At 46.6% G+C, this 57671-nt stretch carries 54 protein-coding genes and 1 pseudogene (2 of these 55 only partly in view); 11 read left to right on the forward strand and 44 right to left on the reverse strand.

Annotated elements, in window-relative coordinates; translation table 11 throughout:
* From AC5ELV_RS06615 to AC5ELV_RS06635, 5 genes and pseudogenes are all read right to left on the reverse strand, one after another.
* Positions 1–414, reverse strand: the 5' portion of a protein-coding gene (locus AC5ELV_RS06615) for a ThuA domain-containing protein (RefSeq protein ID WP_493429574.1). 318 nt of this gene lie to the left of the window's left edge; the window shows 414 of its 732 coding nt (coding positions 1–414); the start codon lies at positions 412–414; its stop codon lies beyond the left edge, outside the window.
* A 20-nt stretch (positions 415–434) separates the two neighbouring features.
* On the reverse strand, positions 435–1403 hold the full coding sequence (locus AC5ELV_RS06620) for a sugar phosphate isomerase/epimerase family protein (protein WP_322153433.1): 969 nt from the start codon (positions 1401–1403) through the stop codon (positions 435–437).
* A 39-nt stretch (positions 1404–1442) separates the two neighbouring features.
* On the reverse strand, positions 1443–2525 hold the full coding sequence (locus tag AC5ELV_RS06625) for a Gfo/Idh/MocA family protein (RefSeq protein ID WP_493429575.1): 1083 nt from the start codon (positions 2523–2525) through the stop codon (positions 1443–1445).
* Positions 2518–3285, reverse strand: coding sequence for a sugar phosphate isomerase/epimerase family protein (locus AC5ELV_RS06630; RefSeq protein ID WP_493429576.1), 768 nt, complete (start codon positions 3283–3285; stop codon positions 2518–2520). Before AC5ELV_RS06630 ends, AC5ELV_RS06625 begins: the two co-directional genes overlap by 8 nt.
* A 190-nt stretch (positions 3286–3475) precedes the next feature.
* Positions 3476–3768, reverse strand: a pseudogene (locus AC5ELV_RS06635) (Gfo/Idh/MocA family protein); the annotation flags it as partial.
* A 165-nt stretch (positions 3769–3933) separates the two neighbouring features.
* Between AC5ELV_RS06635 and AC5ELV_RS06640 the strand changes: the two are divergent.
* Positions 3934–4752, forward strand: coding sequence for an AraC family transcriptional regulator (locus AC5ELV_RS06640; RefSeq protein WP_493429577.1), 819 nt, complete (start codon positions 3934–3936; stop codon positions 4750–4752).
* An 85-nt stretch (positions 4753–4837) separates the two neighbouring features.
* On the opposite strand, the gene AC5ELV_RS06645 is transcribed toward AC5ELV_RS06640, so the two are convergent.
* From AC5ELV_RS06645 to AC5ELV_RS06665, 5 genes are all read right to left on the reverse strand, one after another.
* Entirely contained in the window at positions 4838–6322 is a 1485-nt protein-coding gene (locus AC5ELV_RS06645; protein WP_493429578.1) for an alpha-N-arabinofuranosidase, read from the reverse strand.
* A 321-nt stretch (positions 6323–6643) separates the two neighbouring features.
* The gene (locus AC5ELV_RS06650) at positions 6644–6922 is read right to left on the reverse strand and encodes a DUF6171 family protein (protein ID WP_029517224.1); all 279 of its coding nucleotides are present in this window, start codon (positions 6920–6922) and stop codon (positions 6644–6646) included.
* Between the two features lie 95 nt (positions 6923–7017).
* Entirely contained in the window at positions 7018–7338 is a 321-nt protein-coding gene (gene yxiS / locus AC5ELV_RS06655) for a protein YxiS (RefSeq protein WP_493429579.1), read from the reverse strand.
* A gap of 77 nt (positions 7339–7415) precedes the next feature.
* Positions 7416–8360, reverse strand: coding sequence for a Gfo/Idh/MocA family protein (locus tag AC5ELV_RS06660; RefSeq protein ID WP_493429580.1), 945 nt, complete (start codon positions 8358–8360; stop codon positions 7416–7418).
* A gap of 164 nt (positions 8361–8524) precedes the next feature.
* Positions 8525–9214, reverse strand: coding sequence for a TerC family protein (locus AC5ELV_RS06665; protein ID WP_025722249.1), 690 nt, complete (start codon positions 9212–9214; stop codon positions 8525–8527).
* A gap of 349 nt (positions 9215–9563) precedes the next feature.
* Here AC5ELV_RS06665 and AC5ELV_RS06670 point away from each other — a divergent pair, with 349 nt between their 5' ends.
* Complete coding sequence (locus tag AC5ELV_RS06670; RefSeq protein WP_493429581.1) at positions 9564–10181, forward strand: TVP38/TMEM64 family protein; 618 nt, start codon at positions 9564–9566, stop codon at positions 10179–10181.
* 178 nt (positions 10182–10359) lie between these two features.
* A complete protein-coding gene (msrA, locus tag AC5ELV_RS06675) occupies positions 10360–11331 on the forward strand; it encodes a peptide-methionine (S)-S-oxide reductase MsrA (protein ID WP_493429582.1) in 972 nt (323 codons plus the stop codon).
* 110 nt (positions 11332–11441) lie between these two features.
* On the opposite strand, the gene AC5ELV_RS06680 is transcribed toward msrA, so the two are convergent.
* Positions 11442–12245, reverse strand: a complete 804-nt coding sequence (locus AC5ELV_RS06680) for a lipid II flippase Amj family protein (RefSeq protein WP_493429867.1) — start codon at positions 12243–12245, stop codon at positions 11442–11444.
* A gap of 151 nt (positions 12246–12396) precedes the next feature.
* On the opposite strand from AC5ELV_RS06680, the gene AC5ELV_RS06685 reads away from it, so the two are divergent.
* Positions 12397–12687 (forward strand): DUF2188 domain-containing protein, encoded by a 291-nt coding sequence (locus AC5ELV_RS06685; protein WP_493429583.1) that lies wholly within the window; start codon positions 12397–12399, stop codon positions 12685–12687.
* Between the two features lie 66 nt (positions 12688–12753).
* On the opposite strand, the gene AC5ELV_RS06690 is transcribed toward AC5ELV_RS06685, so the two are convergent.
* Positions 12754–13458 carry a YitT family protein gene (locus AC5ELV_RS06690; protein ID WP_493429584.1) on the reverse strand — a complete coding sequence of 235 codons (705 nt, stop codon included), beginning with the start codon at positions 13456–13458 and terminating at the stop codon, positions 12754–12756.
* Between the two features lie 460 nt (positions 13459–13918).
* Complete coding sequence (locus AC5ELV_RS06695; protein WP_493429585.1) at positions 13919–14809, reverse strand: DMT family transporter; 891 nt, start codon at positions 14807–14809, stop codon at positions 13919–13921.
* 303 nt (positions 14810–15112) lie between these two features.
* On the opposite strand from AC5ELV_RS06695, the gene AC5ELV_RS06700 reads away from it, so the two are divergent.
* The 4 genes from AC5ELV_RS06700 to AC5ELV_RS06715 all read left to right on the forward strand — a co-directional run bounded on the left by AC5ELV_RS06700 (position 15113) and on the right by AC5ELV_RS06715 (position 16645).
* Positions 15113–15514 (forward strand): YhjD family protein, encoded by a 402-nt coding sequence (locus tag AC5ELV_RS06700; protein WP_493429586.1) that lies wholly within the window; start codon positions 15113–15115, stop codon positions 15512–15514.
* A gap of 150 nt (positions 15515–15664) precedes the next feature.
* Positions 15665–15991: a spore germination protein gene (locus AC5ELV_RS06705; RefSeq protein ID WP_493429587.1), complete on the forward strand. Its 327-nt coding sequence runs from the start codon at positions 15665–15667 to the stop codon at positions 15989–15991.
* Positions 15948–16181, forward strand: coding sequence for a spore germination protein (locus tag AC5ELV_RS06710; protein ID WP_493429588.1), 234 nt, complete (start codon positions 15948–15950; stop codon positions 16179–16181). Before AC5ELV_RS06705 ends, AC5ELV_RS06710 begins: the two co-directional genes overlap by 44 nt.
* Before the next feature lie 161 nt (positions 16182–16342).
* Positions 16343–16645, forward strand: a complete 303-nt coding sequence (locus tag AC5ELV_RS06715; RefSeq protein ID WP_493429589.1) for a Ger(x)C family spore germination C-terminal domain-containing protein — start codon at positions 16343–16345, stop codon at positions 16643–16645.
* Positions 16646–16659: 14 nt separating this feature from the next.
* Here the strand turns inward: AC5ELV_RS06715 and AC5ELV_RS06720 are convergent, their stop codons facing one another.
* The gene (locus AC5ELV_RS06720; protein ID WP_493429590.1) at positions 16660–19185 is read right to left on the reverse strand and encodes a transglycosylase domain-containing protein; all 2526 of its coding nucleotides are present in this window, start codon (positions 19183–19185) and stop codon (positions 16660–16662) included.
* 216 nt (positions 19186–19401) lie between these two features.
* Here AC5ELV_RS06720 and AC5ELV_RS06725 point away from each other — a divergent pair, with 216 nt between their 5' ends.
* On the forward strand, positions 19402–20670 hold the full coding sequence (locus tag AC5ELV_RS06725) for a DNA polymerase IV (protein ID WP_493429591.1): 1269 nt from the start codon (positions 19402–19404) through the stop codon (positions 20668–20670).
* 149 nt (positions 20671–20819) lie between these two features.
* Here AC5ELV_RS06725 and AC5ELV_RS06730 read toward each other — a convergent pair whose 3' ends face one another.
* The 4 genes from AC5ELV_RS06730 to AC5ELV_RS06745 form a co-directional block, all read right to left on the reverse strand.
* Positions 20820–21107, reverse strand: a complete 288-nt coding sequence (locus AC5ELV_RS06730; protein WP_493429592.1) for a stage VI sporulation protein F — start codon at positions 21105–21107, stop codon at positions 20820–20822.
* 111 nt (positions 21108–21218) lie between these two features.
* Positions 21219–23267 (reverse strand): ATP-dependent DNA helicase RecG, encoded by a 2049-nt coding sequence (gene recG, locus AC5ELV_RS06735; RefSeq protein ID WP_274485661.1) that lies wholly within the window; start codon positions 23265–23267, stop codon positions 21219–21221.
* 1 nt (position 23268) lies between these two features.
* The gene (locus AC5ELV_RS06740; protein WP_039270887.1) at positions 23269–24138 is read right to left on the reverse strand and encodes a DegV family protein; all 870 of its coding nucleotides are present in this window, start codon (positions 24136–24138) and stop codon (positions 23269–23271) included.
* A gap of 49 nt (positions 24139–24187) precedes the next feature.
* A complete protein-coding gene (locus AC5ELV_RS06745) occupies positions 24188–25972 on the reverse strand; it encodes a DAK2 domain-containing protein (RefSeq protein WP_493429593.1) in 1785 nt (594 codons plus the stop codon).
* Between the two features lie 509 nt (positions 25973–26481).
* Here AC5ELV_RS06745 and rpmB point away from each other — a divergent pair.
* The gene (gene rpmB / locus AC5ELV_RS06750; protein ID WP_013310881.1) at positions 26482–26670 is read left to right on the forward strand and encodes a 50S ribosomal protein L28; all 189 of its coding nucleotides are present in this window, start codon (positions 26482–26484) and stop codon (positions 26668–26670) included.
* A 224-nt stretch (positions 26671–26894) separates the two neighbouring features.
* Here rpmB and spoVM read toward each other — a convergent pair whose 3' ends face one another.
* From spoVM to AC5ELV_RS06845, 19 genes are all read right to left on the reverse strand, one after another.
* Positions 26895–26975, reverse strand: coding sequence for a stage V sporulation protein SpoVM (spoVM, locus tag AC5ELV_RS06755; RefSeq protein ID WP_010345573.1), 81 nt, complete (start codon positions 26973–26975; stop codon positions 26895–26897).
* Between the two features lie 388 nt (positions 26976–27363).
* Entirely contained in the window at positions 27364–28032 is a 669-nt protein-coding gene (gene rpe, locus AC5ELV_RS06760) for a ribulose-phosphate 3-epimerase (RefSeq protein ID WP_061829029.1), read from the reverse strand.
* A 4-nt stretch (positions 28033–28036) separates the two neighbouring features.
* Positions 28037–28954, reverse strand: coding sequence for a ribosome small subunit-dependent GTPase A (gene rsgA, locus AC5ELV_RS06765; protein WP_493429594.1), 918 nt, complete (start codon positions 28952–28954; stop codon positions 28037–28039).
* A gap of 73 nt (positions 28955–29027) precedes the next feature.
* The gene (gene pknB, locus AC5ELV_RS06770; protein WP_493429595.1) at positions 29028–31307 is read right to left on the reverse strand and encodes a Stk1 family PASTA domain-containing Ser/Thr kinase; all 2280 of its coding nucleotides are present in this window, start codon (positions 31305–31307) and stop codon (positions 29028–29030) included.
* Positions 31304–32080 (reverse strand): Stp1/IreP family PP2C-type Ser/Thr phosphatase, encoded by a 777-nt coding sequence (locus AC5ELV_RS06775; RefSeq protein ID WP_493429596.1) that lies wholly within the window; start codon positions 32078–32080, stop codon positions 31304–31306. The genes pknB and AC5ELV_RS06775 overlap by 4 nt, the downstream gene beginning before the upstream one ends.
* A 6-nt stretch (positions 32081–32086) precedes the next feature.
* On the reverse strand, positions 32087–33127 hold the full coding sequence (rlmN, locus tag AC5ELV_RS06780; protein ID WP_493429597.1) for a dual-specificity RNA methyltransferase RlmN: 1041 nt from the start codon (positions 33125–33127) through the stop codon (positions 32087–32089).
* A gap of 186 nt (positions 33128–33313) precedes the next feature.
* A complete protein-coding gene (gene rsmB / locus AC5ELV_RS06785) occupies positions 33314–34729 on the reverse strand; it encodes a 16S rRNA (cytosine(967)-C(5))-methyltransferase RsmB (protein WP_493429598.1) in 1416 nt (471 codons plus the stop codon).
* A complete protein-coding gene (gene fmt / locus AC5ELV_RS06790; RefSeq protein ID WP_493429599.1) occupies positions 34726–35685 on the reverse strand; it encodes a methionyl-tRNA formyltransferase in 960 nt (319 codons plus the stop codon). Before fmt ends, rsmB begins: the two co-directional genes overlap by 4 nt.
* Before the next feature lie 6 nt (positions 35686–35691).
* Positions 35692–36189, reverse strand: coding sequence for a peptide deformylase (def, locus tag AC5ELV_RS06795; protein WP_013310890.1), 498 nt, complete (start codon positions 36187–36189; stop codon positions 35692–35694).
* Positions 36190–36321: 132 nt separating this feature from the next.
* Positions 36322–38898: a primosomal protein N' gene (gene priA / locus AC5ELV_RS06800; RefSeq protein ID WP_493429600.1), complete on the reverse strand. Its 2577-nt coding sequence runs from the start codon at positions 38896–38898 to the stop codon at positions 36322–36324.
* Entirely contained in the window at positions 38898–40202 is a 1305-nt protein-coding gene (gene coaBC, locus AC5ELV_RS06805; protein ID WP_493429601.1) for a bifunctional phosphopantothenoylcysteine decarboxylase/phosphopantothenate--cysteine ligase CoaBC, read from the reverse strand. Before coaBC ends, priA begins: the two co-directional genes overlap by 1 nt.
* A 90-nt stretch (positions 40203–40292) precedes the next feature.
* Complete coding sequence (gene rpoZ, locus AC5ELV_RS06810) at positions 40293–40496, reverse strand: DNA-directed RNA polymerase subunit omega (RefSeq protein ID WP_013310893.1); 204 nt, start codon at positions 40494–40496, stop codon at positions 40293–40295.
* 122 nt (positions 40497–40618) lie between these two features.
* Complete coding sequence (gene gmk, locus AC5ELV_RS06815) at positions 40619–41191, reverse strand: guanylate kinase (protein WP_013310894.1); 573 nt, start codon at positions 41189–41191, stop codon at positions 40619–40621.
* A gap of 14 nt (positions 41192–41205) precedes the next feature.
* Entirely contained in the window at positions 41206–41466 is a 261-nt protein-coding gene (remA, locus tag AC5ELV_RS06820) for an extracellular matrix/biofilm regulator RemA (RefSeq protein WP_005548256.1), read from the reverse strand.
* A 56-nt stretch (positions 41467–41522) separates the two neighbouring features.
* Positions 41523–42410 (reverse strand): YicC/YloC family endoribonuclease, encoded by an 888-nt coding sequence (locus AC5ELV_RS06825; RefSeq protein WP_493429602.1) that lies wholly within the window; start codon positions 42408–42410, stop codon positions 41523–41525.
* 35 nt (positions 42411–42445) lie between these two features.
* Positions 42446–44332, reverse strand: coding sequence for a bifunctional homocysteine S-methyltransferase/methylenetetrahydrofolate reductase (locus AC5ELV_RS06830; RefSeq protein ID WP_493429603.1), 1887 nt, complete (start codon positions 44330–44332; stop codon positions 42446–42448).
* Between the two features lie 147 nt (positions 44333–44479).
* Complete coding sequence (locus AC5ELV_RS06835; RefSeq protein WP_493429604.1) at positions 44480–45502, reverse strand: hypothetical protein; 1023 nt, start codon at positions 45500–45502, stop codon at positions 44480–44482.
* A 206-nt stretch (positions 45503–45708) separates the two neighbouring features.
* The gene (gene dapF, locus AC5ELV_RS06840) at positions 45709–46542 is read right to left on the reverse strand and encodes a diaminopimelate epimerase (protein WP_493429605.1); all 834 of its coding nucleotides are present in this window, start codon (positions 46540–46542) and stop codon (positions 45709–45711) included.
* A 109-nt stretch (positions 46543–46651) separates the two neighbouring features.
* A complete protein-coding gene (locus AC5ELV_RS06845) occupies positions 46652–49450 on the reverse strand; it encodes a calcium-translocating P-type ATPase, SERCA-type (RefSeq protein WP_493429606.1) in 2799 nt (932 codons plus the stop codon).
* Between the two features lie 229 nt (positions 49451–49679).
* Between AC5ELV_RS06845 and AC5ELV_RS06850 the strand changes: the two genes are divergently transcribed.
* Positions 49680–51425: an Rqc2 family fibronectin-binding protein gene (locus AC5ELV_RS06850; RefSeq protein WP_493429607.1), complete on the forward strand. Its 1746-nt coding sequence runs from the start codon at positions 49680–49682 to the stop codon at positions 51423–51425.
* 93 nt (positions 51426–51518) lie between these two features.
* Here AC5ELV_RS06850 and AC5ELV_RS06855 read toward each other — a convergent pair whose 3' ends face one another.
* From AC5ELV_RS06855 to AC5ELV_RS06885, 7 genes are all read right to left on the reverse strand, one after another.
* On the reverse strand, positions 51519–52388 hold the full coding sequence (locus AC5ELV_RS06855; protein WP_493429608.1) for a PHP domain-containing protein: 870 nt from the start codon (positions 52386–52388) through the stop codon (positions 51519–51521).
* Entirely contained in the window at positions 52388–53344 is a 957-nt protein-coding gene (locus tag AC5ELV_RS06860; RefSeq protein ID WP_493429609.1) for a selenium metabolism-associated LysR family transcriptional regulator, read from the reverse strand. Before AC5ELV_RS06860 ends, AC5ELV_RS06855 begins: the two co-directional genes overlap by 1 nt.
* Before the next feature lie 208 nt (positions 53345–53552).
* The gene (locus AC5ELV_RS06865; protein WP_023989315.1) at positions 53553–53990 is read right to left on the reverse strand and encodes a hypothetical protein; all 438 of its coding nucleotides are present in this window, start codon (positions 53988–53990) and stop codon (positions 53553–53555) included.
* 230 nt (positions 53991–54220) lie between these two features.
* Positions 54221–54481: a YlbG family protein gene (locus AC5ELV_RS06870; protein WP_029517637.1), complete on the reverse strand. Its 261-nt coding sequence runs from the start codon at positions 54479–54481 to the stop codon at positions 54221–54223.
* Between the two features lie 39 nt (positions 54482–54520).
* Entirely contained in the window at positions 54521–54961 is a 441-nt protein-coding gene (locus AC5ELV_RS06875; RefSeq protein WP_013310906.1) for a YlbF/YmcA family competence regulator, read from the reverse strand.
* 108 nt (positions 54962–55069) lie between these two features.
* On the reverse strand, positions 55070–57094 hold the full coding sequence (locus tag AC5ELV_RS06880) for a helicase-associated domain-containing protein (RefSeq protein ID WP_493429610.1): 2025 nt from the start codon (positions 57092–57094) through the stop codon (positions 55070–55072).
* Between the two features lie 6 nt (positions 57095–57100).
* On the reverse strand, positions 57101–57671 hold the end of the coding sequence (locus AC5ELV_RS06885) for a DNA repair helicase XPB (protein ID WP_493429611.1). Its footprint extends 1253 nt past the window's final position; 571 of the gene's 1824 nt are visible here — the last part of the coding sequence; its start codon lies beyond the right edge, outside the window — the gene reads right to left on this strand; its stop codon occupies positions 57101–57103.

The following is a 57671-nucleotide window of genomic DNA, read 5'->3' on the forward strand; positions in this document are numbered from 1 at the left end:
TGCAATGGGATGTGACGGATTCACCGACCAAATAATCTCCTGTTCACCTGCCACCCTCCATTTCAGATCACAGCTAGTGCCCATTAGGGCTTTGAATGGCTTGGAAAAATGGCCTGAGTGCAGCACGATTAAGCCCATTCCTTCCTGCACTCGCTTGACAACACGCGCCGTAACTTCATCGCTCACCTGATCGTGGGCTTTATGCCCCCACCACAGCAGCACATCTGTGGAATTCAGGATATCTTCTCCCAAACCATGCTCGGCATCATCACGTAGAGTAGCTGTTCGAATGGCAAATCCTTCTCCTGCCAGGCCGTCAGCCAACGCTTTGTGTATCCCATCAGGATATATCTGTTTGGCTTCATCATTCAACTTTTCATTCAAAAATTCATTCCAAATGGTGACGTTAATCATCAACATTTCCCCCTATTAGGTTAGACCCACCACATCTCGCTCAGCGGTTCTTCAATCAGTACCTGGCGAAGATTGTGGACGGCCTTAGTAAAGCCTTCCTCCACGGACATCAGACCATCTTCATGCTCAATACTCACTACATAATCGTATCCCACCAGACGCAGAGCACTGATAATATCTGCCCAGGTTTTTACATCATGTCCATAACCCACAGTACGGAACTGCCAAGCGCGATCTAGCATTTTCGTATATTCCTGCATATCGGTAAGTCCATATTTATTTACATTGACCGGATCAATCGTCGTATCCTTGGCATGAAAATGGTGAATGGCTCCCTCTCGGCCCAAAATTTGAACCGCCTGCACTGGGTCAATTCCCTGCCACCACATATGGCTCGGATCCAGATTAGCACCAATGACCTCTCCCGCAGCTTCACGCAAACGAAGCAAGGTCGCTGGTGTATGAACGGAGAAGCCCCCGTGTAGCTCCAGTCCAATTTTAACATGGTGATCTGCTGCAAATTTCCCCGTCTCAGTCCAGTAAGGAATAATTTTATTCTCCCATTGCCACTTCAACACTTCCTGAAAATCATTAGGCCACGGAGCCACAGGCCAGTTAGGATATTTCGCATCCTCATGATCACCCGGACAGCCAGAGAAAGTGTTCACAACTGGAACTTCCAGCTTTTCTGCCAATCGAACGGTTTTAAGAAACGTATCATGATCAGCCTGGGCCAAATGCTTTTGCGGATGGAGAGGATTGCCGTGACAGCTAAGCGCACTAATCGTTAGTCCGCGGGACTCTACTGCCTTTTTGAAATTTTTGAGCGCTGTATCATTCTCAAGCAACTCATCCGGCTTACAATGCTTATCCCCAGGGTTGCCGCCTGTACCGATTTCTACAGCATCCAATCCTTGAGAAGCCACATAATCCAGCGCCTCCTCCAGCGAACGTCCGCCAAACAACACCATAAATACTCCAAGTTTCAAAAGAAATCCCTCCCTGTATCATATGTGAGTAAAGCGGCTTTAATCAAAATAAACTGCTTTCCCCGTACGAGCCGATTCATAGATAGCTTCCAAAATTTCAGTAACAACCAGTGCCTGTTCCGGCTTCACAAGAGGTTCTTTGTCGTCCAGAATAGATTCGATCCATAGACGGGCTTCGCGGTCTGCCTCATTTTCCGTTTCTCCAGAGTAAAAAGCAACACCGCCTGCATCCAGATCAATTTTCGTATCAAACAAGCGGCTGTTCTTTTCCCCGTTAATGCGCAATCCATCCTGCATATCGGCTCCGCCTTCGGTACCGCATAACAACGTCTTCGCTTCGCCAAACTCTACAACATTCAATGCCCAGCTGGATTCCAGTACAATCGTAGCTCCATTTTGCATCGTAATAAAACCAAAAGCTGAGTCCTCTACCTTAAATTCCTCAGGATTCCAAGGTCCAAAGGCATTTGCCGCATCTTTACGATCCCCTAGCTTATGGAAGGTTGAACCTAGTACACTTTTAGGCTTGTAGTTATCCATCAGCCAGAGTGTCAGGTCGAGTGCATGCGTGCCAATATCAATGAGGGGACCACCGCCCTGCTTCTCTTCATCTAAGAATACTCCCCAAGTCGGAACCGCGCGACGGCGGAGAGCAATGGCTTTGCCCAGATAAATGTCTCCAAGCTCTCCTTGCTCGACCAGTTGCTTCAGATACAGACTGTCATCACGATAACGGTTTTGATACGCAATGGACAGCTTTTTACCTGTACGGTTAGCCGCATCGAGCATTTCTCGTGCCTGCTCTGCAGTTTTGGCCATCGGTTTTTCACATAGCACATGCTTACCTGCCTCAAGCGCGGCAACCGTAATTTCCGAGTGCGAATCGTTGGGTGTACATACATGTACGACTTCAATGTCTTTATTTTCTAACAGCTCACGGTAATCGCTATAAACCTGCGAGCCTTCAACTCCAAACTTTTCTGCTGCCTCTTCAGCGCGCTCCTGAATGATGTCACAGAATGCAACGATTTCTGCACGCTTCTGCTTGGCAAGACTCGGCAAGTGTTTGCCGTTGGCAATCCCTCCACAACCAATAATCCCGATTTTGAGTGTTTTAGACATGAATATTTCCTCCCTGAGCTGCGTATTGTTGGAGCCATTTAATGCTGGTTTCAATGCTTTCGATTGGAGGACTTGAGCAGAAATCCTGTTCCACGACGACCCAATCCACACCTGCCTGAATAGCGGCGTCTGTAATGGCCTGAAGCTGCACTTCCCCTTTGCCAAGCTCTACAGTCACTGCTTTTTGTTGCTCGTCACGTGCCATATCCTTTAAGTGAATGATAGGCAGGCGTCCATTATAACGTCCGATGTATTCCACTGGATCATAGCCCCCATAGTATACCCAACAAGTATCCATTTCGACCTGTAACAAATCATCGGAAATCGCATCATATAAAGCATCGAATACCGGGCGATCATTGATTTTCTCCGTCAATTCAAAATCATGATTATGATAAGCAAGTATCAAGCCCTGTTCTTTCACTTTTTCACCAATACGATTCAAATTAGCAAAGACTTCATCCCACTGTCGCTGTTCTTCGGTTAAATAAGGAACGATTAAGTATTTATTGCCCAATTCTTTGTGGTATGCAATCTCCTCATCCAAATGATCCAACAAACGAGAATATTGTATATGAGTTCCGACAACTTCCAGATTCAGCTCATCCAAAAGCGCTCTGACATCCTTGGCATTGCGTCCGAAAAAGGTATGAAATTCTACCCCTTTATAGCCAAGCTCAGCTACCTTGCGTAATGTGCCTTCAAAATCCTGTTCAAGCTCTTCCCTTACTGTGTACAATTGCAATCCTACTTTAGCCATTACCCTTCACCTCTTCAATCAGGATGGATTTACCATTAGATCTGTTCCATAATACAAATCCTCGTCTGGCTTGAATGTGCTTTTCATCGTAATGTGCTTACCTTCCAAGATGAGCGCCGAAAAGCATGCATGGCTTCTAACACATGGTAGGCCAGCTCAGTATTGACACGATGGTCCGTAAATTTCAATGCGCCAAAGGCAATTCATTGTACACATGCTTTACTGCCTCAAGTATCGCCACATCTGGCCGTGCATGGCTGCCAGGCACAGTCAGATTAAAGACAAGCTCGATCTCAGGCTGGCGCAGCAATTCATTCATTTTGTATACGTTTTCAATGTTGAATTCATCGGCTCTCTCCTTGGTCCTCTCATCTAGTAAATCAGCGACGGCCACCACTTTAGTAAGTGGGCTGTTTTGGAGATTTCAAGATATACCGAGCTAATGTTACCGCAGCCGATAATCCCGGCCTTCATTCGTTCCAATTCGTCACACTCCTTGGCCTCAACATGTACTTTCTCATCTAACATGTAAGCTTTACAGTTCACATAGTATTCTATTTCGGTTTCGTTTAAAATGAATAATATGATTAAAACATGAACAATCTGGTCAATATTTGAAACAGCCATATGTCCAAAGGAGTCATCATCATGTCTATCGTCGAGCCTTGTCAGGTTCTTACCGCAGGCTATTCCTTTCATCGAAAGCCCTTTTATTCGAACCAGCCTGATGGGATTAAAAATTATTTATTCCGTTTGCAAACAGATGGACGCTGCCAAGCCCGTATTAACGGGGAAATGACAAGGATTGAGGCGGGTGACCTACTGCTATTCAACCCTACCGAGCCTTATGAACTGGATATTCATAGTGAGTTAAATCCTATGGGAGAGCAGGTCGTGGAAAGTGGAGATTATCACATTTTTTTCGGTGGCTCCTGGGTAGATGAGTGGTGGAACCATCATAAACGACCCAACAGAATTAAGGTTCAGCTCACAGAAGCCCTGCTTGGCCTATTTCGTCAGCTTGTGATGGAGCAGCGACGTATTTCTAATCCTTACCCTGAAATATCAAGTTATTACATGCGCATTTTATGTTTGGAGTTTGACCGTATGCTATCCGATCATCCTATCGCTACCCATCATAACTACCTTGCGTATCAGATTAAAAATTATATTGAAGAAAATGCATCCTCTAACTTCAAGCTGGATGACGTGTCTTCACACATCGGTATCAGCGTATCCCGAGCAGTACATCTGTTTAAGGAAACATTCGATACGAGCATTATGCAGTATACACTGGACATCAGACTTAACATGGCGAGAGAACGAATCATTTTCAGTCCCATGTCATTGGAACAAGCCGCTGAATCGTCAGGATTTGCAAATTACACATATTTTCACCGTGTATTTCGTTCCCGCTTCGGTATGTCGCCCAAGGAATTCAGGGTGATTCACCGCGAGCAATTGTAGGTAAAAGAGAGCGTTCCTCTGAACGCTCTCTTTGTCATAATTAATGATATAGTTGGTACTGCTTACATACCACGGCCTAGCTTTTTTACGGAGCAATCGTCAGCATCACTACCGACATTGGTGGCAGTGTAACATCCAAATGCTGACCTTGCAGCTGATAGGATGTAAAAGCTTCCTTTTTCACACGCTCTGGCTGATCAAACGTATTATGTGCCTGCATATCGTCGCTGACAAGGACAACACCGCTGATCTTTTTAACCTCTTCCAGTCCTCTTAGCTCCAAATTCAAGTTTGCCGACTCGCCCGGATGGACGTTGCAAAAGCTGATATGAATATTGCCATCCTGCGCTTTGGAGGCGGACACGCTTACTTGTGGAATGGAATCCCCGTCATATTCATAATTGCCTACCTTTACATGAACAGACAGTGCTTGCGCATTCTGATGCACCTTAAACATTTCAAATATATGGTATGTCGGCGTCAACAGCATAGCAGGACCTTCGGTCAGAACCATTGCTTGTAAAACATTGACCATTTGAGCAATATTCGTCATCTGTACTCGGTCATGGTGATTATGGAAAATGTGTAGGTGCAGCCCAGCTACCAGCGCATCGCGCATCGTATTTTGCTGATACAGGAAGCCCGGATTGGTCCCCGGCTCAGTCAGGAACCAGGTTCCCCATTCATCGACGATCAGTCCGACCCTTTTGTCAGGATCATATTGGTCCATAATGGCTGAATGACGAGTAATCAATTCATCCATATGCAATGATTTTTTCATCGTCTCAAACCATTCCGCTTCATCAAAGCCGAGTGCTTGCCGTTTCCCTTCCCAGTTTCCCGGGATCGTATAGTTATGCAGGCTCAAACCGTCCATAAGTTGCCCAGCTTCACGCATCAACACTTCGGTCCAACGATAATCATCCACATTCGCTCCACCTGCAATCCGATAAATGCGGTTCTCGCCATAGTTACGGACATATGTCTGATAGCGGCGATACAGGTCGGCATAATATTCTGGGCGCATGTTACCGCCACAACCCCAGTTTTCGTTACCCACTCCAAAATATTTGAGCTTCCACGGTTTCTCACGACCGTTTTCCTGACGCCATGCAGCCATAGGGGACTCTCCATCGAAGGTCATGTACTCTACCCATTCCGACATTTCCTGAACTGTACCACTGCCGACATTTCCACAAATATAAGGCTCTGCATCTAACAGTTCGCACAATTGAAAAAACTCATGTGTGCCAAAATGATTATTTTCAACCACACCGCCCCAATGCGTATTTACCATTCTCTTACGGTTTTCTTTTGGTCCGATACCATCTTTCCAATGATATTCATCGGCAAAACAGCCTCCCGGCCAGCGCAACACAGGAATGTTCAGCTTTTTCAGGGCTTCCACCACATCATTTCGAATTCCGTTTGTGTTTGGAATCGGTGAGTCCTCTCCAACCCATATACCTTCATAAATGCAACGTCCAAGATGCTCAGCAAATTGTCCATAAATATTTTTATTAATAATGCCTTGTTTCCAATCGGTATTTACAATAATAGTACCCTTCACAACAAACCCTCCCCAAAAATATTAAGATTGTTGGAACATCCTCATAAATGTTTGCGCTTTCATTTCGATGTAAATATCACTTATACCACCAAGCTTCTTTCGATCTTAATTTTTTACGCATTTTCACATCTAGTAAATATTAATATTAATATTAATAATTAAATAAAAACATTTCACGTGTTTAATATATTTTATTGTCCACTCTTTGTCAATCCTTGAGAAAAAGTCCAATCAAACCAAAAAGCCTGCCATTAAGGCAGACCAAGGTATGACTACTTTAACCCGTAATCCAAGTTCAGCCGAGCCTGAGCATTGTATCTTTTAGGCTGTTCCAATCCAGCGTGAACCATGGTAACTGGGACAATTTTGAGCTGCCGCCAAAGCACGTACACGAACAATACTTCCGCTGATGCCACACGTATGCCCGGACATTAACTCTTCACATTGTGAGCAGGCCAACAGTCTGGCTTCGTACACTTCATCATTTACACATTCCATTTTGGGTCTCATGTTGGTTAGAATTCTGGTAATTTGCTCTTCCGATATCGAGATATCTCTTTCACAGCCTTTACAGGTACTTGGCACAGGTATATCTTCCATCGTCAGCTTACCCTCCCCATCAACAATGTCTTAAGTAAATACAGTGAGTCCATGATGCATAAATGATAGCAGTTTATCTTTTATTCTGACTAGCTTTATTTCCGTTCCGCCGGAAGGTTGGCAGCCGCCTCGGATACGACCATCGCCAAGTCCTCATTTCCGAACATAGACAGTACCCCTAACACCGTATCCAGCGGAATATCACCCGCTTCTTCACGCGATACAGTCAACTTGCGTACTCGTAGCAGACGCTCGTTGCTATCCTGATGCGGATATGCTACACGATATAATTCCTCTGGTTCTAACCCGTGATTGATACACCATTGCGCAAATACAAGGATCATCATATCTTCTTCTTGTTTATAATTTTCGATGATGGCTTCTTCTAGCTGTTTACCACGGTTATCTTCTTCCATTCATTCATTTCTCCTTCAACCTAATTCTTGATGTCTGTCTGGACTGTTAAGATCACATTCGAACGTTCCATATTAAATTAATCACTCAAACGGCTGATCAGTTCGTCAGCCAGCATATGGCTTTCCAATACCTTTCCAGCCCGTACAGCACACTCCTCCGGACGATGAATATGCTCCAGAAAATGATTCACGACTCCGGTGAATCCCCGTCTTTCCAAAATCGTATCCCAGCTTCCAAAAGCTTTCGTTAGTGGTGAATGATTTTTTTGCATAAAAACAGCCTGTTCCATATTTGTTACTTCAACAGACCGTCCTGCCCCGTGAAGCTCCAGCTTCTCTATGTCAGCCCCTGCCTGTCTACTCATACTGTAGCTTCCGGTGGCATTTCCCAAAAGTACGATCCCGAACGCAGCATCCATATATCCTTCACTCGTCGTATTCAGACTACTATGCAGCAGCTCATAATCATCGCCACCCAGCCACAAAAGTAAATCAAGCATGTGAATTAAATCATCATAAACCGTCTGTGCCGCCGGTCTTCGATCATATCCAGTACGGTGTTTAATGGCCGCACATTGACTGAATCCACCAGCTTCCTCTAACCATGTTTTAGCAGCTATGTAATGCGGGGCAAAACGTCGATTAAAGCCTACCGCCAGCAACACGGCCTGCGCTTCCGCAAAAGCGGTCATTTCCAGATTCTGGCGAAGATCATAGGACAACGGTTTATCCACATACACGGCAATTCCTTTTTCGATACACGCCATAACCAGATCAAAATGAGCTTCGGTCGCGGCATGTATAAATACAGCTTCCGGTTCCCATGCTAGCATCTCCTTCACATCAGTCGTTCCTCTTGGCAACCTGTATTGCTCCATAATGGAACTCACCGGCTCCTGTGAACGGTTCATGACACCTACAATGTCTACACCTTGGTGTGCTGCCAGTAACGGCAAGTACACTTTACGCGCAATACCACCCAGTCCTGCAATGGCTACTCTTGTCTTCGTTGGCTTGTCCATATCGTTCCCACCTCTAATCACTCATTCATCTGTTGTCTAGTTTACATGGAAGTCTGCTGACAAGCAAAGAAAAGAGACTGCTCCCGATCCAGTTGGACCTAACGGAACAGCCTCTATGGCATGATCGTTCAGCTTCAGCTAAGTTTACTTCAGTGTAAGTTAGCTTAGGCGTGCTGTGCTTGCTTTCTTGTTTTTTCACTTTTAATTTTTTTAACACGCATCCCAATGGCTACAACCAGAACCACAACCAGAACCTCAAAGCCGTATTTAACGACCCCGTTCATAAACCAGTGCGCAATCAGCGGTTCCGCCACCACCATTTTGGCAGCAGTATAAGCCAGTACAGCAGCACCAATCGTAATAACTACCGGGTAACGTTCAGTCAGCTTCAAGATAATCGTACTTCCCCACACCATGATTGGAACGGAGATTGCCAGACCCAGTATAACAAGCAGCATGTTTCCATGAGCTGCTCCCGCAACAGCAAGTACATTGTCGAGTCCCATCATCGTATCCGCGATAATAATCGTGCGGATCGCTGCCCACATTTGATTCGTAGCTGAAATTTCATGTTTCTTCTCTTCGACCAGCAGCTTATAGGCAATATAGATAAGTGCGAGTCCCCCAATCAAACGCAATCCGTAAATTTGCAATAAATACGTAACCAGCACTGTAGCAATCACACGAATGATGACCGCTCCGACTGTCCCCCAAATAATGACCTTCTTTTGATTGGCCTTATCAACATTGCGAGCCGCCAAACCGATTACGATCGCGTTGTCACCAGCTAGCACCAGATCAATGATAATGATGGATACTAATGCGGTTAAAAACTCAATTGACAAAAAATCCATACGTTTCTCCCACCTTTTTTATTTATTTGTTATACTGTACATAGTTCAGCGCTTTATACTAAAAAGCGCCATTTCACGGAATCCGGAAACGGCGCTTGACCCAAATTTGGCATCAAAAAAAGACCATTTACCCGGATTCCTAAAATCCTGGCAAAGGTCTCGCTTACAACATTACGTTGCCAATAAAGCCGGGGATTAAAAATCCCGTAATGACGACTTTACTCGTTGAGCTACTCCCCTTTGGGAACTATTCTGTTAGTGGCAGTATAGCACACATTATTGGAAATGTGAACCCTATTTTTTCTGTATAAGCGATAAGCCGAACAGGGATATTGAAAGAGGTATGTAAATGAAAAAATGGCTACTCGCTGCGGCTTATGTTTCGCTGCTTTGCATCGCGTTTATCTACAGATATGATTGGCTCGCCTGGGCGGACAAGCAGACCTCCTCTCCAGTTCTGCTACTACTCGCATTTTTATTCGCGTTAATTCCGTTTGTGCCTTACAAGCTGATTATCGCCTCCATTGCTTATGCCGCAGGCCCCTGGCAAGGTGCTCTGATCTGCTGGCTTGGCACTACAATGGCTGCGTTGGTCGTTTTTACTGCAGTACGTACCCTGTTCCGTGACAAAGGACGTGCTTATTTGAAGCGGGTTCCCGCATTGGAGCGCTTCAATCGAGTCATGGAGAGGGAGCCTTTTGCTGCTGTTCTTCTGGCTCGCCTGATTCCAGTCATCCCCCAGGCAGCGGTAAATGTATACGCTGGAGTAGCGGAGTTTCCGTTCTGGAGCTTTATCCTAGGTACAGCTATTGGCAAGCTTCCCGCAATTGCAGTGTATGCTTATGCTGGCGGCACCTTTGCAGAACACCCAATCACTGGTTTGCTCATTTTGGTGCTATATACTGCACTGGTGGGCGGCGGCTTTATGCTCTACCGAAAAAGGCTTCAACGCACCAATAGAATTTAATGCGACAGTTTGCTACCGTTTCTGTAGGATGTTTCATTGCAATTTTGAGGACAGAGCCAGTTACGCTGCCGTTTGGTTTCTGACGTTTCGTTGGATTTTGCAAAAATCTCGTATATAATTTAATTGTAAGCTATTTAAATAACAACTAATTAAACATTCTCAGATTGGAGTGACAAATATGAGCACCAACAATCCACACACGGTAGAAAAAGCAACTTTTGCAGGTGGCTGCTTCTGGTGCATGGTTTCCCCTTTTGAGGAATTACCCGGTATTTTGAAGGTTAGATCTGGATACACAGGGGGACATACCGAAAACCCTACCTATGAAGAGGTATGCTCTGAAACAACGGGGCATGTGGAGGCCGTACAGATTACATTCGATCCACAAGTTTTCCCGTATGAAAAACTATTGGAGCTATTCTGGCAGCAGATTGATCCGACGGATGAAGGTGGACAGTTTCACGATAGAGGTTCATCTTACCAAACGGTTATTTTCTATCATAATGAAGAGCAGCGAATCAAGGCAGCAGCTTCTAAAGAAGCTTTGGCTCAAAGTGGCCGCTTCGACAAGCCCATTGCTACACCGATCCTGCCTGTGACCACTTTTTATGAAGCAGAAGAATATCATCAGGACTACCATAAGAAAAACCCCGCTCATTACAAACGCTACCGCAAAGGTTCCGGTCGTGAAGATTTTATCGAACAAAATTGGTCTGGCAAGATTGATAAATCCGATCTTAAAGATCGGCTGACGCCTATTCAATACGAAGTAACACAAAAAAATGCGACCGAGCGCCCTTTTCAAAATGAGTTTTGGGACCATGAGGGTGAAGGCATTTACGTAGATATCGTATCAGGAGAGCCCTTGTTCAGTTCATTGGACAAATATGATGCAGGTTGCGGTTGGCCCAGCTTTACCCGTCCACTGCGCAGCTATAATGTCAAAGAAAAAACCGATCTCAGCCATTTTATGATCCGTACCGAGGTGCGAAGTCGCGAAGCTGACTCCCATTTAGGGCATGTATTCGATGATGGTCCAGGTCCAGATGGTCTGCGTTATTGCATCAATTCCGCCGCGCTCCGCTTCGTGCCTCAAGAAGACTTGGAACGTGAAGGATACGGAGCATATAAGTCATTATTTGAACAGTAAGTAACCATAAAATCATTGGAGCTGACCCGCGATCTATCTTTAATAGATGATCACGGGTCAGCCCTTTTTTTTGGGATATGGCAGCAGCACATCATTACGAAAGCTAACAATTAACTCATTACCCATCCAAGCCAAATTGCTAGCGGTACTAGCAATAGCTGAGCTAATAAAGTACCTGCCAAACGCGAGATGATCATCCAGCCGTACATACTGTTCATCCGAGTTAAGGGTAGCTCCCCTCGTAGCGTTTTCTCCGACAGAACCGCCAATCTTGGATCAATTAACAAGGTCAATAATACTGTTGCGACACCATTGATTAGACCTGACGACATTGACATTGCTGTACCTTGAGCAGGCCACAGGAATGATGCATATAAAGCAGATACTACTCCTGTTGTATAAATCGCAGTGACAGCTATATTCAGAATAATTAGACGCTTGGGTATCGCTCCGCTAATCAGTGAAGTAAGCATGGACCAGGTGGGGCGCTTTATGTAGTAGCCTGCATGTTTCCAGCGACTTCGCAGCATTAAATGACGCACCAAAGCCGGAATAGATCCGGTATGCTCCAAATGCACAATCCATCTAGCTGACATGCGTACCACTGTTGGATACAGTAATATAGCAAGCATGGTTCCAACGGTTGCTGCCAGCAGTACCCCATGCATATATAGTTCCAGTCTAATATCCGTTCCGCCCACTTGTGCTGCAGCTTTAGCCCGATCGACCATCCCTCCAAGTAAAGGCCCCTGCGCCATGTTAGAGGTGCGTGAAACCAACAGCAGCATTCCCGCAACGGTTAACGCCAATCCAATCCGACGCGCTCGCAAACCACCAAGCCGAAGAGCATAGGACAAGCTATCCGTAGTATGAATGATGATAGTCAGCAAAAAAACAAAACCCCAGGCAAGCAAATACTTCACTCCTTTTCCTCGTATTCTGCACACCATTATACGCTTTTTCTCAAGATACATTTTACAATATATTCATTTCTTTGATTTCCGTTTGTTTAAGCCGACAACGGGTAATACATATTACATCATCTGCAATAAGGAGTGTGCAACTATGCCTTGGAACAAACAGGATTACCCTCCATCCATGAAAAACCTAGAACCTCGTGTGCGAGAAAAAGCCGTTGTTATTGCTAACGCGCTACTCCGTGACGGCTATGAAGAAGGGCGCTCGATTGCAATTGCCACTTCCCAAGCCGAGGAATGGAACGATAATCATCCAGCCGAACAAGATGAGAAACCGACAAGACATGAAAAACAGCATTCAAGCGAAAATGTACACAACCATCATTCCGCTTCTTCCGATCGGAATGGACGCATCCATTCTACTTTAAAGCCTTCCTGATAGAAGCTGAATACAGCGAAAGGGTGTTACGAAAGAAGATTTCTCTCCTGACGTAACACCCTTTCCTTATTGACGAAGGCTGTGGACGACCGGCACTGTTTTGGCAACTACCTTTTTAGCGGGAATAGTCGCTGGCAGTACCTTTTTCACAGGTCGGTGCAGTTGGAACGTGGTCGTCCATGTAATTATTTTTCCGGCAAGCCACACAGCCAGTATTGTAAACATTGTTTCCTTCATAGGCAGATACAACAATGATAATCCCAGTACGATGATGTCACTGACAATAAACACGTTGCCGATTTTCCATCCGCGCCACTCACTGATCAGCAGAGATAAGATATCATCGCCCCCGGTTGCTCCACCGAATCGCAGTACGATTCCGGCGCCCAAACCTGTAAGCACCCCACAAAGTAGAGCAGCTATCAGCAGATTTCCATGTAGATCTATAACCAGAGTCGAATACTTCTCAAATCCTGCATAAAACAGTGAAAAAGCGACGGCTCCGATTAACGCAAGCAGCATAAATCTTTTGCCCTTCAGTACCCATGCCAGCAATATGACGGGAATATCAAGCAGCAACATACTCCATGCTGGAGATATGCCAAACGCGTAATGTCCCAGTAGGGCCAAGCCTGCAAATCCGCCTTCTGACAAATGATTCTGAGCATTAATGTGATAGTACGTAAAAGCTAAAATGCATGTTCCGAGCAACATGACAGCAATCTGTCTCAATGCTCCATTGTTCACGATAGATTCGTAAGTTTTCCTCATACAGGCTCCCTCGGTTTCTCGTAAGTTTGATGTGGATGAACCCACTCTTACGGAAGCTACCGGGTAAGATGTGCCTGGAGGACTTGGTCCTTCGCATGTACAATCCCCTCTTCCGCAGAGTTGGCTTTCGCAACTTGACGTTACTCCGCGGAAAAGCTAAGTATAAGACAGATCAAATCGTTTCCAAATCGTCCTTTGGGGAAGTATCCTTCGGGGACACATGGTATCCTGATCCTTTCTTTTGTGGAATAAAACTCCGACATTTCTGTGGTACATATAATTCTATAATTTATTATACCACACCTTGTCACCTGCTAAACAGCTTGCTTTTTTGCTGCACCATATTTTATTTTATGTGTGAGTATGCTTTATTGTATGTGCCAATTAACGCATTATACCGAAGGTTTGGCGAATGCACATTTAATATAGCCCAAAGTGTGTTTCATTTCTGCTTAGATTTTTATCCACTTAATTTGGCGGTTCTACGCTGGTTGGCCATAAACACGCCTCCAAGTATAAGGACTAGCCCGGTCAGAACGTTCCAGCCGATATGTTCATTCAGGAGCAAAAAGCCCCATACGATGGCACTTACTGGTACAAAATACGTCACCGAAGAAGCAAATTCCGCACTCCCCCGCAAAATCATGTAGTTGAACAAAATATATGCTACTCCTGATCCCAAAACTCCCAGTCCTATAAGGGAACCCAATACACCTGGATCAGAAACGATCGACAAATCAGGTCTTTCCACAATTGCCATCATAATGCCACCCCCTGCCGCCGCACCAAACAGTGTTGCAAAGGTAGCCTGATACATGGAAAGATTGGAGAGAAAACGTTTGGAGAGTTGTGTTCCAAATCCGTAGCAGAGAGTCGCAAGCAGCATACACCCAAAACCCACAGGATCAACAGAAATAATAGATGCAGGATTAATACCCAATAAAATAATAATCCCTACAAAAGCGAGACCCATTCCTAACCACTGCATTCGATGAAAAATTGCCCCGAAAAAAACAAGCCCTACCAACATGGTCCATATTGGCGTGGTAGCATTCAATACAGAAGCCATGCTGCTAGCTATTCTGGTCTCGCTAAAACCGATCAATGTCCATGGCAAAACCATGTTGACCAAAGCTACTAGAGTAACCGATTTCCACGGAATGCTTTTGATTTTAAACGGCCTGCGCATAAGTAGCATTAATAAGACGATAAAAATAAGTCCAAAGCTGGATCTAAGAAATACAATCGTCCACGGTCCTACTTGATGTAGCAACAACACCTTGATAAACATAAACGAACCGCCCCAAATGAGGCTCAACAATAATAAAGCTGCATATAACGAACGTGACAATATGTATACCTTCTTTCTCCACTTTCTTAAGTTAAACAGTAAAGGCTGACCGCAGTCAGAACGATCTCCCCTTTTATGTAAGTTTTTATCCATTAGCTTAACATAAACTCTATTTGACTGTCATTGGTGATAAACACAAGAATTCTTTATACAATGACACATGAGGTGTCACTCCCTAACACTTTTCCAATAATTGATGATTGCTTTAGCCATAGAAAAATTCCTATGATGAGGTATGAATAGAACGTATGTTCTATATACTAATTATATATTGTATTCTTACTCGGAGTAAAGGAGATTTTTATGCCAAGCCAAAAGATACTGAACCACAAGAATAAAGCTCCTTTGCCTTCTGCAGAAGACGCAGGGCTGATCAAGATCTGTGTACTTCTAACTCTTGTGCTGGATGTGCTGGAACGGGACATTCGTATTATACATACCTCTCCTCTAAAAATGCCCGATTTGTATGTTCGTAGCCTGACTGGAGTACAACAGCGCGTAGCTGTTCAATTAGCAGAGACAAAGGCGCGCATGAAAACACTAGGGGTTAAAATATACAGCGAAATCCGAAATCATGAAGGTGTAGAAGTTTTGTATGTATGCCGCGGCTATCAAAGGCGATTTTTCATGCTTTCATCCTTTGCCCGCAGCGAGGTCCGGCGGAATCTGGGACACTATCTAGGAATTGATCCGACGCAAGATTAAGCCCCCTTGTAATCTGGTGATTCAAGAATGGATAAGTCACCAGATCATGGATAAACTCAGTCCATTTAGCACACATTATGCCTATCTCATCCAAAAAGGAGGTGCTCTCTTGGCTGGACAATGACGCAGCTTTCGTTGATTTAAGCAGAAATGTTTGAGCAGTTATCTATCAATCTAAATCTGATTCGCAAACAAATTGTCACCCCGTCACTGGTTGTACGCTACTTTTATGTGGGATCTAAAACCCGAACCAAAATCGCTATTGTCTATGTTCAAGACTTGGCTAATCCTAAGCTGGTGAAAGCAGTGAAAACGAGAATTAAAGCGATCTCCTCCGATATGGTGCTCCCTCCCGGTTTTATTCAAGAATTTAAGGAGGACAATCCTTCCTTATTTCTTCCCTCAATAGCTCAGCACGGAACGACCGGATCGCGTGACCGCCAATCTAACGGAGGGACGGATTGCGATTTGGGCTGAAGGTAGCCCAACTACTCTAATAGCTCCCGTCTATTTTTTTGCATTTTACCAAATCCCAGATGATTATCACGGCCGTTGGATTATTAGTTCATTTCTAAGAACGATTCGAATGATGAGCTTTTTGATCGCTTTTACGCTGCCTGCCATTTACATTGCGACGATTACTTTTCATCCAGCTATTTGCCATTAGAGCTGGCGCATACCATCAAAAAATAACTGGAAATTGGTTCCACATCCAATGATTCTGCTTATTTTTTCCCAATTGTGTTCCCTTTTCTGCTACTGATTCTATCCTATCTCTTCAAAAAAAAGGAGGGACCTGAAACATAAAAAAAGAGCAGAGCGCTTGGAATGCTGACTCTACTCATGTTTATAACAGGCTGCTGGGATCAGGACAATTTGAAGGATGCCCGATTGGCAAATGCATCGGCTTATGATCTCACTCCTGAAGGCGTGTTGTCGCAGACGCTAGAGGCTGTAGATGATCCTCAAAGCAATCAGGAAAATGGATGTGATGCCTTTGGCGTAGGCAGACAGTTGATCGCTCATCATCCAGCAGTATGGAAAAGTGTAGATTGGAATAAAGAATATCCCAATGTCCGTTTTCATCCGCAGGTCACTGTAGACATTGTCGGGAACGGCATTTTAAACTAAACCGTTCCTGTCGTTTAGTTTTTGGGTTGATCAGATATTATTTCTGGATAAATAACTTCATCAGATTGGGTTTTTGGAGCCTCACTCTGGCTTTCCGATTCAAAAGGAGTCCCTTGTTCGTTTTCAACAGAAGGTTGCGAAGTATCTGTTGATGGCACATCGTTATTCTCATCAGGCATTTCTATCTCTGTGTCTGCGTCAGGAACAGCAGAATCCGTTTCCTCTGGTGGAATTTTCTCTTGATCTATTGCAGGTACCTCAACCTCTGGGACTTCTTTTTCCTTGATATCTGGTTTGGACGAGACCGCTGGTCTAGCAGAACGCGGAAGCTGTTCTCTTCCAACTTCGGTAGGCACATACTTTTGATTAAACCAGTCAGTCACGAGTTGACCCGATTGACGGGAATAACGCCCTGGTAGCTTACCTGTAAGGCTAGAAACCGTAACTCTTACAACACCTTCCGGCCGTATAAAGTGCTTATTCTTAAAAAGCTCAGGCTGGTCCTTGACCGCCTCATTCATGATCAGTGCCCACACTGACTGTGCTCTGGAATGGCCTTCTTGAGATAATGTATTAACCTGTTGGCGGTAACCAGCCCAGACGCCTAGTGTAACGTCAGGTGTGTATCCCATAAACCACACATCACCAAAGTTTTGTGTCGTACCGGTTTTACCGGCGATATCAATGGCACCGTAGCTTTTAAAAGCATTTTGCAGGCGTTTGCCAGTTCCCCTCGGATCTGATATAACAGTTTTGAGCATATCCGTCATCAAAAATGCGGTTTGCTGCGAATATACACGCTTCGTCTGCGGTTTAAATTCATATACGACCTTCCCGTTGGCATCCGTAATTTTGCTGATCAGATGAGGTGCATTATATACACCCATATTGGGAATCGTTCCATATGCTGCGGTCAGTTCCTCGACGGATACCCCTTTACTTAGTCCACCCAGAACCCCTGTCTGAGCATGTTCATCCTGCGGCTGAATGGTCGTAATTCCAAGAGAACGCACAAAATTCCAAGCGTTTGGAATTTTAACTTCATATAAAAACAGCCTCAGCGCAGGGATGTTGATTGACCGATTGAGTGCTTCACGGGCTGTCATAAGTCCCTCGTACCGTCTGTTATAATTTTTAGGAATATGATAACCTTTACGCCCGTCTTTCAATATGATTTGTGAATCATCAATAAGACCGGCTGGCTGAGTGTAGCCCTTTTCCAAAGCAGGTAAATAAGCAGCAATAGGCTTTATGGCAGAACCGGGCTGACGTGTCATTTGAGTTGCATAGTTCATTTGCTCGGTATTAAAATCCCTGCCCTCGATCATACCGAGTATGGCCCCTGTTTTATGATCAATCATGATTGCTGCAATCTGCTCTAATCCCTTCTTCTTACTGTATGGAGAAAAGTTTTGTGGATTGGCTGCAATTTGCCGCATATTATTATAAATTTTCTTATTTATCGTTGTATAAATTCGATATCCGGACCTTTGCAACTCTTCTCGCGTATTTTGAAGAAGCTCGGCATGCTCAGGTTTGGAAATCTCGGCTGGCGTGATATCCGGATTTTGCTGGAGCGCTAACAATTGGGCGGCTTCCCGCTCTGTCTCCAGCATCAAATAAGGGAATGTGTTATAACTTTTTTCGCGATGTGGCGCAAGAGTGGCTTTCACATCAAATTGAAGCGCCTCGTTATATTCGGATAGCGTAAGTTTACCTGTTGCCAGCATTCTTCCCAACACGACACGTTGACGCTCCATCGCTTTATTGAAGCCTTCTTCATCGAAGTTCCCTTTACCATCAAAAGCGGAATAAACAGATGGCAGTTGCGGGAGACCTGCCAAATAAGCCGCCTGAGCAATATGAAGCTTATGTAGATCACTTACATTGAAAATCCCCAACGAAGCAGACTTGATTCCATATAAATTGTAACCAGCGGAACCATTACCAAAAGGCATTTTGTTTAAGTAAGCCGTTAATATTTTATCCTTGCCCATAAACCGCTCCATACGCAGTGCTAGCAGCATTTCCTTCACCTTGCGGCTGTCCGTCTTATCCAGACTGAGAAAAACCCTTCGGGCTACCTGCTGCGTCAGTGTGCTGCCGCCTGTTTGGCGGTTTTCATTCAAAAGCTTCTGCTTAACGGCACGAGCTGTTCCCTTTAAATCCACACCACGATGCTCATAAAATTGGCTGTCTTCCGTTGAAATGAGGGCGTCCACAATCGACTGAGGGACATCCTTCAGATCAACGAGCTGTCGATCCTCCTCCATGCGCATTCTTCCAACCGGAGTTACCTGATCATTAAAAAATACAAAGCTGGTCAGAGCGTTCTCATTTACCTTTTCATATATCAACTGACGTGATCGTACAGGTTCATCATGAACCAGTGCCGCTACATAACCGGATATAAGACCTCCAGCAAATAGCACTCCAAGTACACCCGCAAACGAGAACCACTTGATATTAATCAGCAAAACTCTGCCAAAAATACGCCACCTACTGCGTTTTTGAGATGATGGTCGACGTTTTGGGTTCATAAAAATGGTTTTCTCCCCTCAATATTCATTCATTTCCAACTTGTTTTTGCTCAAGATATTATGATACGCCATGTTAGGTTTTACGTAAACTGTAACGTTCCAAAAAATACATTTGTATTAGGAACACTTGTTCTGTATATAATACTACTATAAGAGTATACATTCAAGAATATTTTGGAAGGATGATCAACACCTATCAGGAGAGGAGGTCGAATTTTGAAGGAACGCAGAAATACAACCATATTCTTATCGGACTGCCAAAGTTTTTATACCAGCATCGAAAAAGCCGATGATCCCAAATACCAACATAAGCCACTCGTTGTGGCCGGTGACCCTGCACTTCGTTCAGGTATTATTTTAGCTGCGTGTCCGCTGGCCAAAAAACATGGTATATCTACAGCAGAACGTCTGGGAGAAGCGGTGAAAAAATGTCCTGACCTTATCATTGTACGCCCGCGTATGCAGCATTATATCGATGTCTCATTAAAAATAACAGAAATCTATAATGAATATACGGATTTGGTTGAGGTTTTCAGCATTGATGAACAGTTTCTGGATATGAGCGGAAGCCTCTCTCTGTTCGGAGATCCGGTGAGTATTGCAAGTGAAATTCAGCAAAAGGTACTGGCACAAACAGGAGTATGGATTCGAATTGGCATCAGCTCCAACAAAATGCTGGCTAAAACCGCAACAGATATATGGGCTAAAAAAAATGACACTGGCATTTTCTTGTTGCCTGCATCCGATATTGCAGCGTTGCTGTGGCCTCAGCCAGTACGACTTATGTTTGGCGTCGGTTCGCGCATGGAACGGCATTTGGAGAAGCTTGGACTACACACCATTGGAGATATCGCACGTACTCCCTTACCCCGGCTACAGGACAGATTCCGGTCTCATTTCGGCAAGCAGTCCGATATTCAGGCAGAGGTGATATGGCGAACTGCTAACGGGATGGATCACAGCCCGGTCAAGCCAGAAACATTTAATACACCTCCCAAATCCATCGGTCATATGATGACTCTTCCCCGCGACTATCTCCAGCCTGCGGAAGTGGAAACCATCCTGCTTGAACTAACAGAAGAGGTGTGTCGGGACGCTCGCCGCAAAGGATATATGGGCTCAGTTGTGACTGTTCATTGTATATGCAGTCCCTACGAGGCACCAACCGGATTCTCCCGACAAATGAAGATACCCGATCCTACAAACCATACCCAAAAGGTATATGAAACCGTTAAAAAAATCTTTTATACTTTTTGGAATCATATGCCCGTGAAGCGCGCAGGGGTTACTTTAAGCGGATTAGTGGATGATCAACTGTATCAGCTGGATTTTTTTGAGGACCAGGAGCGATCCCGTGCTTTGGAAAAGGTGACGGACACTTTAAAGGATCGGTACGGTCAGTCCATCATCATGCGAGCATCGTCGTTAACAGATGCCGGGCAGGCCATGGAACGGTCTATTAAAATTGGCGGTCATTACAAATAAAAAAACTCATGATAAGCAACACTAGCTATTGCCCGGGGAATGAACTAAAACAAACCAAAAAGGATCGCCTGACATCAGGCAATCCTTTTTTTATCTGTGCTTCACAAAAAAACATGGAGAGCGCTTTGAAGCACCTCTTCAAATAGCAATCAACGGAACATTCCCCACAGCTTGATTAGATGGAATGTATTGGACGGATCAATTTTTTGTGCCAATACGAAGGCGATCAATTGCTCCTCCTGCACAGCCGTCAAACGCTCGTTTAAAATAGCAGAAGTGGACTTCACAAGATGACGCACCTTAGCTTTATTTTGCAGGTCCGCTTTAGTCACACCTTCAATCTGCTGTTTAACCCGCTCCTTGAGTGCACGATTCTTCATTTTCAACTTAATCCGCTCCACCAGTTGCGGACTGATTCCATATTGCTGATAGCTCAATGTTGCCACACCTCCCATATCATTCGGTCATTCCCAAATATATGACGGCCAGCCTGTCCATTGTGCCTATCTGTTTAAAACGTTTAGAACAACCTCATGATTCATGGTGAATTAGTCGATGAGATCCCCCTGGAAAATCTGCTCTTTTTGCAAATAACCGCGCAGTGCTTCATACTGCGGAGATGTCCAAAAAGACGCATCCTTGATCAGATCAGTTGCATCCTCACGCGCCTTTTCCAGCACCTCAAAATCCGCTACCATATCTGCTAAACGAAACTCGGGTAGCCCACTCTGCTTGGTGCCAAAAAAGTCACCCGGCCCTCTCAAATCCAGATCACGTCTAGCAACCTCAAAACCATCGTCCGTATCAGTCATAACCTTCATCCGCTCCTGTCCAACCTCCGACTTAGGATCAGCGATCAATACACAATACGAGGCATGTGCACCCCGTCCGACTCGTCCACGTAATTGATGTAACTGGGACAGCCCAAAACGATCCGCATCCATAATGATCATTAGTGTCGCATTGGGAACGTCTACCCCTACCTCCACAACCGTCGTTGAAACGAGCAACTGAATTTCATTCGCATAGAAAGAACGCATAACTTCTTCCTTTTCTGCGGGAGTCATTCGTCCATGTAATAGACCAACGCGGTAATGTGGAAAAGCCTGCTGCATTTGAATATGCAAATCGATGGCATTCTGTACGTCCAGCTTCTCCGACTCTTCAATCAACGGACAAATCAGATAAGCCTGCCGTCCCTGGTCTACCTCGCGGGAAATAAAACCAAGTACCCGATCCATCAGTTCGTGCTTCACCCAATAGGTGGAAATTGGAATACGCCCCTTCGGCCGCTCTGACAACGTAGAAACGTCCATATCGCCAAACGCAGTGATGGCCAGCGTACGAGGGATCGGTGTGGCCGTCATCGTCAGCACATCGGGATTATAGCCTTTGCGACGCAGTACACTTCGCTGGTTCACTCCGAATCTATGCTGCTCATCCGTTACAACAAGCCCAAGCTGACGAAAATATACATCCTCCTGAATGAGAGCATGGGTGCCTACTACAATGTCCAGTAGACCCATTTGGAGAGCAGCTAGCAGTTCCTTACGCTTCTTCCCGGTTGTACTCCCAGTCAGTAGACCAACGCTGATTCCAAAGGGCTCAAACAGCTTGTGAAGCGACCGCATGTGCTGCTCGGCCAATATTTCGGTTGGCACCATCAGCGCTCCCTGAAAACCGGAACGTACTGTAGCAAATAAACCGATGGCAGCAACAACTGTTTTACCTGACCCAACATCCCCTTGAAGCAGACGGTTCATACAATAAGGTGAGCGTAGATCGTGCAGTATTTCAAGCTCTACCTTCTTCTGTGCATCCGTTAATTCAAAAGGCAAAGCCCTTACAAATTCACGAATCGTGGCGTTATCCACCGTATGTACCACCCCGTCCGCACGACCGCGATTTAACGCCCGGAATGCCTGCATTTTCAGCTGAAATAAAAATAGCTCCTCATACACCATCCGCCGACGAGCCTCTTGCCCCTCACGGTTGTCCTGAGGCTGGTGTATACCCGCAATAGCCTGCTTGCGCGGCATCATACTATATTTGCGTACAAGCAACTCAGGCAATATTTCGGGGATCATTTCACCAAACTGCTGGAGCGTCTGATTCATCGTTTTTCGCATCCAGCTTTGCGTAATCTTGCCGCCTATAGAGTACACCGGTTGAAGTGTTCCCGAGCGGGCCACTCCTTTATCAGGAAACTCAGAATCTGCAACAGTCATCTGCATACGTTTGAGGTCCCATTTACCAGTCACCACAATTTCACGACCAGAGGTTAGCTGCTCCTTCATGAAATGCCGATTAAACCATGTCGCGGTAAACATCCAATCCTCGGCCATTAATTTACAAGTCAACCTTGATTTGCGCCCGTAACGCTGAAGCACCGGAATGCCCATAATTTTAGCCTGTACCGTAATCTTATCTCCGTCCTTCACTTCGCTTAGCGAGCGCAGTCGGTAATCTTCATACCGAAACGGATAATATTCCAGCATGTCCTGTATGTTAGAAATGCCAAAAGCGTGAAGCTCTCCCTCTTTGAGAGCACTCACGCCATGTATTTGTTTTAAAGGTATTTGATCCAATTGCAGCATATTACCTCTCATCTCCGGCCGGCCATACAAAAATGCCAATCGTTCCTGGCCCTACATGGGTCCCAATCACAGCGCCAAGTTCAGTATATATTCGATCTCCCAACTCAAAATGCTCTGCCAGCTGAGCCACGAACGCTTCTGCCGCTGAGCGATCTGCCGTATGACCCACAGCAATATTAATTTTTTGGCCTTTTAAATCCCGCTCCAGTAGTTCAATAATTCGTGCTGTCGCTTTTTTATGCCCTCTCGCCTTATCAACCGAATAAATAATGCCTTCTTTGTCAATCGAAAGTATCGGCTTAATGTTAAGCAACGTGCCCACCATTGCCGCTGCCTTACCAATACGTCCGCCTTTTTGTAAGTATTGCAGGGTATCCACCAGGAAATACAAACAACGGCGCTCTCCACGACGTTCCACAGCCCGAACAATATCAGCCGGGGAGTGCCCGGCTGCCGCCAGCTCTGCCGCATAAACCACTAGCATACCGTATCCGTATGAAGCTGATTTGGAATCCACCACAGTCACTCTATGTTCATGCTTCTCCAGCATGGATTTGCCCAGCAGAGCAGACTGATACGTTCCACTCACACCCGAGGATAAATGGATAGAGATAACCTGGCTCTCAGGGTATTGCTCCAACAGTGTCGTGTATGTCTCCAAAAAACGGGCTGGTGAAGGCTGTGACGTCGTAGGCAGCTCATCAGCCCGTACCAGTTCGCTGTAAAACTGCGCCGCTGACATCTCAATGCCGTCCAGGTAAGCTGTGCTGCCGAACATCACTGTCAGTGGTACAACGACTATACCGAGACGGTCTGCTAATTCCGGTGGAATATCAGCCGTGCTATCCGTCAAAATGATGGTACTACTCATCAGTCAGACCTCCTTTTGTAGTGGACTTCCATGGGTGCGCAAAAGCACATCAGGTTTCCACTGAGAACAAATAAGGATAAATCGGCTGACCACCTTCATGAACTTCCACTTCAGCATCCGCATAATTTTCTTCAATCCATGCAACAAGCTGATCTGTGTCTTCTTGATTCGCGTCCGAACCTGTGAGAATCGTAACAATTTCATCGCCATTCACCAGCATTTTCGCTAGCAAAAGACGGGACGTTGCCATTAAGTGTTCCTCGGTCGCAACAATCTTGGAATCCTGAATACCGATGTAGTGCCCTGCTGTAATATGCAGATCATCAAGCGTCGTATCCCGTACCGCGTAGGTCACTTGCCCAGACTTCACCCGGGTGACTGCGTCACGCATATTGTCCTGATTTACCTCAAAAGCCTCTTCCTCCTGGAAGGCAAATGCTGCCGCAATGCCCTGAGGAATTGTTTTGCTCGGAATAACCGACACCATACGTTCCATCTCTAGCAGTTCACGCGCTTGTTCTGCCGCCAAAATAATATTGGAATTATTCGGAAGAATAAAAATATGTTGAGCCGCAATCGAGCGGGCCGCATTAACGAAGTCCTCTGTGCTCGGATTCATTGTTTGGCCACCAGCAAGGACAACATCGACACCTAAACTTCTGAAAATATCAGCAATTCCTTCACCGGAAGCCACAGCTATAAAACCAAAGGATGCCAGTTCATGAGCGGGGGGCTCAGACGGCTCTTCCTCACGTACAGGCTCTGTTGGTATTTCAGCAAACCACTCAGGCTCAGGAGCAACATCCATACCCGCAGACAACAAATCACGATGCTGCTCGCGCATATTTAAAATACGAATCTGTGTAATTTCTCCGTAACGCAGTGCCAAATTCAGTACTTCACCAGGAGCCTTAGAATGTACGTGAACCTTGATGACATCATCGTCTGAAATCACGATAATAGAATCACCATCTACAGATAACGCTTTCCGGAAGGCTTCCTCATCAAAATAGGTACCTTGCGCATCGCCCAGTTGTCGATTAATAAAAAACTCCATATCATACAAAAATTCAATATTATCCGTTTCGAGCTTCGCTTGCGCAGAAATCGGCGCATCTGGGGAAGGAACAACTGCAGGAGCAGTAGGTCTCTCCGATACGTGAGGAGCAAAAACCGGGCATGCATTATCACTTTTTGCAATTGGAGACGTCACCAAGCCGCTTCCAAGATGCTGCATAAAGCCTTCATAAATATACACAAGGCCTTGCCCACCCGAATCTACAACCCCTACTTGCTTCAGTACAGGGAGCATGTCCTGCGTCATGGCAAGCGTTTCCTTCGCTTTGGCAAGCACTTCTTCCATCAGTTCTGTGATATCGTTCGTCCGGCGCGAAAAAAACACAGCATGCCTGGCCGCTTCCTTCGCCACGGTAAGAATTGTACCCTCCACCGGCTTAACCACCGCCTTGTAGGCCGCATCCACCCCGCTCTGCAATGCCGATGCGAACTGAAGGGTATTCAATTCCTCGTATGGGGCAGCGTAACGGCTGAAGCCACGAAACAACTGAGACAGGATAACCCCTGAATTGCCGCGGGCTCCCATCAGCAAACCTTTGGATAATATGCCGGACATGACACCGATGGAGGAAGAATCCCCCCTCTTTAATTCCGTTACGCCCGCGCTCATCGTCAAATTCATGTTGGTTCCCGTATCACCGTCTGGCACCGGGAATACATTTAGTGAATTGACATGTTCCGCATGCTGCTGTAATTGTTCCGCCCCGGCTAAAACCATTGCGGTAAAATCTGTTCCATTCAAAGAACGATTACTCAAGAGAATTCCCCTTCCTAGCTTAATACACTTGTTTTACTATCAACCTTCACCACACCTTATTCAACTGTGCCTACAGGTTCAATTAAATTATACTAAAGCCAGACGACGAATACGAATGTCACACTTTCATAAGCTCTTGTACTCACGTCTGGTCGTTCTTCTACAGGTCATATACAATGAAAAACCAGTCAACTGCCCAACAATAAATCATCGGCTGGAATGATAACTATAGTCCCGCCTCTGAACCGCCGGCATGACTGGAATAAGAATTCACATTCCATTTAAATACAAAATAATCGCAGCAATAACTATCCCATATTGTACTATAATGCGAAAGAGAAATAAATAAAGTTTTTGAATCAGTTGACGGAGCTTTTTTGACTATGATATTATATTTAAGTATTGTTTTGTTCAGGTTAGTGACTTACAAAGTCCGGCTGACCCAGTCGGCCTGAAGAGAGACCCGTTCCATATGGAATTTGGTTATTTTCAGAATAGGAGGTGGAATCATGTCTCGTAAATGTTCTGTAACAGGCAAAAAGCCTGGCAGCGGTAACCACGTATCTCACGCTAACAACCGTAATCGCCGTACTTGGGGCGTCAACGTACAAAAAGTTCGCATTCTCGTTAACGGTAAACCGAAACGCGTTTATGTCAGCACTCGTGCATTGAAAGCCGGTAAAGTGACTCGCGTGTAGTCGTAAAAAAATATCGTTATAAACAAAAGGCACCTCGTTTTAAACGGGTGCTTTTTTGGTTATTCGAAAAGTAATATCCATCTGGTTCAGGAGAACAAAATGTCAGGCACCTTCCCGTGCGTTCCTATCTTTTACTGCCGAGCTACCTATCTGTTATGCCCGGGAAGCGTGCCCTGTGTACCTTCAGCTTTCATCCTACATCCTGTGTTTACGTTACGTTGAATTCAGTTTTTCTGGAATGTATTCAAAATGGCTTTAACGAATCCACCCAGAAATTTTGGCAGCTTGATTGTGTAAAACTTCATGCCTCACCCTCCCCATCATCCTCCTGCATCCGTTCTCTGTAGTTTATGCAACCTAAAGGGTTGTTGCCCCACAAAAAAAGGCTACATGAGAATCCCGCTCATGTAACCATATTTATGCACAACCATCCCAGGCTATACCATCAGACAAGTCCGCGAACATAGAGATATGCTGAGAGTATGAAAATAAACAGGATATAATAAAGTGCGCTGCACACCACAAAACCTATTCGTAAACCACGCCGTTCATTTTTACGAAAATAAAACAGTACAACTAGAACAGCCAAAAGTGAAAGAATGACATTCCAAGGAGCCTTCACAAGCGAGAAACAGCTAAGGGTCAACCCCGTCGCCATGCTCGCTACAGTCATCCACAATGCTTCAGTCAGCTTCACTTGGACAAACGTGCTGCACTGTCCCGAATCGCAGCAATAGCCGCTGCGCGGTCTGCTCTGCCGAATACCGCACTACCAGCCACCAGCACGTCAGCCCCCGCTTCAAATACGGCTGGTGCCGTCTCCTCCGCAATACCTCCGTCTACCTCGATATGTACGTCTGGACGACCCAATTCGTTCAACCAAGCACGGATTTGTCTGATTTTATTTAACGTCTCTGGAATGAAGGACTGACCTCCAAAGCCAGGATTGACCGTCATTACCAGAATCATATCCACATTTGGCAGCACTTCCTTGATCGCATATGGTGAAGTACCTGGATTGAGAGCCACTCCAGCCAGAGCGCCTTGCTGCTTGATCAAGTGAAGGACACCATGCAAATGAACACAGGCCTCAGCATGAACAGTGATGATATCGGCTCCTGCTTTTACGAAATCGCCAATATAGCGTTCAGGATGCTCAATCATCAGATGAACATCCAAGGGAAGAGTCGTGTGCGGACGAATAGCCTGAACGATAGGTGGGCCCAGTGTAATATTGGATACAAAATGTCCATCCATTACGTCCACATGAATCCAGTCCGCTCCTCCTGCCTCAGCTTCCGCAACTTCACTGCCCAAGCGAGCAAAATCAGCGGATAAAATCGACGGTGCTATTTTTAACATATACTCAGTACCTCCGCTTTTTTTCTTTTAATTCCTGATAGAACTGCAAATAGCTATCATACCGTCCCTGTGAAATATGTCCTTCTTCCAGGGCCTCTCTTACTTTACAGCCTGGCTCGTGAATATGGGTACAACCCCGAAATTTACATCCTTCCGCATACTGCTGGAATTCACGAAAACAGGGAGATAGTTCATCCACACCTAACTCCAGAAAATCCAGCTGGCTAAACCCCGGTGTGTCTGCTACAAATCCTCCGTTGTCTAGAGGAATCAGCTCCACATGACGCGTCGTATGCCTTCCTCGGCCCAGCTTATTGCTTATGGCGCTCGTCTCCAGCGTTAACCCAGGCTCCAGAGCATTAAGCATAGAAGACTTTCCTACACCTGACTGCCCGGAAAACACGCTGATTTGACCAGCCAACAGCTTCTTAAGCTCAGCCGTCCCTTCTCCAGTACGGGCACTGGTTACCAGCACCTCATAACCGATCTTCCGGTAAATTTCCTGAACGGCCAGCACGGTGTCATCCTTTGAAGGGCTGCCTTCATACAAATCGCGCTTGGTCAGACAGATAATCGTATCCAGCCCGGCGTGCTCAATATGGACTAAAAATTTGTCCAGTAAAGGCAGGTTTAAATCCGGCTCGCGCAAGGAAAACAGCAGCACAGCAAGCGTGGTATTAGCTACCGGAGGACGAATTAGCTCTGTCGTACGCTTTCTAATCTCCTTGACCATACCTTCCCCGTTCTCAGTCAGTTCGTAAACGACCCGATCACCAACAAGAGGCGTGATCTCTTTTTTCTTAAAAATGCCGCGTGCTCTGCATTGTACCGTAGCTTCGCCAGATACCGGACGCCCATCCTGATCCAGGCTGGAGACATAATAATATCCGCTAAGCGCCTTGACGATCAGACCTTCAGGCATGTGTAAGATGTCCTCCTTCATAATGTTCAAGTTTCATTGCGTATAACAGGTCGAGCATCTTCCTATTGCAAGTTTACTGATGCTGAACAGCCTCAATCACTTTTTCCTTCTTTTTGTGGGAAGCATGGCCTGTGTCGTTTTTATGGCTAACCGCCAACTCACTGCGCGTGCCCCCCATGGAACTCGTTCCAGGAGCAAAGGCGGAAGGGTCACCATTACCTCCTGTGCCCTCCTGATTGTTCGAGTCGCCTCCACCATTACCACTATCATTAGAAGATCCCCCGCTATCACCTTCCTCGCCGTTTCCATTTCCATTCTGCGAGGAATTACCATCAGGTGTATCTGTTGGTGAAGTTCCAGCAGGTGGGGCAATTTGAGGCATCGTCACTGTTCCATTTTTCGCATCAATATAAGAGACCGGATACGTATCAATAAAGTCACCATCTCTAAATACTGAGACAACACTGTCTTTGTTCGGAGCCATTAGCAGGTTGATAGTGAACACCTGTGTCGTATTAATCGTACGGCTTCCCCATTCCTGATTATCTCCACGCGCATCCGTATAAGTGATACGAATTTTACTGTTTTTACCCTCTTCCTTCGGCGCAACAGGCACATTAAATGCTAGTGTAATCGCTTCTGGCGGGTAACCGGTGCTTACATAAAACGTAATTTCCGTATTTGGTGGCAACTCACTGCCTGCCTCTGACGGCCATTGTTTGGTTACTCTTCCTTTTTCCTGCTCATAGCTAAATTCTTCTTTAATCGAGCCAACTTTAAGTCCTGCCTTTTTGACCTCATTTTCCGCTTGACTCTGCGTCTTCCCTACGAGACTTGGCATTTTCACAGTGTCAGCGCCCTTGCTGACTGTGAGCACAACTTGGACTGAATCCTTATCAAATGGCTCGTTTGCAGCGGGTGTCTGACTAAGGACAGTCCCAACGGCCTGATCACTGAACTGCTCATTTTGCTGAATTTGCGTCTCCTTAATTTGCTGGGCGGTTAGCAGCTTAACAGCATTCTCGTAGCTTTGGCCTTTGACATCCGGCATCGGGGTGAGCGGTTTGGCAATCCCGACTTTCAGACTAATCTTGGTTCCTTCCTTGACTAAAGAATCTGCAGGATAGCTTTGATAAAATACAACACCAGGCGCGATTCCTTCTTTGTATTCATGCTGGATTGGCTCCTCAATGAGTAATCCCGCTTTACTGAGATTAACCTTCGCTTGGTCTTCTGTTTGTGTCAATACACCTGGTACTTTTACCTCAGGCACGACGAGTACACTTTGCACATAGTACACCACTCCGCCCATGCACAGAAGTAACACCAACACTAGTGTTACCCACAAGATTGCTTTTTTTCTATTTTTCTTGGACGATTGCTTGCTCGGAAGCTCTTCAGACTCACGCGGTTGGGCAGGTACATCATCCCCGCTAGAAGACATCCCTAATTGTTGAGGCTTAATAGCCGGAATAACCCGTGTTTGATCCTCATCATCCAGATGTGTAAACTCCAGCTTGGATTCATTACGCCGTCCCGGCAGCAAACAGGTTTCCAAATCTTTTAGCATTTCGTCTGCCGATTGATAACGCTCTTCTGGATTTTTGCGCATGGATTTTAGAATGACATTTTCCACACTTTGCGGAATCAACGGATTAATTTTACGTGGTTCCTCAAATTCCTCTTGCAAATGCTTGAGCGCTACACTAATTGGACTTTCTCCCAGGAAAGGGAGCTGCGCCGTCAGCATTTGATATAAGACAATACCTAAAGAATATAAGTCCGATTTTTCGCCGGTGACGATACCCTTTGCATGCTCAGGTGAAAAATAATGAACAGAACCTACAACAGAACCCGTCTGGGTAATGGTCGTTGACGTAACAGCTCTAGCAATCCCAAAATCGGTTACCTTAACCCGTCCATTACGTCCAATTAATATATTATGAGGCTTGATGTCTCGGTGAATGATCTGATTTTGGTGAGCATGCTCCAACGCATCGCAAATCTGGGAAGCAATCCGTACTGCTTCATCCACTTGCAATGGTGCACGTTCTTTAATAATCTCATTCAAATTTTTACCTTCGATGCACTCCATTACAATATAATGGATCTCATCCTCTTGGCCGACATCATAAATACTGACCACGTTCGAATGCGAAAGCGAGGCCGCAGACTGCGCTTCACGCCGAAACCGGCGAATAAATTCCTCATCATGAACAAATTGCTGGCGCAACACTTTAACTGCGACATTACGATTTAGCAAAATGTCTTGAGCCTTATACACCAGCGCCATACCGCCGCCACCGATACGCTCAATAATTTCGTACCTTCCCCCTAGCAGGTGCCCGATCATGCGTCACACCCCTTTTCACTCAATGAAACCGTGTCGTCGGGCATTTCAAACAAAGCTACAGTAATATTATCGTCTCCTCCAGCAAGCAAGGCCAGATGTAGCAGACGATCCGCACGCTCCTCCAAAGGATTCTCTGCGGCACCTACTACTTTACTGATTTGTTCTTCCGTTACCAGATTGCTTAATCCGTCGCTACACAGTAACAGTACATCGCCTTTTTCCAGCGTAATGGAGTCAATATCCACTTTCACCTCGGAATCAGTGCCCAGCGCCCGTGTCAGTACATTGCGACGAGGATGGTTCTCCCGTTCTTCCTTACTGATCTGACCGTTTTTGAACAGCTCATTAACCAAAGTATGGTCTTCTGTAAGCTGACGTACTGCTCCTTTGGATATGACATAGGCGCGACTGTCACCGATATGTCCGATAATTCCGGATGCGTCGTTTAATAAAACCGCAACAACTGTCGTTCCCATATTATGATACTTCTCATCGCGTGCAGCCGTCTGGAAGATGACTTCATTGGCATGCAAAATAGCGTCGCTGAGCGCCGCCGTCAAAGAATGTGCGGATAATCCGCTCTCCAGCGTCGCCAAATCAGCGGCAAGTGTCTCTACCGCAAGGCGGCTGGCCGTATCACCGGCCAAGTGCCCTCCCATACCATCGGCAACAATCCCAAGGATATAGCCTTGCTCTAAGTGCCTGATCCAGGCAGAATCCTCATTCACCGAACGTACACGTCCGACATGGCTGACATGAACTGTTTTGATCAAATGGTTTCACCCCAACTCCATATGCTTTGCACGCAACTGACCGCAGGCAGCGGCAATATCGTGACCCTGTTCACGCCGGATCGTCACATTGACGCCTTTTTCGGCAAGAATACGTTGAAAATTAAAAATATCGCTGCGCGATGTGCGTACATACTTGCGCTCAGGCACATGGTTGACTGGAATCAAATTGACGTGACACAGCATGTCCTTTAACACATCCGCTAGCTCTTCAGCATGTTCTGCCTGATCGTTTACCCCACCAATCAGGGCATATTCAAACGAAATTCTCCGCCCCGTCTTAGCAAGATAGTAACGTAGAGAATCCATAACATCCTTAAAAGGATAACGCCGATTTACAGGCATTAGCTTCGACCGAAGTGCATCATTAGGCGCATGAATGGATATTGCCAGATTAATCTGGGTATCCTCGTCGGCAAATTTATAAATATTCGGTACAATCCCGCTGGTCGACACTGTGATATGACGTTGACCAATGTTCAGACCTTTTTCATGAACCATTGTACGCAAAAACGTCATGGTCGCTTCATAGTTTTCAAAAGGCTCGCCCGAGCCCATAATCACGATGCTGCTCACTCGTTCATTCGTTTTATCCAAAATTTTCTGAGCCTGTACTACCTGTGCAGTAATTTCACCAGCTGTCAGATTCCGTTTGAGGCCTCCAAGCGTCGAAGCGCAGAAAGTACAACCAATCCGGCAACCCACTTGTGTCGTTACACAAATACTGTTGCCGTAATTGTGTCTCATAATGACCGTTTCAATGGCATGATCATCATGCAAACCGAACAGGAATTTTACTGTACCGTCCTTTGATTCCAACTTTGTAATTTCACTAAGCGTCACAAAACTAAATTGCTCCTCAAGCTTCTCTCTCAGCGACTTGGACAAATTCGTCATCTCGCTGAAATCATTAACCCGCTTCACATACAGCCAGTCAAAAATTTGTCCTCCCCGAAAAGCAGGCTCACCATTATTCTTGGCCCAATCCTGAAGCTCCTCCAAAGTTAAATCATATATAAAAGGTTTCATCAATGTTTGCACCCGTTCCTTCTTCATTAAGTTCTGTTTGATCGCAGATAGTATTTTTCATTCTTCCTATTTTAGCACAAATCCCTGAGGGGGTAAAAATTTTTCGTCTTCATGCAAAAAACCGCCGGAAATGTTCCGGCGGAATGTGAAAATACTGGTGGACAGCTGTCTGGAATTCTCTTCCCTCTATTTCATCCGACGCAGGCGTGCGATATAAAATCCGTCGCTGTGGAAATCCTGCGGTAACAGCTGTACCGAGCCTCCCTGTATACTATCCTTTTCGCGGCTCACGTCCGGGAAGGAATGACCCTCTGCCAATTCATACTCTGGATGTTCGCTTAAAAACCGAGTCAATTGTCCTTCATTTTCGTCCGGTTCAATCGTGCATGTGCTGTAGACCAGAATACCACCTGGCTTCAACAGTCCCGCTACACTATCCAGCAGCTCATGCTGAAGCTGTGTAATGTTGCGAACATCCTGCGCAGTTTTACTCCAACGCAGGTCCGGTTTACGACGAATTACTCCAAAGCCAGAGCATGGCGCATCCAGCAAAATACGGTCAAAAGAAGCTGGAGCATAGCGTTCCTTCAGTTCTAGCGCATCACCAGTGACTGTTTCCACAGCATCCAGGCCAAGTCGATTAGCCTGTTCACGGATTAATTGATGCTTATGGGCATGCAGATCATTCGCAACGATCCGGCCTTGATCCTTCATCAGTTCAGCCATATGAGCTGTTTTGCCACCTGGAGCGGCACAGCAATCCAGTACCAGCATGCCAGGCTCAGGAGCGACTGCTTCGGCAACGAGCATGGAGCTTTCATCCTGTACGGACAGCAAGCCGTCCGTATACCACGAGGTAAGCGCCATATTTCCACCGCTACGAACAACAATCCCATAGGGACTAACTGCCGAAGGAACGGCAGCAAGCCCTTTTGAGCGCATCTCATCCAGCAGCTGATCACGGCTGGTCATTGTCGTATTCACCCGTACACTGACCGCAGGGGGCTCATTATTAGCCTGACAGATAGCCTCAGCAGTATCTGCACCGTATTGCTTAATCCAACGCTTAACCAGCCACTGTGGATGAGAATGTTCTAATGAAATCCGCTCCTCTGGTGACAAATCGTCAGGGATACGCAGCTTGTCCGGCTCACGCAGCATGCTGCGGAGCACGCCGTTGACCATACCGGAAATCCCCTGATGTCCACGACGCTTGGCAATGGTCACCGCTTCACTAACGACTGCATGATCCGGAACTCGATCCAGATACACCACCTGATACACACTCATCCGCAGCAACGAACGTACCCAAGCCTGAAGCTTGGCCGTTCCTTTTTGAACAAATTTATTCAAAAAATAATCTAGTGTATTTCGGCGTGCGACTGTACCGTATACAAGTTCCGTCGCCAAACCAGCGTCACTTGCAGATAAACCTGCCTGCTGAAGCCGACGATTTAACTCAAGATTGCTATACGCACCCTCTTGCTCCACACCGGTCAACACATCAAGTGCAACTTCCCGCGCCGTCTGTTTGCGAGTATTGCCGGATCTGGCACCCACTCCCTTGCCTTGGCCTCCCTGGCGGGAGTGACTCCCGCTCATCCGAGCACCGTGCCTGGCTTCATCTGTCCGCCGCGCGCAAAGGTTCCGGCATCCATAACCTTTTTGCCAGCCGGTTGAACCTGAGTCAGCCAGAGAGTTCCTTCGCCTGTCTGCACCTCAATGCCACGAGCGGTCAATTGAAGAACCGTTCCGGGTACTGGAGCATTTGAGCCACTCACTTCATTATTTATGAAAGGCTGCTCAGCAGCCCATATTTTAAAAACATTTTCCTCCCAAAGCGTAAACGCGCCGGAAAAAGGAACAAGGCCGCGAATCCGGTTGTATATCTGCTGTGCATTGTCACTCCACGAAATACGCTCATCGTCGCGGTTCAGATTCGGAGCATAGGTCGCCTCGTCCTCGTTTTGCGGCGTACGGTCTGATTGCCCTGCCAGCAACTTAGGCAGCTCGTCCTGCAAAAGCTTTGCTCCAGCTACGCTTAGCTTTTCAAAAATTGTACCGGAGGTATCCTCCGGCTCTATAGCAACCTCAACTCGCGATATCATATCGCCGGTATCCAGTCCTTCCGCCATATACATCAGCGTCACACCCGTCACGGTCTCACCATTAATAATCGCACGCTGGATCGGTGCACCTCCCCGATAACGGGGAAGTAACGAACCATGCACATTCAGACAGCCGAACCGAGGCAGGTCTAGTACGGACTTAGGCAAAATTTGCCCATAGGCTGCGGTTACGATCAGATCAGGACGCAGCTCTGCCACCTGAGCCACCGCTTCTGGCTGGCGCAGGCGGGTCGGTTGCAGTACAGGTAATCCGCGTTTTTCAGCCGCTTCCTTAACTGGTGTAGGTGTCATTATTTTTTTTCGTCCCTGTGGCTTATCGGGCTGTGTAATCACACCGACCACGTTATAACCGTTGTCCAGTAACATGTTCAGCGATGGCACTGCAAACTCAGGTGTACCCATAAAGATAATACGAATGTCTTGAGTCATCGAACCTCACTCTCCTATCTGACGGTTCGGTCCTGGCTGTTCCAGCGCAACCTCATATACTTTTTCTGCAATATCCGTAAATAAAATCCCATTTAAATGGTCAATTTCATGCTGAAAAGCACGAGAGAGCAATCCTGTCGCTGTAACGGTAATGGCCTTACCCTCGCGGTCCAATCCCTTGACTGTGACCTTCTCGGCACGACGCACATCCCCGTTCAACCCCGGTATACTCAGGCAGCCTTCAGGACCCAATTCCTCCCCTTCTTCGGCCACGATTTCTGGATTGATCATTTTAATCAATCCATGCTCATCTCCAGCATCTACAACGATGAGACGCTTCAAAATACCTACTTGCGGAGCAGCAAGACCTACTCCCTCCGCTTCATACATCGTATCTGCCATATCGTCGAGCAGCTTTTGCACGTTAGGCGTAATTTTAGTGACTTCCTTTGCTACTTTGTGCAATACGTCATCCGGCTCCAACACTATGATTCTAATTGACATGACAACAGAACACCTTCCTCTTTATGCTTCATTTAGGCTTAACTGTATTCATCACAAACGCGACTGCTACATTATCCTATGTACGGACGGCTTGTCCGCATTAATTGTGTTAATAACTTTTGTGGCAACACTCTACATAAGCATTTGCGGATCAACATCCAGACTAATCAGCAACTTTTGTGCCTGTGCGGATTCGGCCATTTCATCAGCTACTTTCTGAGCCAAACCAATTGCGTCGATATTTCCACGCCATTTTATCATACATTGAAATCGGTATCTATTCTTGATTCTCGAAATGGGTGAAGCTACTGGTCCCAAAATGTCGAGTACATCCGATGTAAGACGATCCATTTTCCCGAACCAGCCCCGTTGTCTGGCCCGTCCCTGTAGTGTTGCTGAATAATTCTCAGCCAGTCGGACCAGTACCGGGAGTTGTTCATGAGAAAAGGTCACCAAAATAAGACGACAATATGGTGGATAGTGCAAATTGCGGCGGTGTTTCAACTCTTCCCTCACAAAAGAAGCATAATCATGGCGACTTGCGTGAATCACCGAATAATGCTCTGGAGTATAGGATTGTACGAATACTTCTCCTGGTAATTGATGTCTCCCAGCACGTCCAGCTACTTGTGTTAACAGCTGAAAAGTCTTTTCCGCAGCCCGAAAATCCGGTAAATTGAGAGCCGAATCCGCAGTAATGACACCAACCAGTGTCACATCGGGAAAGTCCAGACCTTTGGCAACCATTTGAGTACCGAGCAGCACGTCCGCTTTTTTATCACGAAATTGCTTGAGAAGCTTTTCGTGGGCATTTTTTTCTGTCGTTGTATCAACATCCATTCGAACAACACGTATACCTGGGAATAGCTTCGCCAGCTCTTCTTCCACTCGCTGGGTACCTGTACCGAAATAGCGAATATGCTCACTACCGCACTCAGGGCAAGTCTGAGGCACAGGCTCGGAATAACCACAGTAATGGCAACGTAAATTGTTCGACCGCTGATGATACGTAAGCGAAATATCGCAATGCGGACAACCCGCCACATAGCCGCAGCTACGGCACATAACGAACGTGGAGTGCCCACGCCGATTCAACAGGAGCACCGTTTGCTCCTTACGCTCTAACCGCTCTGCAATTCCATTATGCAACGCGCGACTGAACATAGAGCGGTTGCCAGCACGCAGTTCCTCACGCATATCCATGATATGTACTTCGGGTAACGTGTTCCCCAATGCGCGAGTTGGCATTTCAAGCAGCAACGGCGCAAACTCGTCGTTGCTTTGTGAGCGAGCCGCATAGTAGCTTTCCAGCGACGGAGTAGCCGAGCCGAGAATAACGACAGCCCCATGCTGATGGGCTCTGCGTATGGCGACATCACGCGCATGGTATTTAGGTGTCTCTTCCTGCTTATAGGACGTTTCGTGCTCCTCATCCATAATAATAAGACCTAACTCACGAAAAGGCGCAAATACTGCCGAGCGAGCACCAATCGCCACTTTCACACGGCCTTCGCGTATTTTGCGCCACTCATCGTACCGTTCCCCCCCGGACAACCTACTGTGCATCACTGCTACCTGATCGCCAAACCGGCCTTTAAAACGCTCAACCATTTGTGGAGTTAACGATATTTCAGGTACCAGCACAATGGCCTGCCGATTCTGCTCAATACAACGCTGAATCGTCTGTAGATAGATTTCCGTCTTACCGCTCCCTGTGACTCCATGCAACAAATAAGCTCCTTGCTCACGCGTGTCCAGCTGGCGAATAATCCGTTCATACACCGACTGCTGCTCTGCTGTGAGAGGAAGTGGCTCTGTAGGCTTGAAGTGTCTGCCCCGGTACGGGTCGCGGAACACTTCGACATCCTCCAGCAACACATAGCCCTTGCCTTCCAGCGCCTTAACCGTTGCAGCAGACACACTCAGTGAGGTCATGACTTCCTTCAGCGACAGAGGCAGAAACTCGCTACGTTCCAGCAAAAAAGCAAGTACCTCCCGCTGACGCTGCGCTTTGGCAGAAAATTGCTCCAGTGCCGTTGATGCCTTGTCTATGCCGATAGCCAGATCAACGGATTTCATGGTCTTTTTACCAAGTTTGTCTTTAATAACTTGACTTTCCTGAAGCACACCCCGGCGTAACAGTGATTTAATAACCTCCGCTTCCTCAGGGAAACGTCGACTGAGTTGCTGCAATGGGACTTGCTCCTTTTCCTGAATGAAGCTGACAATCCGACGCTCCGTCGGGTCGCTCATGCCATCGTCGGTCAGGAGTGCCCATTCAAGCTCATCGCCCTGATTCGGTTGTATAGTACGCTGTGAATGCGTAAACTCATGCTGTTCGGCAATTGAGATATAACGTTCTGCCTTGCCCTTGAGCGCGGTAGGAATCATCACTTGCAGTGCCATAATTTGATTACAAGCATAACGTTCGCTCATCCATTTGCCCAGTTCGACCAGATCGGCAGATAAGGGCGGTACCAAATCCAGCAACTCTTGAATCGCTCTCATCCTGTATTTCGGCGGCTCCTCAGCGGGGACTACCGAGATGACAAAAGCCTGTACTGTCCGTTTGCCAAATGGCACAGCTACCCGGCTACCCGGCTCAATCCAAGGCCTCATTGAATCCGGTATCAGATAATCGAAGGTACGGTCCGTATCCTTGGCAGGTACATCGACAATAACCTTGGCAACTAAATTGCCCGTCTCCATTAATGCAGCACCCCACCCATGCGTCCGGCGGCAATAGTAAGCAACTTACGCGCAACCTCTTCCTTTGACTGGACAGGAATACGCTCTACCATCCCGTTTCGGTCATAAATTTGAACAGCATTCGTATCAACACCAAAGCCGGCACCATCCATAGTCACATCGTTTGCCGCGATCAAATCACAATTTTTACGTTCTAATTTATCTATCGCATACGTCTCCAAATTTCCGGTTTCCGCTGCAAAACCAATTAAAAATTGATGTTTCTTGCTGCGTCCGAGTGATTCTAGAATATCGACGTTCTTCACTAACTCCAGCGTAAATACACTATCTTTTTTCTTGATCTTGTTCTGTGACACCTCACGTGGTCGATAATCTGCAACCGCAGCAGCCATAACGACCATATCACTTGTTTCCCATTGTTTTAATACAGCGGCGTACATGTCTTCAGCTGACTGGACTCTTTCAAGCATAATACCAGCAGGCGGTTCCGCACTGGTATTCGCAGCAATCAAGTGCACCTCTGCACCCATCTCCTGAGCCACTTTTGCAATGGAAAAGCCCATTTTACCAGATGAATCATTCGTAATATAACGCACTGGATCAATTCGCTCGATCGTGCCTCCAGCCGTCACAATGACTTTTTTGCCTGAAAGCACCGATTCATTTTCGTTCAGAAGTGGCTCAGGCGCTTGATCCTCTGTAGATTCGCCACCAAACCACCGTTGCTCAGACTTGTTTTTGGTTTTATATACCTGAGCTTGCTGTTCAAAAAAGCGCTCTATGGTCTGCACAATCGTTTCCGGTTCTTCCAAGCGCCCTTTGCCAACATAACCGCAAGCCAGTAACCCTTCACCAGGCTCAATCATCATCACGCCACGCGATACAAGCGTCTCCATATTTTGCATTACTGCCGGGTGAGTGTACATATGTACGTTCATCGCAGGTGCCACCATAATAGGCGCTGTCGTAGCCAGCAACGTTGTAGACAACATATCATCAGCAAGACCATGCGCCATTTTCCCGATTATATTCGCAGTTGCTGGAGCAACCAGCACCAAATCAGCCGCATCCGCCAGATGAATATGGGATACGACGGACGGTTCTCTTTCATCAAACGTATCACTGTATACCGGATTACGAGAGAGCGACTGAAGCGTAAGCTCGGTAATAAACTCCTTCGCGGATGCCGTCATAATGACATGAACCTCGGCTCCCTTTTGCGTTAGCTTACTACACAGCGCAGCCCCTTTATAAGCGGCAATTCCACCGGTAATACCAACAATAATAACTTTCCCCTTCAACATCGTTAACTCCCCCTGACCTAAAAAAATAACAACCTTGCGGTTGTCAAAGGAATTGGCATTGCGCCCGGTTATAATAGTTGTGTATAATTCTTACTCGTCTTCGCCGCTTTCAAGACGCAGATGATCCGCGTAAATCTCTTCCAACGCCACTCCAACCTGTTTGTGGGATTTAGGATTCTTGAGAGTCGTCTTTTCACCCTCGCGCAACTGTCTGGCACGGCGTGAAGCCGCTACAACCAACGAATATTTACTATCTGCCTTTTTCATCATTTCATCAATGGAAGGATACAGCACGAATAGACACCTCTTCATGTAGTTTTGGGACTGTATAAGCTGAACTCCAGTGTACACCTTCAAGCTCAGCTTATACAGTGTTATTTCTCTTTAGGTACGCTTGGCATATGTAAAGCTCTCGCTTAAGGATGAACCTTACAATGTTCGGCGATAATAATGGATTCTATTCGTTTACAAGCGAAATCAATCTCATCATTGACAACCGCATAATCATAGTGACGCAACAGATTCATTTCATCCACAGCTACCGACATACGGTGGTCAATGGTCGCTTGAGTTTCTGTGCCCCGTCCCCGGATTCTATCCTTTAATTCATCTAACGAAGGTGGAAGCAAGAAAATAAATATACCTTCTGGAAACTTTTCTTTAACCTTTAGTGCTCCCTGAACTTCAATCTCCAGAAAAATATCTTTTCCCTGCGCAAGCGTCTGATCTACAAAATCACGTGGAGTACCATAATAGTTACCTACATACTCGGCATACTCCAGCATTTCATCTCGTTCAATCATACCCAAAAATTCTTCACGCGTTTTAAAAAAATAGGTCACTCCATCCTGTTCACCCGAACGAGGTGTTCGAGTTGTAGCAGAAACGGAGTACGTTATCTCTGGTAGCTTGTCACGCAATGCGTTGCCTACCGTCCCTTTACCGACACCCGAAGGTCCGGATATTACAAATAATAATCCCTTAGCCATAGTACACTCCATTTTTATTCGTCATTGTCATCATCTTTAGTGGATAGGCGATGAGCGACCGTCTCCGGCTGCACCGCAGACAGAATTACATGATCACTGTCTGTAATAATAACAGCCCGCGTCCGGCGACCATAGGTAGCATCAATTAGCATATGACGGTCCCTGGCTTCCTGTATAATCCGCTTGATCGGAGCAGACTCCGGACTGACGATGGAGATAATTCGGTTGGCCGACACGATATTGCCGAAACCAATATTGATCAATTTGATTGCCATAATCAGGTCTTTCCCCCTATACATGTGACTCTTGCAGCCGTGCCGCTACCAGGTAGCTACTCAATATTTGCAGCCTGCTCACGAATTTTTTCGAGCTCTGCTTTCATCTCAACGACTAAATTAACCAATGTGAGATGATTAGCCTTGGAGCCGATCGTGTTGACTTCCCTGTTCATTTCCTGGATTAAAAAATCTAATTTGCGACCGGCCGGCTCGTCTGACAGCAGCAATCCCTTGCACTGTCCAAAGTGACTTTGAAGCCGGGTAAGTTCCTCATCAATATTGCTGCGATCCGCGAATAACGCAATCTCCATTCCGAACTTATGTTCATCAAGCGTAAATGAACCGTCCTGAAGCTCTTTAAGCCTGTGTTTCAGCCTGTTACGGTAGTCGCTCACAACATGAGGAGCCAGCACCGTCATTTCATGATGCAGGGATTCCAGACGTAAAATACGGGATTCCACATCTTGCGCCAAATGCCCGCCTTCTCGCCTTCTCATCTCCAGTAAACCTTGCAAAGCTTCATTCAAAGCTCGCTGTAGTTGCTCTTCCCAGTCCTCTTCATCTCCATCGCAAGCCTCTCCAGGCTCACCCAGAACGTCAGGCAAAGCAAGAATATCACTTATCCCTAACATTCCTTTCACTCCATAACGATCCGCCAGCTGCTCCGCTGCATGCAGGTAAGCCTGCACTACAGTGTCATTCAACCGCGCGGCGGGCATCTGTTCTTCATCGCGTTCCCTGTGGATGAAGACATCGATACGACCGCGTTTAATCTGCTGTTGAACCGTTCTTCTCAAGCCATCTTCGTATCGAGTCCATTCGCGCGGAATTCTCATCATCACTTCGCAATAGCGGTGATTCACCGATTTCAATTCCAAGCGCACTTTATAGCCCTCATAATGAAGGATGGCTTGACCGTATCCGGTCATACTCAATGACATCGGCATCACATCCATTATACTATTGTAATTGATTATTATAGTCGAAACAAGGGGGCCTGTTCGCGTCCTGATTTTTGCCATACATAAGAAGTCAGTTCAGCTGTCATTTCATAGAACATAAATGGAGTCATAAAATAGATACCATTAAAATGTTCCATTGCCGTATCGAGTAACTCCTTGGCAATAGACACGCCCATTGCTCGTCCTTCCAGACCCTCAAGACCAGACATACGTGCACGCACCTCATCGGATAACTGAATGCCTGGTACTTCATTGTGCAAGTATTCTGCATTGCGCCCACTAGCCAGCGGCATAATACCGATAAAAATCGGTACTTCCAAATGTCGTGTCGCTTCCGCGATAGCTGCAATTAACTCATGGTCGTAAACGGGCTGAGTCATAACATAATCGGCTCCAGAGGCAATTTTCTTCTCCAACCGCTGTACGGCTTTACCTAAATGCTTGACGTTAGGATTAAATGCGGCACCTACCACAAAATTAGCTTTCTGCTTCAGTGGCTTACCGGAAAATGCAACACCATCATTTAATTGCTTGATCATGCGTATGATTTCAAAAGAGGTCATATCATACACCGAACTGGCGCCTGGCAAATCACCGAACCGCGCCGGATCTCCAGTAACCGCCAGTACATGGTCAATACCGAGCGCGTCAAAACCCATCATGTGGGATTGAGTACCAATCAGATTGCGATCACGACATGCTATATGAATTAATGGACGCAAGCCTGTTTCAATACTGACCAAATGTCCAAGCGCCATGTTGCTCATGCGAGTGACTGCAAGCGAGTTGTCAGCCAGTGTAAGCGCGTCGGCGCCGGCTTTCTTCAACGCATGAGCACCTTGCATAAACCTCGTAATGTCCAGATCGCGCGGAGGATCCAGTTCTACAATGACCGTATGTCGTTCCTTTACAAGATCCACGATGTTGGGCTCGCTGGTATGTCTGCCATTTCCTCGTTCCCCTTCATCTGCAATCTGCTCCGCCACTTGAAAGGACTCTTTCGACAAAGCTTGTTTTGAGGCAAGAGGAGGCGGTTGCAAACGGTTCAAGGCTTTGGATATAGCAGCAATATGATCCGGTGTAGTTCCGCAGCAACCACCGAGCAGCCTCGTTCCCAGGTCTACAAAGGATTTGGCACATTCTCCAAAATATTCAGGTGATGCACCATATACATAGTGACCATCCACATAATCTGCTAGTCCCGCATTCGGATATACGGACAACGGTACAGACAAAGGGCCGTCAAGCTGCTCCATTACACTCATAATTCCCTGCGGCCCCGAGTGACAGTTAAATCCAAGAATGTCTGCCCCCTCATTACGCAGCACCGAAAAAGCTTCCGCCACTAAAAAACCATCCTGAGTACGACCAACCTGATCGACCGCAAACTGACAAATTACCGGAATATCACTATATTTACGTACACTGTGAAGCGCTATGCGTATTTCGTCCAGTGAATAAAACGTTTCGCACAAAATACCGTCGACTCCTTCGGAGAGAAGGGCATCAATTTGCTGCTCATAGTTTCTTGCCAGCTCCAGCTTTGATATGTTAAGCCGTTTGCCCCCACATATGGAACCCACTGCACCTACCACATAATGTTCAGGTCCGGCCGCATCTCTGGCAATTCTCACACCAGCACGATTGATCTCTTCTACCTTAGATTCCAGTCCAAACCGAGCTAACTTATAATCATTTGCAGAAAATGTATTAGTCTCCAGCAATCGAGCTCCTGCACTTAAATATTGACCATGCACATCTGATATAACGTCAGGCGAAGTGATGTTCAGTTCTTCGAAAGACGTATTTACTGGAAATCCTAGCTGATATAAAAAAGTCCCCATTGCGCCGTCTCCGACAATAATTTCACGATTCAGCACAGTACGCAAATCCGGTTTCATGTCCTCTGCTCCACCCCGCTCTTTATTTTCATACTAATGTAACATAAAGAGACTTCAAACATAAGCCAAAAACAAAAAAAGCCGCCCCACTCCCCGACAATATGATATCAGGAGTGGAGCGGCTTGATTTATCTTTTCTATTTCCTACTACATTTTCCCATCGGAAGAATGGAGAGAGTAAGCGTAAAAAGTCCCTTTTTTATTCACTTTTGCCACAATAGAATCTGTTCCCTTTTGCTGCTTGGAGAATGTATATTGATTCCCTTGAACTTTCACATTATAGCCGGACAAATTGATATTAAACAACATTTGAGCCTTGGGCTTGACTAGCTTCAAAGCTTCTGAGGCAGTATATTTCGGGCTTGCAAATGTTTTTTTGAAATCTGTGTCATCATTCCAGTCCACCCCATAGGTGGATACGGCCAGCACTTTACCAGTTACCGCACTAATTTTGACCTCACTCGCCTCATTTGCATCCTCGAACGACCAATATGAAAGCCCCTTCGTTTCGTCCTTGTACCGTGAAGCGTGCTGCACCTTGATTGGCTGTCCACTCACACGCTTAAATGTGTTCATTGCACGGTTCAGCAACAGAGGGTCCACCTGCTTCAGCGCATAGTCCGCGTTGATGGTAATAGCGTTACCTCGATCCACATCTACATACAACGAGGAAGCTTGTTCTCCTGCGCCCCAAAACACCCAGTAATTTGAAGGCTTGTTGGACTGATAAGGGGATTTGACCCGCCAGAATGCTTCAAAATGCAAAGGACGCTTGCTGTCAAACGCTTTGGCGCTGTTTAGCACTTTCGTCTTGAGTGGCGCGTTCATCGCCTTTCCCAAGCTGCTTATTTTATATCGTATGGTTGTAGAATCCACTCTGTTTTTTTCTTTATTATATTCTGTCTGCAATGTAGCAGTTCCATCTTCCAGTTCGCCCTCTACAATCCAAGTTTTCCCCATATCCGTCACATCGTCAAATTGAAATGCTGTTTTTGAGCCGATGAGTTCTTGCACCGCTTTTTCTAAACGGCTTACCACTGTCGGAGTTAGCGAGCCAACCTGTTTGTCCGTCGTTTCCGCGGCAGCAGAAATGGTCGCCGCCTGAACCGGAAGCGCGGTGGCTACAAATATAAGGACTGCAACTGCTGAAATCCAACGAAATTTCCGCACATGAACGGCCTCCTTATTGTTTTCTCATTTTCTATATTATACATCGTTCAGGCGTCAAAAAAAGACAGAATGTTGCTTTGTTCATCGTATTCCTTGTATACAGTGGCATGTAAGTCCAAAAAAAGAAGACCTACTAAGGTCTTCTTTTCACTCACTTCTATACGATTCATAGGCCAGTTGCACGCTATCTTTATAGTTCACATGATTCAGAACAGACGACCGTCATACACGATCTCAGCCGGGCCCGTCATATATATGTGATTATCGGCCTCGCTCCATTCGATATCCAGATCGCCGCCCTTCAGGCTTACAATGGCGTGGCGGTCGCTGTATCCGTTTAGTACAGAAGCAACAAGTGTAGCACAGGCTCCAGTTCCACAAGCTAGCGTTGGTCCGGCACCCCTCTCCCACACCCTCATATCTATATGCTTCCGGCTACGTACCGTGGCGAACTCAACATTTGTTTTTTTAGGGAACAACGGATGACATTCCAACTTCGGCCCCCAAGCTTCCAGATCAAAGCTTGGCGCATCCTCCACATAAATAACACAGTGCGGATTCCCCATAGATACAGCCGTAAAGCGGAAACCACTTCCTCCAGCTTCAATAGGCTCGTTAATGACGCTAGTCCGATCTAGTGTAGTTGGAATTTTCAAACCTTCAAGAATCGGCTCTCCCATATCTACCTTCACCATACGAACAAGTCCGTTCTCTACAGTTAGTTCGACCTGCTGCACACCTGCACCCAGTGTCTCGATCGTGATCTGTTCACGGTTGATATGCTTACGGTCATATACGTATTTGGCAGCACAACGGATAGCATTACCGCATTGCTCGGCCTCCGAGCCGTCCGAGTTAATGATGCGCATGCAGAAATCCGCTTTTTCTGACGGCAATATATATACCAATCCATCGGCGCCAACACCAAAATGTCGATCACATAGCCGAACAGCTAATTCCGAGGCGTCAGACGGCAAATCCTGATGCCCAAACCAAACGATAAAATCATTACCTAGACCGTTCATTTTTGTGAATTCCATAGCTTACCTCCGCCGTTGCTACTGATGTCATGTTCCTCATGAAGCTTTGATCCCATGATATCATACAGGGCAATAGTGGGAAAGCGATGCGGTATGCATGACACGATTACTAGGCTGAAAACTTCGTGCGTCCTGCTGAAAAGTGTGTATTTCCACCGCGACGACGGTTGCGTCGGCCGCCCCATACACTTCCCGCTCCCATAAGAAACGTGGGAATCCCGGCTGCCACAATGGATAGCGCCCACTCACGCAAACCGAGCGGTACTGTTTTGAAAATAGGTTGCAGCACAGGCACGTACATAACCACTAGCATTAACACTACGGAAGACAGCACGGCAAGCACGAGATAACTATTTTGAAACGGATTACGATGGAAAATAGAACGGGAACTGCGGCAATCAAATACATGAATTAACTGTGCCAGGACTAGCGTAGCAAAGGCAACAGACTGTGCTTTGATCAATTGTCCTGCGTCATCCGGTGCAATACGTAATGTCAGCCAGAAGGCCGCTAGCGTACATAAACCAATCAACAAGCCACGACTAATGATTTTCCAACCCAGTCGACGAGCAAAAATATTTTCCTTTGCGCCACGAGGTTTGTGCTCCATAAGATCCTTTTCTGGCTGATCCACCCCCAGGGCCATCGCTGGTAGGCCATCAGTCACCAGATTCACCCATAAAATCTGGATCGGTAACAAAGGTAATGGCAGCCCGGCCATCATGGCAAAGAACATCGTCAAAATTTCACCCACATTGGAAGCGAGTAGATAACGGATAAATTTACGGATATTCTCATAAATATTCCGTCCTTCCTCAATTGCGGCTACAATCGTTGAGAAATTATCATCACTCAGTACAAGCGCAGCCGCTTCTTTGGTCACGTCCGTCCCCGTAATGCCCATTGCAATACCGATGTCCGACGCCTTTATCGCTGGAGCGTCATTGACGCCATCTCCGGTCATGGCTACAACATGTCCGCGTCTTTGCAGTGACTTGACGATCCGCAGCTTGTGCTCCGGCGAAACCCGTGCATACACAGAGACGGTATCAACGGCTTTGTCCAGCGCCGCATCATCCATTGCAGACAATTCCTGTCCTGTTAACACATGGGATCCGCGCTGAAGAATGCCTAGTTGCTGTGCAATGGCCTCTGCAGTTGTACCGTGATCTCCGGTAATCATCACAGTGCGAATGCCAGCACGACGGCACTTGCCAATGGCTTCACGAGCCTCGCGGCGTGGCGGATCAATCATGCCTGTCAGCCCGATAAAGATCAGCTGTGCTTCAGCCTCCTCAACCGTGGAGACACGCTCATGCGAGCGGATATCACGGTAAGCGACACCAAGTACACGCAGCGCCTCCGAGGCCATTCCTTCATTAGCTGCCAGTACCTTTTGGCGTAGCGTGCCCGTTAACGGAACGACATTTCCTTCCCATAAAATGTAGGAGCACTGACCCAGCAGCACATCCGGCGCACCTTTGGCAAAGACAATGTGTCCTCCCTGGTGGCGTACGAGTACTGACATTCGCTTCCGATCTGAGTCAAAAGGAAATTCTCGCTCCCTTGTGTACAGCTCATATAACCCTTGTCGCGTGACTCCGCCCTTGGCAGCTAACGTGACCAGTGCTCCTTCCGTCGGATCACCCTTCAGCTCCCAAACAGCGGACGGCGTCGGCTCTTTGGTTTTCTTTTTCGAACGCAGCTCATCCGTATCGGCTTGAACAATTTCCGCATTGTTGCAAAGTACACTGGCTTGCAGCAGTCTACGCAGAGATTGTCCGTTTTTAAGATCAGCAGGAGTCTCTCTATCCATAATATGCCCGTGTGGGTCGTAGCCCTCTCCCGTAACTCCCCAGAAGCGACCGTCCAGCCATAGCTTGGTGACTGTCATTTTATTTTGGGTCAGCGTGCCCGTTTTGTCGGAACAAATGACAGATGCACAGCCGAGTGTTTCAACAGAAGGCAGCTTACGCACAATCGCCTTTCGTTTAATCATACGCTGCACACCCAATGCGAGCGCAATCGTCACAATAGCCGGTAATCCTTCCGGTATAGCCGCCACAGCTAAGCTTACTCCGGCCAAGAACATGCTCATGGCTGGTTGTCCATGTAAAATGCCTGCTACGACAACGAGCACCGTTAGCGCCAACGCTACAATAATCAAAATTTTGCCCAATTGCTCCAGTCTGTGCTGCAACGGTGTCTCCTGCGACTCCGTATTTTCAATCAAGTCTGCGATCTTACCCATTTCGGTATTCATACCTGTACGTATAACCATTCCTTGTGCAGTTCCTCTGGTCATCATCGTGCCCATAAAACCGATGTTTTTTTGATCCCCGAGTGGTACTTCGGCGGCATGAATAGGGCGGCAATGCTTACTCACCGGAACTGATTCACCTGTCAGGGCGGACTCCTCTACATCACAGCCATTCGTACTCAACCACCTTACATCTGCGGGGATGCGATCACCACTTTCCAGCAGCACGATATCACCCGGTACCAGTTCTCTGGCTTGAACTTGAATTCGTTTGCCGCCCCGCAACACTTTGGCGGTTGGGGCCGACAGTTGTCTCAAAGCTCGCAATGAACGCTCAGCTCTGAATTCCTGTACAAAGCCGAGAATTCCATTCAGTACAACAATAGCAATAATGGTAATCGCGTCCAAATATTCGCCAAGCAGGCCGGATATCAGAGTCGCTCCCATCAATACGAGCATCATAAAATCCTTGAACTGGTTGAGCAGCAGCAAGATTGCCGAAACTCGCTTCCCCTCGCTCAGCTCATTCCATCCTGCCCTTTCTCTTCGTTCCGCAAGCTGTTCCTCCGAAAGACCCTGCTTCGGGTCGACTTCCAGACTTGTTGAAAGCTGTTCATTGCTTAATTGGTGCCAGTGTGCTTGTTCCATTCTCCCCAATTCCCTCCCGGTCAGATAGTCCGTTTCCGTCGGTTGTGCGTAGGATGGCTGCCCGTTATTATATTTTTTGTGCCGCGATTGCTGATAAGCTGGACAGACTTTCTAGATTCAATCTATTCGGACAGGACCTGAAATATCACAAAGCCGCTTAAGTTTTGTCCCAAAGTTATGTATCATAGAAGGAAAGGAAAATACATTTGCTTCAAAGGAGAACATAATTATGGCATTGGACGGAATCGTAACCCGCGCTATCGTACACGAACTGCAAGGCATCCGGGGCGGGCGCATTAATAAAATACATCAGCCAAACGATCGCGATATCGTGCTGAATCTGCGGGCACAAGGCGGAAGCGTGAAGCTGCTGCTGTCGGCTAATCCAACCTTCCCGCGTGTACATTTTACAGAACAAAGCTTTCTTAACCCGACAGAAGCCCCTATGTTTTGTATGCTTCTTCGCAAGCATTGCGAAGGAGGCGTTATTGAGAAAATCACGCAGGTGGGCATGGAGCGTATTATTCACATGGATATACGTCAACGTGATGAACTGGGAGATATTTCACTCAAACGAATTATCATTGAACTGATGGGTAGACACAGCAACATTATTTTGCTTGACCCGGAAACAGGCGTGATGCTGGATGGCATTCATCATGTCACACCGTCTATCAGCAGCTATCGGGTCATTATGCCCGGCTTTCAATACACGGAGCCTCCTGAACAAAACAAGCTGAATCCATTAGAAACAGAAGAGGCAGCTTTCATATCCTCGTATCAAACAGCACTTGAGGCCGGAGAAGCTCCCAAACGCTGGATCGTGAACACTTTTACTGGACTCAGTCCCCTCATTGCTGAAGAGATACTAACTCGAGTAACTAATGAAGTGTCTGGTGATAGTGATCGTTCACTATGGAGTACATTCAGTCACATCATGGATGACGTGCGGAATCATCGTTTTCAGCCGGTATCTGGACTAAACGCACAAGATAAAGTGATATTCTCAGCCATTCCACTGACGTTGATCCAGGAAGAACGTAAGGAGTACGCTACGATCAGTGAGTGTATGGAAGACTTCTTCGGTGAAAAAGCAGAAAGGGATACGGTTAAGCAAAAGGTCAGTGACCTACTGCGGTTTCTGCAAAATGAGCGGAGCAAAAACGTAAAAAAACTCGACTATCTCCAACAGGATTTGGCCGAGGCGGAAGATGCCGATCAATTTCGCATTTATGGAGAGTTGCTGTTCGCTTCGCTGCATGAGGTGAAAAAAGGGGACAAAGAAGTGACGATCATCAACTTTTATGATGAGGAACAGCGTCCAATGTCCATCCCACTAGACCCACTACTCAACCCATCGGATAATGCGCAACGGTATTTTAAAAAATACAACAAATATAAAAACAGCCTGGCTGTCATTGACGAACAACTGGAGAAAACGCACGAAGAAATCCGTTATATGGACAGTCTTCTTCAGCAGCTAGCCCATGCCTCTATGAATGACATTGAGGAAATACGTGAAGAACTGGTTCAGCAGGGCTATCTCAGAGATCGGGTCAAAAAAGGAAAGAAAAAGAAGAAAAACGACCGTCCAACCCTGCACGTCTATACATCATCCGAAGGTATCGAGTTACTGGTTGGCAAAAACAACTTGCAAAATGAATATGTAACAAATCGACTGGCCGGACCAAATGACACCTGGCTGCACACAAAGGATATTCCGGGGTCACACGTCGTTATACGTGCTGAGCAATTCGGAGATGCGACGCTGGAGGAAGCAGCTCAACTCGCTGCCTATTTTAGTCAGGCCAAGCAGTCCAGCAGTGTACCTGTGGACGCCACCCTGATTCGACATGTACGTAAGCCTAGCGGAGCCAAACCTGGCTTTGTCATCTACGACCATCAGCGTACGCTTTTCATTACACCCGATGAGGAACTAGTCAAAAAGCTGCCGAATCGCATCAAAAACGGTTAAATCTTACTAGCCTGTTGAACCCACAAAAAAAGCCCTTTGTTCTTTGCACGGTACACTTCTTGTGTTCCATGCATAAGGCAAGGGGCTTTTTATTTACTTTTGTCCAACAGCAGCCTTCCTCAATTCCTCGACTACCTGCCCTTCCACACTACGGCTACCCAGATCACCGTGGAAAATAACACCTTGGCGTGCACCGTGAAAATCTGAGCCGCCAGTTGCAATGAGCCCATATTGCGCCGCCATCGCAGTATATCGGCTCTCAGCCTCAGCATCATGGTCCGAATGTCGCACCTCCAAGCCCGCAGGCTTCGCCTTCTCTATAATAGAACGAACCAGCTCATCATTTCCGTACAAGCCAGGGTGAGCCACCACGGGTACCCCTCCTGCTTCACGAATCCAGTTTATGGCCTCCGCAGGCTCTACACGGGGTACAGACACATATCCGGGCGCTCCTTCCGCCAAGTAACGGTCAAATGCGTCCCGCATATCCTTCGCATATCCTTTTTGAACCAGCGTATCCGCCATATGCGGACGTCCAATGCTTTCATCTGGTGCCAGCGGTCTGCCCATCGTAGCCACCACTTCATCCAGTGTGATTTCCACACCCAGACTACGCAATTGGCTCAAAATCAAATCATTACGGGTATCCCGTGCCTGGCGAAGCTTTTCCAACCGTTCCAAAAACACTTTATTGCGGTAATCCATAAAATAGCCGAGTATATGAATATCCTTACCGCCAGCTCGAGTACTAATTTCCACTCCTGGCACCACAGTAATTCCTATGCGTTTTCCCTCTTCCAGAGCTTCCTCCAGGCCAGCTACCGTATCATGATCTGTAATGGCCACACCTGCCAGCCCTTTTTCCTTGGCCCAGCGCACATTATCTGCAGGTGGTTGCATTCCGTCAGATGCTTGGGTGTGGGTGTGTAAATCATATCGTTTTACGTTAATCTGCTCCTTCATTATACATCCTCCTTCTCTTCCACCTTTGCAAGCTCGTCCTGCGAGTCCCTCAGCACGTCCGTTCCCTGATCATGACGACGCAAGTAAGACAGGAAGGTTACTACCGGAATCGGCAACAACGCCGACTTCAAATGAATTGCATAAAATTCTCGTTTGAACGTGATATCTGAAATGTTTACAATTTTCAACAATCCGAGCGCAACTTCATGCTTCACCGAAGAAGGTGATAGCATGGTAATACCCAGTCCAGCCTCCACCGCCGATTTGACCGCTCCAGTGCTCCCCATCTCCATTACAATACCCAGTCGGGAGGCATCCACACCACGACTTTTCAGCTCATCTTCTATCACTTGACGTGTACCAGATCCCTTTTCTCTGGCTACAAAAGGATGCTTAAACACATCTTCCAGAACCACTTTTTTAGTCTTGGCCAGCGCATGTCCTGAAGGCACAATCAGTTTCAGTTCGTCCTGCATCACAGGTTCCACCACGATATCTGGATGCTGGACTGGGGCCTCAATTAGTCCTAAATTCAACTGATGTTTTAGTATATCATCCATAATTTGAGTCGTATTCATCACATTCATCGCCATGCGTATATGAGGGTATTCCTGGCCAAACGGCCCCAACATTCTTGGTACAATATACTCACCAATCGTTAGGCTGGCGCCAATATGCAATCTTCCCTCCAGCATGTGAGTAAAAGCAGACATCGCCTCGTCAGCTTCCCTGATCAGTTGCATGCTTTTTTTCGCAAAAGGTAGTAGTGTCGCTCCCGCCTCTGAAAGCTCGATTTTTTTAGTCGAACGTTGCAGCAGCTTCGTGCCGAAATAATCTTCCAAAGACTGAATTTGCATCGTCACTGCAGGTTGTGTCATATGCAGCGCTTGTGCCGCCGCCGAGAAGCTCCCGCGCTCCGCTACGGTATAAAAAATGTGCAACTGATGAAAGTTCATACTGACAGCCCTCTCCCCTCTGATCTCCCTATTTTAACATAAGAAAAATATCTGTCGAAGTATTTCCGAGTAAACTTACTGAATTGGGGAGTTTTATTATTGGAAATAAAAAAAGCATGCAGCTGATAACTGCATACTTTTTACTCAAACTTGACGGTATTCAATGAGTGCAGAGTTTTTTTTCTGAGGCCGTCCGCCCAATCACCGTCTATTTTTGTTTACGAGTGCTTTTCATCAGTGTCATGCGTCGCGAATGGCGTAACCATGAGTAATATGACTTTAAATCCCTTAATTCAATGGTCTCCGACATTCGGCCCAAAAAGGTAATAACAATCATCTTGTGAAGCGGATTCCCCGCAATATCCATCTCGCCGGGCAACTCTCCAAATTCGGCCACGACGACCAGATCACCATCAATTAAATATACATCCTCTTCGTTATGATAGTAGGACTCCATCCTGTTTTGCTTCAGGCATTCCCAAAGCCAGGCGGCGATATGATTCGTCTCGGACTGTTTCTGCTCTATCCGATCTAAGTAGCGAGTTTTCGCATGATTTGTAATCACGATATCGGCGACTTTCTTATCGCCCATCTCCACGTAGAACGGTTCGTATGTACTCCATCGCTGCATTGCCTTGTCACGCACGGGATCACTCTCCCCACCAGATAGGTCTTTATATCTACCAATATATTCATATGTTACCTCAACAGACCCGGGACTACAAGTTACAAAATTGAAGTTTATGGCTGATTTTTAAAGATTTTTTAGGTCTAACAGCATTAAGACCATTATGCAAAAGTCCTGACTTTACAAAAAAAAGCCAGCCCATAGGCTGACCTTTTAAGAAGAGTTTACAATTTATAGACATTAGAAGCTTATATTTCATATTCTTTCATCTTTTCCTTATCGTCGTTGTAATCCGTCCTAATCTCATTTCGAAAAGAGCGCTCGACCTTACGCACATAGGAAAGTCTGCGAATATTTTTAACGGTGTCTTCTGCCCGATCCGCATTCATATATATCACTACATAATGCATACGCTTTGAAATAAAGTGGACATTTCCGTATTTCTCCAGATTGCGGGCAGCCTTGATATCGCTTACCCAAATGATGTACCCTGTCCGCTCGGCAAACATTCGCTTCATCTCCCCTCCACTCGGTATCATTCTTATGACCTATCCACAGGAGCATTTCCCTCCGCTGCCACATCCGCCCTTTTTCACATTCGGATCATTGCTCGGCACCTTAATGGTCTCGGATACGGAATATGCAATCGTTTCAGACATGGCATGAAGCATATCATCCAGCGCCTTTTCGGCTCGTTTGAACTCCTTAACATCCACGAATTGTTCCAGTTCCAGCTCAACGACCTGCACTGCATCCTTCGCTTCATGATAGTTCGGATGAAAATGCCCAAAACGCTCCGTTTCCGCGAATAGCTCCTTTTTGGCATCCAGCTTGCGTACACACGCCTGAATAGACGGGTTCAATTCCACACGCTGCTTCCAATATAAATAATCCGATACCTCAAAGGATCGGTTGACCATATCGCCCAATTCATAGGCGTTAATAAGCACTTCTGCCATATTGACCGTGTTCAATTCGGCTACGCTCATGAATGTTCATCTCACTTTATATAAAGTTCTACCCCGTAAGAGTAGACTCAATTATCATACCACATCCTTCTTTTGAGAAGAAGGAGTTTCATGCACTTCCTGGCTCTACTATGTAAAAGGAACCAGCAGCCGCATGTCTGACCATTCACTTGGCTGTAAGGTCGCAGGAGAAGGTGTTTCGTCATCCATTCCTGAGGCATACCAGCCTGTGACACTCCATGGTGCACCGGGAACCACCGCCTCCGGTATCCATTTAACCTCTTTCCCACCGATTCGCAGTCCCACAGCAGCCTGCCAACGAATCGCTTGCTCGATCAACTGCCGGGCAGTGGAAGTATGGTAACTCCTCCATTCTTTTGTCCATGAGGAGGGGACTGTAGATCTTTCCGGAAAAAAGTCAGACGGATCAGGCAACATGTGCTCTTGTTCGTAAAAATGCAGCGTGCGCCCTGTATAAACCAAACCTGCTCTTCCCTCTTGGGAAAATATAGGACGGGCCTGAATCGGGTCGAACTCCATTTCACTGTTGGGACTGCTTGAACTTATGTTCTCTGTTTCCGAAATCAATGGATAATGATGAGTTGGCTCGTCCACACCTTCCAGTTCACGACGTGGACCTAATCCAATTGCAGCAAGCGTTTTTCGTATTTTGACAGCAGAGCTCGCCGGAATAATAAAGTCCCTATCGCCGAGCCGTTCCAGCAATTCTTCCAGCGCGGGATGGCGTGCAACTATGTCTGCATCCTCCTGTGTGCCACATCGCAAAAGTGTTACCGTTGCAAAAGCAGTCCGTCCGACATCGCCTGCCCACTGTTCTACCGCCATACGTACATGATCAGGCACACCTGTTCGGCTGTATTTATCCAGAAGAGCAGGAATTGCTTTGGCTTCCATTTCTAACTCGATTGCCTCTGTAACACTTTCTCTGGTGATCCGGTATACTACCATCCGATCTCCTGTCACACGTTCACAGCAGCATTCCAGTCGCCAGCGCACATCATATGCCACATCTGGTGGAACCAATATTTCAAAATCAGGTTGTACATAAAAAGTACCTTGCTCTTGATGTGTATCCTCGTAATTATTGGGACGAAGCATATCTATCACAGATACATTCCAGCGAAAATACAGTTCGCCCGATGCGTTCTGGCCCCAATCACCCATTCCAAAAGCAGTCAGGGCCTTCAGCCAACCCTTCAATTCCTCCATGAAAGGTTCATTGAAATTAAAATCAGAGCCTGTTTCTCCCGCAAACCCTTCCGGATTTGAGATTGTAGGAACAAAGTCTAAAAGGGCACCATTCTTGGAATCAGCTATGCTCGTACTCTCCTGCTGGATTAGGCCTACCTGAAGCATCCATTGCAGCAGAAACTTGATAGATATCCACCCTTCTGTTCCTACATACTGGGAGACGGCACACAGCATATAGTGAAAATGCTGCATGGACGCTTCGGCCTTGCCGTATCTTTCCATGAGTGTAGTAAAAATATGCTTGCGCATTTGCCAAGCAGACAAACGAATCCAAGTCGCCAGTTCCGTTTCCTGAATGCGAAAAGACACCGTTTCTTTCACTAACAGCCCCAAACTGAGTAGCAAATCCATCATTACCACCGTTTGCACTGGATACAGCTCTGCATGCGCATAATGCAACCCAAGACCCATCAGGTCCTCTGGGCGAAAGGGGGTTAGTTCATTCAATTTTTGCAATGATCGCTTATGTATGGTTCCTTTGGCCGTCAAAGGGACACCTTGTACCGCAATACGTGACAACGCATGCAGCAATTCCGACTCCAGAGCTGTCATTGATTCATGTACCGTTATCGGATGATCCGAATGCATCATGTTCATAGGATTTTGCTCTAACAACATATCGTACAGATCCGGTAGCCGATGAACCGGAATATATAAAATTCGTTCGCCCCACGATTTAGTAACAGCCTCCAGCCAGCCCCGGGCACGTAATCCACGCAGTGCCAGTTTCGTTTCGACTCCGCTTAACGCTCCCCGGGTAAGCTGTATAGGTTCTTCTTCCTTCATGGGCTGTCCCGCGTACCAGATAAAGCATCGTCTAAGCACCAGTAGCTCATCCGATGAAAGCTCATTCAAGCTGTCTTGCGTGTTCGTTACGCCCATTCTTGATTAGGCCTCCTTTTTCTTCCCACGATCTCCAGGCTTAGCATCCCGGCCTCCGATAGCCTCTGTCACACTAAATCTGCGAACCGCATATTCATAGCCTTGCTCGATCAGAAACAGCTGACGACGAGCTGCAAAATCCGTCTCCTTGCTATTCTCCGTCACTAGCGCATAAAAATAAGCTTTATTCTCGCCCGACTTTGGTCGCAAAATACGGCCCAGTCGCTGCGCTTCTTCCTGACGAGAGCCAAAGCTACCTGATACCTCTATGGCTACTGCCGCATCCGGCAAATCCACCGCAAAGTTTGCAACCTTGGACACCAATAGGGTCCGAATTATACCCTTGCGAAAAGCATCAAACCAACGCACCCGCTCCGTCTGGCTCATTGAACCCGTAATCAATGGTACGCCCAGCTCTTGAGCCAATATACGCAACTGGTCCAAATATTGACCAATAATAAGTGTGGGCAAGCCGCTGTGCTGTTGCATCAGGCTACGCACCGCCTCCAGTTTCACCGGATTTTCGGCTGCAATTCGGTACTGCTGTCTGCCCTCGGCACGCATACTGCGCTCCAAA

It is taken from the genome of Paenibacillus sp. NMA1017 (assembly GCF_058895805.1).

What these genes read in the sequence shown, in the direction of transcription:
- AC5ELV_RS06715 (WP_493429589.1), top strand. Translation starts at nt 16,343, where the DNA reads ATGCTGACTCTACTCATGTTTATAACAGGCTGCTGGGATCAGGACAAT.
- AC5ELV_RS06855 (WP_493429608.1), bottom strand. Translation starts at nt 52,388, where the DNA reads ATGAAGGAGCAGATTAACGTAAAACGATATGATTTACACACCCACACC.
- AC5ELV_RS06660 (WP_493429580.1), bottom strand. Translation starts at nt 8,360, where the DNA reads ATGGACAAGCCAACGAAGACAAGAGTAGCCATTGCAGGACTGGGTGGT.
- AC5ELV_RS06825 (WP_493429602.1), bottom strand. Translation starts at nt 42,410, where the DNA reads ATGTCATTGAGTATGACCGGATACGGTCAAGCCATCCTTCATTATGAG.
- rpmB (WP_013310881.1), top strand. Translation starts at nt 26,482, where the DNA reads ATGTCTCGTAAATGTTCTGTAACAGGCAAAAAGCCTGGCAGCGGTAAC.
- AC5ELV_RS06665 (WP_025722249.1), bottom strand. Translation starts at nt 9,214, where the DNA reads ATGGATTTTTTGTCAATTGAGTTTTTAACCGCATTAGTATCCATCATT.
- recG (WP_274485661.1), bottom strand. Translation starts at nt 23,267, where the DNA reads ATGCTGCAATTGGATCAAATACCTTTAAAACAAATACATGGCGTGAGT.
- fmt (WP_493429599.1), bottom strand. Translation starts at nt 35,685, where the DNA reads ATGACTCAAGACATTCGTATTATCTTTATGGGTACACCTGAGTTTGCA.
- AC5ELV_RS06700 (WP_493429586.1), top strand. Translation starts at nt 15,113, where the DNA reads ATGCCAAGCCAAAAGATACTGAACCACAAGAATAAAGCTCCTTTGCCT.
- rpe (WP_061829029.1), bottom strand. Translation starts at nt 28,032, where the DNA reads ATGTTAAAAATAGCACCGTCGATTTTATCCGCTGATTTTGCTCGCTTG.
- AC5ELV_RS06685 (WP_493429583.1), top strand. Translation starts at nt 12,397, where the DNA reads ATGCCTTGGAACAAACAGGATTACCCTCCATCCATGAAAAACCTAGAA.
- msrA (WP_493429582.1), top strand. Translation starts at nt 10,360, where the DNA reads ATGAGCACCAACAATCCACACACGGTAGAAAAAGCAACTTTTGCAGGT.
- AC5ELV_RS06650 (WP_029517224.1), bottom strand. Translation starts at nt 6,922, where the DNA reads ATGGAAGATATACCTGTGCCAAGTACCTGTAAAGGCTGTGAAAGAGAT.
- def (WP_013310890.1), bottom strand. Translation starts at nt 36,189, where the DNA reads ATGTCAATTAGAATCATAGTGTTGGAGCCGGATGACGTATTGCACAAA.
- rsmB (WP_493429598.1), bottom strand. Translation starts at nt 34,729, where the DNA reads ATGAGCGGGAGTCACTCCCGCCAGGGAGGCCAAGGCAAGGGAGTGGGT.
- AC5ELV_RS06630 (WP_493429576.1), bottom strand. Translation starts at nt 3,285, where the DNA reads ATGGCTAAAGTAGGATTGCAATTGTACACAGTAAGGGAAGAGCTTGAA.
- yxiS (WP_493429579.1), bottom strand. Translation starts at nt 7,338, where the DNA reads ATGGAAGAAGATAACCGTGGTAAACAGCTAGAAGAAGCCATCATCGAA.
- AC5ELV_RS06875 (WP_013310906.1), bottom strand. Translation starts at nt 54,961, where the DNA reads ATGAGCGTAGCCGAATTGAACACGGTCAATATGGCAGAAGTGCTTATT.
- AC5ELV_RS06640 (WP_493429577.1), top strand. Translation starts at nt 3,934, where the DNA reads ATGTCTATCGTCGAGCCTTGTCAGGTTCTTACCGCAGGCTATTCCTTT.
- AC5ELV_RS06870 (WP_029517637.1), bottom strand. Translation starts at nt 54,481, where the DNA reads ATGTTTGCCGAGCGGACAGGGTACATCATTTGGGTAAGCGATATCAAG.
- AC5ELV_RS06705 (WP_493429587.1), top strand. Translation starts at nt 15,665, where the DNA reads ATGTTTGAGCAGTTATCTATCAATCTAAATCTGATTCGCAAACAAATT.
- AC5ELV_RS06830 (WP_493429603.1), bottom strand. Translation starts at nt 44,332, where the DNA reads ATGAAACCGGATTTGCGTACTGTGCTGAATCGTGAAATTATTGTCGGA.
- pknB (WP_493429595.1), bottom strand. Translation starts at nt 31,307, where the DNA reads ATGATCGGGCACCTGCTAGGGGGAAGGTACGAAATTATTGAGCGTATC.
- spoVM (WP_010345573.1), bottom strand. Translation starts at nt 26,975, where the DNA reads ATGAAGTTTTACACAATCAAGCTGCCAAAATTTCTGGGTGGATTCGTT.
- AC5ELV_RS06720 (WP_493429590.1), bottom strand. Translation starts at nt 19,185, where the DNA reads ATGAACCCAAAACGTCGACCATCATCTCAAAAACGCAGTAGGTGGCGT.
- AC5ELV_RS06690 (WP_493429584.1), bottom strand. Translation starts at nt 13,458, where the DNA reads ATGAGGAAAACTTACGAATCTATCGTGAACAATGGAGCATTGAGACAG.
- AC5ELV_RS06670 (WP_493429581.1), top strand. Translation starts at nt 9,564, where the DNA reads ATGAAAAAATGGCTACTCGCTGCGGCTTATGTTTCGCTGCTTTGCATC.
- AC5ELV_RS06625 (WP_493429575.1), bottom strand. Translation starts at nt 2,525, where the DNA reads ATGTCTAAAACACTCAAAATCGGGATTATTGGTTGTGGAGGGATTGCC.
- remA (WP_005548256.1), bottom strand. Translation starts at nt 41,466, where the DNA reads ATGGCAATCAAATTGATCAATATTGGTTTCGGCAATATCGTGTCGGCC.
- dapF (WP_493429605.1), bottom strand. Translation starts at nt 46,542, where the DNA reads ATGGAATTCACAAAAATGAACGGTCTAGGTAATGATTTTATCGTTTGG.
- priA (WP_493429600.1), bottom strand. Translation starts at nt 38,898, where the DNA reads ATGGAGACGGGCAATTTAGTTGCCAAGGTTATTGTCGATGTACCTGCC.
- rlmN (WP_493429597.1), bottom strand. Translation starts at nt 33,127, where the DNA reads ATGAAACCTTTTATATATGATTTAACTTTGGAGGAGCTTCAGGATTGG.
- coaBC (WP_493429601.1), bottom strand. Translation starts at nt 40,202, where the DNA reads ATGTTGAAGGGGAAAGTTATTATTGTTGGTATTACCGGTGGAATTGCC.
- AC5ELV_RS06860 (WP_493429609.1), bottom strand. Translation starts at nt 53,344, where the DNA reads ATGAACTTTCATCAGTTGCACATTTTTTATACCGTAGCGGAGCGCGGG.
- rsgA (WP_493429594.1), bottom strand. Translation starts at nt 28,954, where the DNA reads ATGCCTGAAGGTCTGATCGTCAAGGCGCTTAGCGGATATTATTATGTC.
- gmk (WP_013310894.1), bottom strand. Translation starts at nt 41,191, where the DNA reads ATGGCTAAGGGATTATTATTTGTAATATCCGGACCTTCGGGTGTCGGT.
- AC5ELV_RS06850 (WP_493429607.1), top strand. Translation starts at nt 49,680, where the DNA reads ATGGCATTGGACGGAATCGTAACCCGCGCTATCGTACACGAACTGCAA.
- AC5ELV_RS06880 (WP_493429610.1), bottom strand. Translation starts at nt 57,094, where the DNA reads ATGGGCGTAACGAACACGCAAGACAGCTTGAATGAGCTTTCATCGGAT.
- AC5ELV_RS06845 (WP_493429606.1), bottom strand. Translation starts at nt 49,450, where the DNA reads ATGGAACAAGCACACTGGCACCAATTAAGCAATGAACAGCTTTCAACA.
- AC5ELV_RS06740 (WP_039270887.1), bottom strand. Translation starts at nt 24,138, where the DNA reads ATGAGTAGTACCATCATTTTGACGGATAGCACGGCTGATATTCCACCG.